This window comes from Pseudomonas sp. A34-9, assembly GCF_029543085.1.
Classification (GTDB): Bacteria; Pseudomonadota; Gammaproteobacteria; order Pseudomonadales; family Pseudomonadaceae; genus Aquipseudomonas.
Map to the genome: position 1 here is coordinate 4201370 of NZ_CP119967.1, position 56328 is coordinate 4257697.

52 protein-coding genes, 4 tRNA genes and 1 pseudogene (2 of these 57 only partly in view) are annotated in these 56328 nt (G+C 59.8%); 22 read left to right on the forward strand and 35 right to left on the reverse strand.

The genetic code is table 11. The annotated features are described in order from the left end of the window. Nucleotides 1–160: the final stretch of an acetyl/propionyl/methylcrotonyl-CoA carboxylase subunit alpha gene (locus P3G59_RS18655; RefSeq protein ID WP_277758463.1), read on the forward strand. Its footprint begins 1790 nt before the window's first position; only the last 160 of its 1950 coding nucleotides appear in the window; the start codon falls outside the window, past its left edge; the stop codon is at nt 158–160. A 40-nt stretch (nt 161–200) separates the two neighbouring features. Here P3G59_RS18655 and P3G59_RS18660 read toward each other — a convergent pair whose 3' ends face one another. Then, nucleotides 201–860: a S24 family peptidase gene (locus P3G59_RS18660; RefSeq protein WP_277758464.1), complete on the reverse strand. Its 660-nt coding sequence runs from the start codon at nt 858–860 to the stop codon at nt 201–203. Between the two features lie 130 nt (nt 861–990). Here P3G59_RS18660 and P3G59_RS18665 point away from each other — a divergent pair, with 130 nt between their 5' ends. The 3 genes from P3G59_RS18665 to P3G59_RS18675 all read left to right on the forward strand — a co-directional run bounded on the left by P3G59_RS18665 (nt 991) and on the right by P3G59_RS18675 (nt 4302). Next, the gene (locus tag P3G59_RS18665) at nt 991–1329 is read left to right on the forward strand and encodes a DUF3077 domain-containing protein (RefSeq protein WP_277758465.1); all 339 of its coding nucleotides are present in this window, start codon (nt 991–993) and stop codon (nt 1327–1329) included. 479 nt (nt 1330–1808) lie between these two features. Next, nucleotides 1809–2960, forward strand: a complete 1152-nt coding sequence (locus P3G59_RS18670; protein ID WP_277758466.1) for a M14-type cytosolic carboxypeptidase — start codon at nt 1809–1811, stop codon at nt 2958–2960. 148 nt (nt 2961–3108) lie between these two features. Next, nucleotides 3109–4302, forward strand: a complete 1194-nt coding sequence (locus P3G59_RS18675) for an MFS transporter (RefSeq protein WP_277758467.1) — start codon at nt 3109–3111, stop codon at nt 4300–4302. On the opposite strand, the gene P3G59_RS18680 is transcribed toward P3G59_RS18675, so the two are convergent. Both P3G59_RS18680 and P3G59_RS18685 read right to left on the reverse strand, forming a co-directional pair. Then, nucleotides 4299–4844 (reverse strand): cytochrome b, encoded by a 546-nt coding sequence (locus P3G59_RS18680; protein ID WP_277758468.1) that lies wholly within the window; start codon nt 4842–4844, stop codon nt 4299–4301. The two genes, P3G59_RS18675 and P3G59_RS18680, sit on opposite strands and share 4 nt — an antisense overlap. Further along, the gene (locus P3G59_RS18685; protein WP_277758469.1) at nt 4841–5947 is read right to left on the reverse strand and encodes a catalase family peroxidase; all 1107 of its coding nucleotides are present in this window, start codon (nt 5945–5947) and stop codon (nt 4841–4843) included. The genes P3G59_RS18680 and P3G59_RS18685 overlap by 4 nt, the downstream gene beginning before the upstream one ends. A 157-nt stretch (nt 5948–6104) precedes the next feature. Here P3G59_RS18685 and P3G59_RS18690 point away from each other — a divergent pair, with 157 nt between their 5' ends. Together P3G59_RS18690 and P3G59_RS18695 are read left to right on the forward strand one after the other, a co-directional pair. Continuing rightward, on the forward strand, nt 6105–6611 hold the full coding sequence (locus P3G59_RS18690) for a sigma-70 family RNA polymerase sigma factor (RefSeq protein ID WP_277758470.1): 507 nt from the start codon (nt 6105–6107) through the stop codon (nt 6609–6611). Next, complete coding sequence (locus P3G59_RS18695) at nt 6608–7363, forward strand: anti-sigma factor (RefSeq protein ID WP_277758471.1); 756 nt, start codon at nt 6608–6610, stop codon at nt 7361–7363. The genes P3G59_RS18690 and P3G59_RS18695 overlap by 4 nt, the downstream gene beginning before the upstream one ends. Nucleotides 7364–7488: 125 nt before the next feature. Here P3G59_RS18695 and P3G59_RS18700 read toward each other — a convergent pair whose 3' ends face one another. The 7 genes from P3G59_RS18700 to P3G59_RS18730 all read right to left on the reverse strand — a co-directional run bounded on the left by P3G59_RS18700 (nt 7489) and on the right by P3G59_RS18730 (nt 13934). Beyond that, the gene (locus P3G59_RS18700; RefSeq protein ID WP_277758472.1) at nt 7489–8460 is read right to left on the reverse strand and encodes a spore coat U domain-containing protein; all 972 of its coding nucleotides are present in this window, start codon (nt 8458–8460) and stop codon (nt 7489–7491) included. After that, nucleotides 8457–10814 carry a fimbria/pilus outer membrane usher protein gene (locus P3G59_RS18705; RefSeq protein WP_277758473.1) on the reverse strand — a complete coding sequence of 786 codons (2358 nt, stop codon included), beginning with the start codon at nt 10812–10814 and terminating at the stop codon, nt 8457–8459. The genes P3G59_RS18700 and P3G59_RS18705 overlap by 4 nt, the downstream gene beginning before the upstream one ends. An 80-nt stretch (nt 10815–10894) precedes the next feature. Then, nucleotides 10895–11683, reverse strand: coding sequence for a molecular chaperone (locus tag P3G59_RS18710; RefSeq protein ID WP_277758474.1), 789 nt, complete (start codon nt 11681–11683; stop codon nt 10895–10897). Between the two features lie 33 nt (nt 11684–11716). After that, nucleotides 11717–12217 (reverse strand): spore coat U domain-containing protein, encoded by a 501-nt coding sequence (locus P3G59_RS18715; protein ID WP_016983916.1) that lies wholly within the window; start codon nt 12215–12217, stop codon nt 11717–11719. Between the two features lie 4 nt (nt 12218–12221). After that, nucleotides 12222–12758: a spore coat protein U domain-containing protein gene (locus tag P3G59_RS18720; protein WP_277758475.1), complete on the reverse strand. Its 537-nt coding sequence runs from the start codon at nt 12756–12758 to the stop codon at nt 12222–12224. Nucleotides 12759–12778: 20 nt separating this feature from the next. Then, nucleotides 12779–13312 (reverse strand): spore coat U domain-containing protein, encoded by a 534-nt coding sequence (locus P3G59_RS18725; RefSeq protein WP_277758476.1) that lies wholly within the window; start codon nt 13310–13312, stop codon nt 12779–12781. 100 nt (nt 13313–13412) lie between these two features. After that, the gene (locus P3G59_RS18730; RefSeq protein WP_277758477.1) at nt 13413–13934 is read right to left on the reverse strand and encodes a spore coat U domain-containing protein; all 522 of its coding nucleotides are present in this window, start codon (nt 13932–13934) and stop codon (nt 13413–13415) included. 287 nt (nt 13935–14221) lie between these two features. Between P3G59_RS18730 and zapE the strand changes: the two genes are divergently transcribed. Together zapE and P3G59_RS18740 are read left to right on the forward strand one after the other, a co-directional pair. Beyond that, complete coding sequence (gene zapE, locus P3G59_RS18735) at nt 14222–15352, forward strand: cell division protein ZapE (protein WP_277758478.1); 1131 nt, start codon at nt 14222–14224, stop codon at nt 15350–15352. 150 nt (nt 15353–15502) lie between these two features. Next, entirely contained in the window at nt 15503–16816 is a 1314-nt protein-coding gene (locus P3G59_RS18740) for a leucine-rich repeat-containing protein kinase family protein (RefSeq protein ID WP_277758479.1), read from the forward strand. Nucleotides 16817–16940: 124 nt separating this feature from the next. On the opposite strand, the gene P3G59_RS18745 is transcribed toward P3G59_RS18740, so the two are convergent. Continuing rightward, the gene (locus P3G59_RS18745; RefSeq protein ID WP_102901638.1) at nt 16941–17645 is read right to left on the reverse strand and encodes a YebC/PmpR family DNA-binding transcriptional regulator; all 705 of its coding nucleotides are present in this window, start codon (nt 17643–17645) and stop codon (nt 16941–16943) included. A gap of 221 nt (nt 17646–17866) precedes the next feature. Between P3G59_RS18745 and tssI the strand changes: the two genes are divergently transcribed. Beyond that, a complete protein-coding gene (gene tssI, locus P3G59_RS18750; RefSeq protein ID WP_277758480.1) occupies nt 17867–19261 on the forward strand; it encodes a type VI secretion system tip protein TssI/VgrG in 1395 nt (464 codons plus the stop codon). A 35-nt stretch (nt 19262–19296) separates the two neighbouring features. Here the strand turns inward: tssI and P3G59_RS18755 are convergent, their stop codons facing one another. After that, nucleotides 19297–20688: an FAD-dependent oxidoreductase gene (locus P3G59_RS18755; RefSeq protein ID WP_277758481.1), complete on the reverse strand. Its 1392-nt coding sequence runs from the start codon at nt 20686–20688 to the stop codon at nt 19297–19299. A 72-nt stretch (nt 20689–20760) separates the two neighbouring features. Beyond that, nucleotides 20761–22086, reverse strand: a complete 1326-nt coding sequence (locus P3G59_RS18760) for an MFS transporter (protein WP_277758482.1) — start codon at nt 22084–22086, stop codon at nt 20761–20763. A 283-nt stretch (nt 22087–22369) separates the two neighbouring features. Here P3G59_RS18760 and P3G59_RS18765 point away from each other — a divergent pair, with 283 nt between their 5' ends. Continuing rightward, on the forward strand, nt 22370–23242 hold the full coding sequence (locus P3G59_RS18765) for a LysR family transcriptional regulator (RefSeq protein ID WP_277758483.1): 873 nt from the start codon (nt 22370–22372) through the stop codon (nt 23240–23242). 156 nt (nt 23243–23398) lie between these two features. Here the strand turns inward: P3G59_RS18765 and P3G59_RS18770 are convergent, their stop codons facing one another. Next, on the reverse strand, nt 23399–24265 hold the full coding sequence (locus tag P3G59_RS18770; protein ID WP_277758484.1) for a LysR substrate-binding domain-containing protein: 867 nt from the start codon (nt 24263–24265) through the stop codon (nt 23399–23401). Nucleotides 24266–24377: 112 nt separating this feature from the next. On the opposite strand from P3G59_RS18770, the gene P3G59_RS18775 reads away from it, so the two are divergent. The 3 genes from P3G59_RS18775 (at nt 24378) to P3G59_RS18785 (ending at nt 27197) form a co-directional block, all read left to right on the forward strand. Continuing rightward, nucleotides 24378–25487 carry a 2-aminoethylphosphonate--pyruvate transaminase gene (locus tag P3G59_RS18775; RefSeq protein ID WP_277758485.1) on the forward strand — a complete coding sequence of 370 codons (1110 nt, stop codon included), beginning with the start codon at nt 24378–24380 and terminating at the stop codon, nt 25485–25487. A 144-nt stretch (nt 25488–25631) separates the two neighbouring features. After that, complete coding sequence (gene phnX / locus P3G59_RS18780) at nt 25632–26459, forward strand: phosphonoacetaldehyde hydrolase (RefSeq protein WP_277758486.1); 828 nt, start codon at nt 25632–25634, stop codon at nt 26457–26459. A 189-nt stretch (nt 26460–26648) separates the two neighbouring features. Continuing rightward, nucleotides 26649–27197 (forward strand): cytochrome b, encoded by a 549-nt coding sequence (locus P3G59_RS18785; protein ID WP_277758487.1) that lies wholly within the window; start codon nt 26649–26651, stop codon nt 27195–27197. A 3-nt stretch (nt 27198–27200) separates the two neighbouring features. Here the strand turns inward: P3G59_RS18785 and P3G59_RS18790 are convergent, their stop codons facing one another. Both P3G59_RS18790 and P3G59_RS18795 read right to left on the reverse strand, forming a co-directional pair. Beyond that, nucleotides 27201–28127 carry a pyridoxal-phosphate dependent enzyme gene (locus P3G59_RS18790; RefSeq protein ID WP_277758488.1) on the reverse strand — a complete coding sequence of 309 codons (927 nt, stop codon included), beginning with the start codon at nt 28125–28127 and terminating at the stop codon, nt 27201–27203. Between the two features lie 125 nt (nt 28128–28252). Then, on the reverse strand, nt 28253–30292 hold the full coding sequence (locus P3G59_RS18795; protein WP_277758489.1) for an NADPH-dependent 2,4-dienoyl-CoA reductase: 2040 nt from the start codon (nt 30290–30292) through the stop codon (nt 28253–28255). Between the two features lie 208 nt (nt 30293–30500). Here P3G59_RS18795 and P3G59_RS18800 point away from each other — a divergent pair, with 208 nt between their 5' ends. Further along, complete coding sequence (locus P3G59_RS18800) at nt 30501–31631, forward strand: carbon-nitrogen hydrolase family protein (protein ID WP_277758490.1); 1131 nt, start codon at nt 30501–30503, stop codon at nt 31629–31631. Nucleotides 31632–31634: 3 nt separating this feature from the next. Further along, on the forward strand, nt 31635–32675 hold the full coding sequence (locus P3G59_RS18805; protein ID WP_277758491.1) for an AraC family transcriptional regulator: 1041 nt from the start codon (nt 31635–31637) through the stop codon (nt 32673–32675). A gap of 407 nt (nt 32676–33082) precedes the next feature. Here the strand turns inward: P3G59_RS18805 and P3G59_RS18810 are convergent, their stop codons facing one another. Together P3G59_RS18810 and P3G59_RS18815 are read right to left on the reverse strand one after the other, a co-directional pair. After that, a complete protein-coding gene (locus P3G59_RS18810; RefSeq protein WP_277758492.1) occupies nt 33083–33943 on the reverse strand; it encodes a DUF2242 domain-containing protein in 861 nt (286 codons plus the stop codon). A 92-nt stretch (nt 33944–34035) separates the two neighbouring features. Next, nucleotides 34036–34936: pseudogene (locus tag P3G59_RS18815) on the reverse strand (LysR family transcriptional regulator). 118 nt (nt 34937–35054) lie between these two features. On the opposite strand from P3G59_RS18815, the gene P3G59_RS18820 reads away from it, so the two are divergent. Then, complete coding sequence (locus P3G59_RS18820; RefSeq protein WP_277758493.1) at nt 35055–36278, forward strand: MFS transporter; 1224 nt, start codon at nt 35055–35057, stop codon at nt 36276–36278. Between the two features lie 526 nt (nt 36279–36804). On the opposite strand, the gene P3G59_RS18825 is transcribed toward P3G59_RS18820, so the two are convergent. The 10 genes from P3G59_RS18825 to P3G59_RS18870 form a co-directional block, all read right to left on the reverse strand. Beyond that, nucleotides 36805–38676, reverse strand: a complete 1872-nt coding sequence (locus tag P3G59_RS18825) for a SurA N-terminal domain-containing protein (protein WP_277758494.1) — start codon at nt 38674–38676, stop codon at nt 36805–36807. Nucleotides 38677–38904: 228 nt separating this feature from the next. Beyond that, nucleotides 38905–39177: an HU family DNA-binding protein gene (locus P3G59_RS18830; protein ID WP_003183171.1), complete on the reverse strand. Its 273-nt coding sequence runs from the start codon at nt 39175–39177 to the stop codon at nt 38905–38907. A 148-nt stretch (nt 39178–39325) separates the two neighbouring features. Further along, on the reverse strand, nt 39326–41722 hold the full coding sequence (lon, locus tag P3G59_RS18835) for an endopeptidase La (protein ID WP_016986884.1): 2397 nt from the start codon (nt 41720–41722) through the stop codon (nt 39326–39328). 163 nt (nt 41723–41885) lie between these two features. After that, a complete protein-coding gene (clpX, locus tag P3G59_RS18840) occupies nt 41886–43169 on the reverse strand; it encodes an ATP-dependent Clp protease ATP-binding subunit ClpX (RefSeq protein WP_003223632.1) in 1284 nt (427 codons plus the stop codon). Between the two features lie 112 nt (nt 43170–43281). Further along, nucleotides 43282–43917 (reverse strand): ATP-dependent Clp endopeptidase proteolytic subunit ClpP, encoded by a 636-nt coding sequence (gene clpP / locus P3G59_RS18845; protein WP_007951559.1) that lies wholly within the window; start codon nt 43915–43917, stop codon nt 43282–43284. 93 nt (nt 43918–44010) lie between these two features. Then, nucleotides 44011–45321 (reverse strand): trigger factor, encoded by a 1311-nt coding sequence (tig, locus tag P3G59_RS18850; RefSeq protein ID WP_038362792.1) that lies wholly within the window; start codon nt 45319–45321, stop codon nt 44011–44013. A 402-nt stretch (nt 45322–45723) separates the two neighbouring features. Then, nucleotides 45724–45799, reverse strand: a tRNA-His gene (locus P3G59_RS18855). A 77-nt stretch (nt 45800–45876) separates the two neighbouring features. Beyond that, nucleotides 45877–45961, reverse strand: a tRNA-Leu gene (locus tag P3G59_RS18860). Between the two features lie 57 nt (nt 45962–46018). Further along, nucleotides 46019–46094 (reverse strand) — tRNA-His (locus tag P3G59_RS18865). Nucleotides 46095–46126: 32 nt separating this feature from the next. Continuing rightward, nucleotides 46127–46203: transfer RNA gene (locus P3G59_RS18870), tRNA-Arg, on the reverse strand. Nucleotides 46204–46478: 275 nt separating this feature from the next. On the opposite strand from P3G59_RS18870, the gene folD reads away from it, so the two are divergent. Beyond that, nucleotides 46479–47333 carry a bifunctional methylenetetrahydrofolate dehydrogenase/methenyltetrahydrofolate cyclohydrolase FolD gene (folD, locus tag P3G59_RS18875; RefSeq protein ID WP_007917331.1) on the forward strand — a complete coding sequence of 285 codons (855 nt, stop codon included), beginning with the start codon at nt 46479–46481 and terminating at the stop codon, nt 47331–47333. A gap of 230 nt (nt 47334–47563) precedes the next feature. Beyond that, the gene (gene pbpG, locus P3G59_RS18880; protein WP_277758495.1) at nt 47564–48502 is read left to right on the forward strand and encodes a D-alanyl-D-alanine endopeptidase; all 939 of its coding nucleotides are present in this window, start codon (nt 47564–47566) and stop codon (nt 48500–48502) included. A gap of 52 nt (nt 48503–48554) precedes the next feature. Here the strand turns inward: pbpG and P3G59_RS18885 are convergent, their stop codons facing one another. The 3 genes from P3G59_RS18885 to P3G59_RS18895 form a co-directional block, all read right to left on the reverse strand. Next, a complete protein-coding gene (locus P3G59_RS18885) occupies nt 48555–48761 on the reverse strand; it encodes a hypothetical protein (protein WP_277758496.1) in 207 nt (68 codons plus the stop codon). A gap of 12 nt (nt 48762–48773) precedes the next feature. Then, nucleotides 48774–48980 (reverse strand): DUF6021 family protein, encoded by a 207-nt coding sequence (locus tag P3G59_RS18890; protein WP_277758497.1) that lies wholly within the window; start codon nt 48978–48980, stop codon nt 48774–48776. Nucleotides 48981–49069: 89 nt separating this feature from the next. Next, nucleotides 49070–49741 (reverse strand): peptidase C39 family protein, encoded by a 672-nt coding sequence (locus P3G59_RS18895; protein ID WP_277762180.1) that lies wholly within the window; start codon nt 49739–49741, stop codon nt 49070–49072. Between the two features lie 209 nt (nt 49742–49950). On the opposite strand from P3G59_RS18895, the gene P3G59_RS18900 reads away from it, so the two are divergent. Further along, nucleotides 49951–50142 carry a hypothetical protein gene (locus tag P3G59_RS18900; protein ID WP_277762181.1) on the forward strand — a complete coding sequence of 64 codons (192 nt, stop codon included), beginning with the start codon at nt 49951–49953 and terminating at the stop codon, nt 50140–50142. Between the two features lie 142 nt (nt 50143–50284). Here the strand turns inward: P3G59_RS18900 and P3G59_RS18905 are convergent, their stop codons facing one another. Then, complete coding sequence (locus P3G59_RS18905) at nt 50285–51034, reverse strand: TerC family protein (RefSeq protein WP_277758498.1); 750 nt, start codon at nt 51032–51034, stop codon at nt 50285–50287. Between the two features lie 29 nt (nt 51035–51063). Then, on the reverse strand, nt 51064–51306 hold the full coding sequence (locus tag P3G59_RS18910; RefSeq protein ID WP_007917343.1) for a hypothetical protein: 243 nt from the start codon (nt 51304–51306) through the stop codon (nt 51064–51066). Nucleotides 51307–51439: 133 nt separating this feature from the next. Here P3G59_RS18910 and nhaR point away from each other — a divergent pair, with 133 nt between their 5' ends. Then, nucleotides 51440–52339 (forward strand): transcriptional activator NhaR, encoded by a 900-nt coding sequence (gene nhaR / locus P3G59_RS18915; RefSeq protein WP_016986874.1) that lies wholly within the window; start codon nt 51440–51442, stop codon nt 52337–52339. Here the strand turns inward: nhaR and P3G59_RS18920 are convergent. Continuing rightward, nucleotides 52334–53497: an MFS transporter gene (locus P3G59_RS18920; protein ID WP_064117710.1), complete on the reverse strand. Its 1164-nt coding sequence runs from the start codon at nt 53495–53497 to the stop codon at nt 52334–52336. The two genes, nhaR and P3G59_RS18920, sit on opposite strands and share 6 nt — an antisense overlap. A gap of 335 nt (nt 53498–53832) precedes the next feature. On the opposite strand from P3G59_RS18920, the gene sstT reads away from it, so the two are divergent. Beyond that, complete coding sequence (gene sstT, locus P3G59_RS18925) at nt 53833–55062, forward strand: serine/threonine transporter SstT (protein WP_277758499.1); 1230 nt, start codon at nt 53833–53835, stop codon at nt 55060–55062. 145 nt (nt 55063–55207) lie between these two features. Here the strand turns inward: sstT and P3G59_RS18930 are convergent, their stop codons facing one another. Beyond that, the gene (locus P3G59_RS18930) at nt 55208–55717 is read right to left on the reverse strand and encodes a DUF1993 domain-containing protein (RefSeq protein WP_277758500.1); all 510 of its coding nucleotides are present in this window, start codon (nt 55715–55717) and stop codon (nt 55208–55210) included. A 125-nt stretch (nt 55718–55842) separates the two neighbouring features. Between P3G59_RS18930 and P3G59_RS18935 the strand changes: the two genes are divergently transcribed. Next, nucleotides 55843–56328, forward strand: the 5' portion of a protein-coding gene (locus P3G59_RS18935; protein WP_277758501.1) for a DUF480 domain-containing protein. 162 nt of this gene lie beyond the right edge of the window; only the first 486 of its 648 coding nucleotides appear in the window; the start codon lies at nt 55843–55845; the stop codon falls past the right edge of the window.

Below are 56328 nucleotides of genomic sequence, written 5' to 3' on the forward strand. Positions count from 1 at the left end.
GCAATCGGTCGAGGCCGGTGCGCAACTGGTGGTGCTGGAAGCCATGAAGATGGAGCACAGCATCCGTGCGCCACATGCGGGGGTGATCAAAGCGCTGTATTGCCAGGAAGGCGAAATGGTCGGCGAAGGCAGCGCTTTGGTTGAACTGGAAGCAGTGTAAACGGGAGGATCGATCCTACGCGTGGCGCGGATCGATCTGACTAGTAACGCGCCGTTGCCTGAACCACAACACCGATGATTCGACACTCATCGGTCAGCAGGGCTTTCGGCCAGGTCGGATTGAGCGGCACCAGGTAACGCTGGCCGCCCTCTTCGTCGAGTTTGCGAAAAATCGCCTCAGCGCTGTCGGGCCACTGGGCGATCACCAGTTTGCCGGGCACCGCTTCGGCTGCCGGATCGACCAGAATCAGCATGCCTTCGGCGATGCTCTGGCCACTGGGAGCGGTCATTGAATCCCCCGTCACCGTCAGCCAGAACGCCGGGCCACGTGCGTGGTAATCCGTCAGTTCGAAGCGCTGCTTGCCGGATGCCTTGGCGTAGGACGCCGGATCGCTTTCGCGCACCTCGCACGTCGTCTGCCAATCGCTGACCGGGTAACGGAAGTACGGGTTGTACTTCTGGGCCAGCGGCATCTCGTCGTCCGCCGCTGGTTGCGGTTCACGGATTACCAACACCACTTCGAGGAAATCCATGCCCAGTGCCTGCAACACGCGGTTCATTTCAGTGATGCCGGGTTCGCGACGCTTGTTCAGCCAATGGCCGATCCCGCCCTGGGACATGCCGACGCGCTCTCCGAGCTCTGTTTGAGTGATTTTGAGTTCACTCATCTTGGCCTTGACCAACTCAATCCATTTATCCATGTGCAGCACCTTACGTCGACGCCTTCGGCCAGCAAAACACATATTGTAGTATTTAAATTCTGGTCACAACTACACAGAGTACTATTCTGAAGGCACGGATTTTCAATCGACCAAGGAGTGCTTCTTCATCATGAATATCAGCAGCAAAGACTTGCCCGACCTGCAAATTGACACCAGCTTCACCTCGCCCCAAGGCAATGCGGCAGCGCAGCGAGCACTGGACTATTACTTGAAACCAGCTGTGTCAGAACCGGAGGTCGACGAGCGTTTTTTCGATGTCAGGCGCCATCTCAGTGGCGAAGAAGCTCTGGTGCACGCCTCGGACCTTTTGCGGTGTGCAGCGGCCACTGCGTTCAAGGCAGCCGAAAGCCTGCAAGGCGCAAATCGGGATCTGGCATTTTCAGTGGTGCACATGGTGGATATGGCGCGGGCGATGGTCGACCATTCACTCGATGGCGATGATGCCTGAGGAACGGGAGTACGCACGGACGGGAAAGAATTTTCCAATCGCGCAGATAAAAACATTTGACTTGCAAATGATAATGATTATTATTGCAAGCAGCTGATCGCGAGATCAGTCGATGGACCAGAGACCTTAGGTCGGTCTTCTGGACTATCTCCTCATCAGGCTAATCACGGTTTTTGACCCGGCTTTTTGCCGGGTCTTTTTTTGCCCGTTTTTCGGGCTTATGGCTTCAGGCTAATGAAGTCTTCAGGTGCTGCAAATTCGATGGCGCGGATAATATCAAAAGACTATCGCTTGGCAAGCCGGACCCCGCCAAATCGGGGCAAACTAATGACAATTAGCACTTGAGAATCAATCGCACAGTCTCTAAGCTGCCTGCGCGTCATGGAGGACGCCCCCCGCCACACCCCGCAATTCCCCTCGGTTTCAGCCCTGCCTGCGTGTAAAGTAACGGCCATAAAAATCATATTCAGGAATCGATTATGACCGTGGCCAAATCATCGTTCGACATCAGCGCCAACTTCGACAGCGGCAACATCCAAGTCATCGACATCAGCAACCCGCTCAATCCGGTTCTGGCCATTCGCCCGGACACCCGCAGCGCTCACTTCCAGTGGTTCCACTTCAAGGCCAGCGGCCTGCATGTTCATCAGGAACACTGGTTTCGCTTGGTCAACGCCAGCCAATCTTCCTATAACAAAGCCTGGACCGGCTATCAGGCAGTGGCGTCCTACGACCACGTCAACTGGTTCCGCATTCCAACCAGTTTCGAAGGTGACAGCCTGCGTTTTTGCCTCGAGGCCGAGCAAACCCACGCCTGGTTCGCCTACTTCGAACCCTACAGCCGTGGTCGCCACGACTGGCTCATCGATCAGGCACTGAGCAAGGCCGGCACCGAATTGCTGGCAACCGGTAAAAGCGTCGAAGGTCGCGACATTCAGCTGCTGCGCAAAGGCACCGGTGCCGAAGGCCAGCGCAAAGTCTGGATCATTGCTCAACAGCATCCGGGCGAACACATGGCCGAATGGTTCATGGAAGGCGTGATCGAACGCCTGGAAAGACATGACGATCCGGTGCTGAACAAGCTGCTGGCGAGTGCCGATCTCTACTTGGTGCCGAACATGAATCCGGACGGCGCCTTCCACGGTCACCTACGCACCAATGCGATGGGCCAGGACTTGAACCGCGCCTGGCAGAACGCCAGTCAGGACGTCAGCCCCGAGGTACTTTTCGTACAACAGCAGATGGAAAAGTATGGCGTCGACCTGTTCCTCGACGTACACGGCGATGAAGAAATCCCCCACGTGTTCACCGCTGGTTGCGAAGGCAATCCGGGCTACACGCCGCGAATCGAGAAGCTCGAAGAGCACTTCCGCAGCCACCTGAAACACACCACCAAAGATTTCCAGACCAAGCACGGCTACACCCGTGACGAACCGGGCCAGGCCAACATGACCCTGGCTTGCAACAGCGTCGGGCAGAAATACGACTGCCTGTCGCTGACCCTGGAAATGCCGTTCAAGGATCACGACGACCATCCCGACAAAGTCACCGGCTGGTCGGGCAAGCGCTCAAAACAACTGGGCAAAGATGTGCTGACGACCATCGCTGACATGGTTGATACCCTGCGCTGATCCCCTCCTCCGGCCCTTAGAAGATCGCAGCTTGTCTGCGATCTTTTGCTTTTTGCCATTGCCACTCTCGCGCAAACAGGTTGCAAAATAAAACCCATATCAATACCGTGATCAAGGTTTTAATTTGAAACCTAAAAGGATGCGGGATATGAAACCTCTCAAAAGCAGCGCCGTTTTGCTTTTCTCTGTGGCCTGCGGTTTGGCCGTGGGCAACGTGTATTACGCACAGCCACTGCTGGACGCCATGGCCGAAGCGTTTGCCCTGTCGCCGGCGACCATCGGCATCGTCATCACCCTGACGCAAATCGGCTACGGCATCGGTCTGGTGCTACTGGTCCCTCTCGGCGACCTGCTCAACCGGCGCAAATTGATCGTCTGCCAAACACTGCTGTCGGCTGTAGCGTTGTTGATGATCGCGCTGGCGCCCAACAGTGCGTGGCTGCTGCTTGGCATGGCATTGACAGGACTGCTCGCGGTGGTGACGCAGGTGTTGGTGGCTTACGCCGCCACGCTGGCGCTGCCGGCTCAGCGCGGGCGCGTGGTCGGGGTGGTCACCAGTGGCATCGTCGTCGGCATCTTGCTGGCGCGCACGGTCGCCGGCGGCATGGCCGATCTGGCTGGCTGGCGAGCGATCTACTTCCTGTCAGCAGGGCTGACACTGGTGATGGCGCTGCTGCTGTTTCGCGTCCTGCCCAAGGATGAATCTGCGCAACCGGCGACTGGCTACAGCGCACTGATCGCCTCGGTGTTCAGCCTGTTCAAAGAAGAACCGGTACTGCGCCATCGCGCAATCCTCGCCCTGCTGACCTTCGCCAGCGCGATGGTGCTGTGGACGCCGATGGTGTTGCCGCTGGCCGCGCCGCCACTTTCTTTGTCGCACAGTGAAATCGGTCTGTTCGGACTGGCTGGCGCAGCGGGTGCCCTGGCCGCCGCACGGGCCGGGCATCTGGCGGATCGCGGTCTCGGGCAATGGGTCAGCGGTCTTTCCCTGTTGCTGATGCTCGCTTCGTGGCTGCCGATCGCCCTCACCCAATCCTCGCTGTGGGCATTGCTGCTCGGCGTGATCACCCTGGATCTGGGCCTGCAAGCCGTGCATGTCACCAGCCAGAGCATGATTTACGCCGTGCGCCCGCAAGCACAAAGCCGTCTCACCGCCGGTTACATGTTGTTTTACTCAATCGGCAGCGCGCTGGGTTCAATCGGCTCGACCGCCATGTACGCGTGGGCCGGCTGGATCGGCGTGTGCCTGCTCGGCGCCGGCATCAACGCCATGGCGCTCGCATACTGGTGGCTGACCCTGAAAAGCGGCGCACCGGCACGATGCGCCACTCAAGCGAGTTAACCGCGGTCGCGACCGCGCAACATACTGTCGAGGACCTCGTCGCGGCGGATCCAGCCATGAAACAGCGCCGCCGCCAGGTGCAGCAGCACCGTCAGAAACAACAGATAGGCCAGATACCCGTGAGCCTTGCGCAATAACGCGAACAACTGCGCATCGGCCGGAACAATGGCTGGCAACTGCACCGTTACGCTGAGCATGACCGGCTCACCCGAAGCGCTGATCATCGCCCAGCCCAGCACCGGCAACACCAGCATCAACGCGTACAGCAGCAGATGCGAAGCCTTGGCGGCCATCACTTGCCAACCCGGCAGATCCGCTGGCAGCGGTGGTTGGCGGGTCGTTAACCGCACCAGCAAACGCACAATCACCAGCGCCAGAATCGCAATGCCCAGCGGTTTGTGCAGATGGATCAGCCATTCATGCCGCTCGGAAACGGAGGTGACCATACCGGCGCCGATAAACAGCATGGCGATAATCATCACCGCCATCAGCCAATGCAGCAGCCGCGCCAACAGGGCGAAATGCGTCGGTTGAGTTCTCATGGACGAACCTCCTGTTTGGCGGCGGGCAACTGGCTGACTTCGCTGGTGCGACGCAGGTAGGAATTGGCGTACCCCGCGGAACGGGCTGCCAGCAATGGGTCGTCGGTACCTTGAATCCCGGCCGGCAGCACCAGCGGGTCATAGTTGATGTCACGGCATTCGCCGCTCAGTTGCGGCTGGGTCCTTTCCAGCACCAGCGTGCCGGCGTTCAACACCTTGCGCCCCTCGGGCCAGGTCTTGCTGGCGTCGTCCACCGGGTCCTCAGGATTGGCCAGGGTGATGTTCAACTGAAAACGCAGCGGCGCTAACGCCAACCGTTGCACCAGATCCTTTTCGAGAAAATCGCTGCCCTCAGGCGCAGTGGCGCCCGCAGCGTCCCTTGCCAACGGCGTCATGCTCCAGCGCACGGCCTGTTTTTTACCGCTGGCGTCGACCAGATAAAACGCGTTGACGCTGTTATAGGTTTCGGTGGCGTAACTGGCCGAGGGTTTGGCCGTCTTCACCCAGGTCAGGAACGGCACGGTTTCCGGGTGAGAGGCGAAGAACGCCGGGACCTTCGCCGGGTCAGGTTTACCCGTGGCCGGATCCGGCGACTGCGCCTGCTGCAATTGATAAAACGCCTCAGGCGTGCCAACCGGGAACACCGGCATGCTGTTCATCCCGGTGCGCCACTGCTGCCCGTTGGCCTGGGTGAACCGCAGGGCCAGACTGCGGATCGGCACACTGTTGTCCGGTGCATAAGGATTGCCCGCCGGCAGCGCAAAACGCCCGACCACCGGAGTTTGCGGCTCGTTAAACACTTGCGCGTTGGAAAATACCCGCGCCTCGCCACTGCTTTCGAAATGCCCGATCACGCACACGCCTTTGGCGTGGTTACGACGAAACCCGGGATGCACGCCGTTGTTCTTCTCCAGCACATCGACCAGCGCCTTTGGCGTCAGACGTTGTGGGTCGAAGTTACCGTGAACGTAGGCAAACGCCCCGGCCACCGCAGCGACTACTACGGCAATGCCGCCCAGACGCAATATCAGGCTCGCGGCACTCAATGGCGGGCGCTGCGGCCCGCCGGGCGGTGAAGCGTTGGGTGAGGTGCGATCAACCATGAAAGACTCCAGGGCCAATGGCCACAAGTAAGAAGAATCAGCAAGACGCGCCTTGTTCGGGTTTATTCCACGCTGCGGTATTTATTTTTCCGCGCGTGGAATAACCTCCAACGACAAGCGTCTCCCTAGTCCACAGCGTAGTGACTAGCAGAATTTCATGAGCGAATTCGACGAACAGTTGAGAGAAATCATTCCCAGATTGCGCCGCTTTGCCCTGTCACTGACACGCAACAGCAGCAGCGCCGACGATCTGGTACAGGCTTGCCTTGAGCGGGCACTGTCGAGTTGGGGCGATAAACGCGCCGACGGCGACTTGCGTGCCTGGCTGTTCGCGATCCTCTATCGGCAGTTTCTCGATGCCCATCGCCGCTCCCGACGCTATGCGCGAATGCTCGAATTCTTCACCGGTCGCGACGATGCCGAACCTTCGGTGGAGCGCACCGTCATCGCCCAGTCGACCCTGCAAGCCTTTGACCGTCTGCCCACCGAACAACGCGCCCTGCTGCTGATGGTCTCAGTGGAAGGCCTTTCCTATAAAGAGGTCGCCGAGATTCTCGGCGCCCCGATCGGCACCGTGATGTCGCGCCTGTCCCGCGCCCGCCAGGCCTTGCGCCAACTGAGTGACGGCGAAATCAGCAGCCCTTCTTTGCGGATACTCAAATGATCAGCCTGCCTCCCAACGAGCGTGACCTGCACGCTTATGTCGACCACCAACTCAGCGACGCCGACCGGCGCGTGCTGGACACTTGGCTGGCCAGTCACCCGGATGAAGCGGCGCAGGTCCGTGCCTGGCAACAGGATGCCCAGCAGTTGCGTGCGGCACTCGGCGGCGCATTGCAGCAACCGGCCAATCCGGCGCTTGACCCTGCCATGATCCGCCAGCGCCGCCAGCGTCAGTCGCGTCGTCATCTGGCCAGCGCGGCGGTGTTGCTGATCGCGGTCAGCATCGGCGGGTTCAGTGGCTGGCAGGCGCGGGAAATGACCCTCGTACGCTCGTCCACGTTGCCGATGACTGACGCCTTGCAGGCCTATCGGTTGATTGCCCAGCAAGGCATGCTGCCGGCCGATTACAAGGTCGACAATGACGGCGACATGCAACGCTGGCTCGACCGCTACTTCACCCGGGCCAGTCGCTTGCCCGATCTGAAGGCCGCCGGGTTCGAACCGGTCAGCGGGCGCCTGCTCAGCACCGACGAAGGCCCGGCGGCGATGGTCATGTATGAGGATGGCAGCGGGCACAAGGTGAGTTTCTATGTGCGCCCGCCGGGGCCGAAGAACACCTTTTTGCCCCGAGGAAGCCGCAGTGATGGCGACTTACAGGCCGAATACTGGTCGGGCGGTGGCTACAACTATGCGATGGTCAGCCCGGTCGATACACCGGCGGCGCAACAGCTCAAGCAATCGCTGCAATTCTGAACCCACCGCAGCCCCCCCTGTAGGAGCTGCGGCACGCTGCGATCTTTTGATCTTGCTTTTAAGGGCAAGATCAAAAGATCGCAGCCTCGTTTCACTCGACAGCTCCTACAAAGGATCGTGTCAGCTTAAAAACCTACGTCCAAAACAACATTGTCGAGATAGGTGCCCGCCGGCGGCGTGGTCTGGTCGGTGTAGATCTTCGCGTTGTAGTTGAAGATCTGGCTGCCCGTGCCCAACCCGTTACCCGGGTTGACCTCCGCATCGGTGCTCGCCCGCCGCGCCGCGCCGACGCTGCCCCAGCGCGTGGTACCGGCACTTTTGAAAATGTCGTAAGCCAGATAATTGCTCCCGGAAATCATTCGTCGCCGCCCGCCGACACTCACCGCGTTCTGCCCGTCGCTCAGCCCCACGGTGTAGGCACTGCCCTTGGTGCAAGCCAGATTGATGGTTTGCCCGGTCACTGGCGTGAACGCGCTCACCACCGGCGCGCTGCCGAATGCAATGTTCGGCGCAGTAATCGTGCAGTCGTTGGACACTGTCATGTTCACTGTCAACGAGGTCGTGCCGCTGGCGATATCGCGCCCGAGGCAGACGGAGCCGATACCGATTCCCGAGCAGTAATTCCAGTTCCAGAAAATGCTCAGGGTCTCGGTGTAAACCCCGGCGGCGACATTGCTGCCAATGGTCGTGCCGAGGTAGAGCGGCACGGTTTTCGGCGTTGTGCCGTTGAGCAGGCCGAGGGCATCGATGATGCCGTTGCGCGCAAAGTCATAGGCAGTGCCGCGAGTCAGTGGGTAGCTGGTGCTGTTATTGGCGTAGACCGTGTAACTGATGACATCGCCGGTCGGCCCGACCAGACCACTCTGAGTCGATGACACAGTGCCCCAGAAATGGTCATTGCTGGTCAGCAGAGACAACAAAGAACCGGTGCAGCTTAAACCTGCATTGAGCGTGGAACTGGGTTGTGAAGTCGTGCGCACGGCAATTGAACTGAGCGTGCCAAACGCCGCCGGCGTAGTGCTGACCACCGAGCACGCGGCTTGCGCCGCCCCCGGCAGCATCAGCGCCAGCAACAGAAACAATCGGGCGCGGATCATTGGCACACCAACGGGCCAATCAACGGCACCTGATCCAGATTCAGGTCGACGCTGAACTGCGCCTGACAGGTTTTGCCGTCAGCCAGCGTCACTTGCAGCGAATTCTGCGCCTGCAGGTTTTCCAGATAGACCAACCCATCCCAGCCGACTACCGTCCGCGCGCCGCTCTGCTCGTGCAAAACACCCGCGCCCAGCGGCAACTCGCGCTGCTGTGCGTCGACCAGCACAATGCTCGCGGCAATCACCCGGGTCAGCGGAAATTCCAGCAGATAACCGCTGCCACGGCGCACGGCAATGCGCTGTTCGACGTTGGGGCTGCGCACGTTGGCCGGCAGATTCAGTGGGTCGATTTCATACTTGCCGCGGTAATAGGCACTGCTCCATGGCACCAGCAGATGACCGTTCTTGTCGGTCTGGCCGACCTGCTGGTTTTCGTAGCGCACCGGAATGTCGGCAAAACCATCGGTGCTGACCACCACAAATGCGTCGTCGATACGGTTGGCGGCGAACACCTGACGGTCCATCCACACCAGCGAACCACTGGCATCGGCCCAACGGGTTTCGGCGTCGGAAGTGCCGTAGACACCGGCCTGCAACTGCACCGATTGCAGGCGCCAGGTCACGTCGGCCTGACGATAATCGGCGCCGTCACCCTTGGCGTAACCCAGATTGAAACCTACGCCGCCCTCAGTCGGCACCGCGCGACTGTAGTTGACCCGCTGCTGGCTCTGCCCGGTTTTACTGCGATCGCTGCTGATCGCCAGGCTGCCGCGCAGATCGAACGGGATCACCAATTGCGCCTGCACCGCCCAGTTGCTGTCGCCGATCTCACGGTTGGCCGACAGGTAAAAACTGCTGTTGCGCCACAGCGGTTTGCTCCAGCTCAGATTGAGCAGCCGCGTGCGCGAATCGTCCGCCGCGCGCACATCGAAGTAACCGGCGCCGAGACTGCCCCAGCGGTCGAGGTTAAGGCTCAGGGTCGCTTGCTCGCTGCGCCGGCTAAGACTGATGTACGGGCTGTCGACCACGGTCAGATCGGCGTATTGACCGTGACGTTGCAGCCGCTGCCAGGAAAAGCTGAAACGCTGGTTGCTGTACTGATAGCCCAAGCTGGCCTGGTGACCGCCCTCGCCGTCGAAACGGCTTTGGCTCAACGCACTGTTGAGCACACCAAAGTTACCGAGCTGCCAATTGCCACCGAGGCCGCCCAGTGTCAGCGAATCGGCCGCTTCGGCATGGCTTTCCAGAGTGAAGTTGTCGCTGATGCCGTAACGCAGGCTGCCGGCGGTGACGCCCGGCCCGTAATTGAAATCCTTCAAACCGTAGTCGCGGCGCAGCGTACCGGCAGCCACGGAGAAATCGCTCAAACCTTTTTGCAACAAGGTGCTGGTGACATAGAACGGCACCGTGGTCGAAATCTGCCGACCCAGTGCATCGGTGGTCACCACCACCGCTTCGCCAGCGCCGTTGATAAACGGAATATTGGTCAGCGTGTAAGGCCCGGGCTGCAAGTCCGCGCTGCTGGATTTGTAGCCATTGATAAACAGATCCACCGAAGACGGCACCGCCGCTTCACCGGCAAATTGCGGCAACGGATACGTCACCAGATCCGGACGCACGGCAAAGTCCCGCGAGAACTGCACGCCGCCCAGCCGCACCGAATTGCTCCACGGCAACGCGCCGCTGATGACGTCACCGGCCTCGTAGGTGAGCATTCGCTCATCGTCGGAGTAACGCCAGGTGGTGTCGTATCGCAAGTAGCCGTTGTCCAGCGTGTTGAGCGAATCACCGGACAAGGTTTGCCGATACTGTCCGGTGTTGGACAGCGTGCCCCAGCTGTCGAACAGCCGCACTTCGTTCCACGCCGCCAGATAAGTGCCGGCATCGTCGGTGTCGTTGAGGTACAGGTCATAGTTGAACAGCGCGCCAAAACTGCTCAGCGCCGGGGTGCGCGGGTAAGCCTGGCGATTGCCGATGAACTGTTCCGGCAGCCAGTCCGGCGGCACGTTCAACAGCAAGCGCTGACCGACGCTGTCGTAATCACTGTGCAGCCCCGCCAGGCTGTCGAGGTCGACCTCGGCGCCGAGGCTGTCGGGCAGCTTCATGCCGGTTTCGCGCAACGCGGTCGCCGGCACGAACAGGCGCCCATCGCGCTGCTGCACCGCCACCACGCGCCCGGTATTCATCTGGTTGACCACCAGTTCCAGAAACAACTGTGCATCGCTCACGGCCTCCATGCCGCTCGGCGGCGGCGGCAGATCGCCGGCCCCGGATGGTTGAACGAACATCAGGCAACAGGCGCCGGTGATGAGCCACAACGGACGCTGAATACGGCGAACCCGTCCTGGGTTCATACGCGCTGTACGTCCGTCAATGGACTCAATCCTCCCTGATCCCGCGTCAGCCGACGCCAGATGTCCGCGCTACGACTCACTCACTTGGCTGGCGTAATGCTCTGTACCTGCGCGGCACCGTTGACCCGCACCTGCAACGCCGACTCACCGGCCAACGGCCCTGGTGCCGGCCAGCGCATCACCGCGCCCGGCAGCACGTAACCCAACAGCCCTTCGGCCAGTGGCTTGCTCTGCCCGGCCTGTTGGATTGCCACGTCGGTCAGCCGGGCATGCACCGCGCCCTGATTGCGTACTTCGACATAGGGCTTGCCGTCCACCGCCACCGTGCGCCAACTCAGCTGCGGCAGGCCGACACCTTTGGGATCGCGCGCGCGGCTGCTGTCTTCCTTGCTCCACAGCCCGGCGCCATAGGCAAACAGCGGCACTGAGTAACGCATCTGGAAGCGGATCGCTGCCGCTGTTTTGCCGCCGTCGGTCGTCGCTGGTTGCGCAGAGGGAATTTCGTCGATGATGATCCGGTAGGCCAGCTCCTGCCCCGGCGGTACTTCCTTGGTGCGGGTCAGACGCACCAATTGTTTCTGCCCCGGCTCGATCTTCGCCACTGGCGGGCTACCAATCACGTCGCGCTGATTCTGGTATTGCTCGGCGAACCCGCTCTGGCTCCAGCCAAATACACGGATCTGCAGATTGGCGGTTTCGCTGCCGCGGTTCTCCAGCCACAGCGCACTGGCCTGCTGATCAGCTTCCAGCACCGGATCGATCGGCCAGATCAGCACCGAACTGGCGGCGTGCACGTTGCCTGCCCCGAGCATGACCAACGCCCACATCGCCCAGCGCACGCGCAAGTGCCGTGACGTAACTGACCCCATAAACCTGCTCCTTGTCGGCCATTCGACTTCGCCTTACCACGACAGCTGCACCTGCAACACGTCGCTGTACGTCCCCCCAGGCTGATTGCCCGGCAATTGCACCTGACCGTAAATCGGCAGGCTGATGTTGTTCGCATCGCTGTAGGCCACCGCCACACTCTGGCCAATGCCCAGGCTTTGGCTGTACGCCGCATCGCGAAACAGCGCATACGCCACCCGCGCACTACCGCTGTTGACCTGCATGTGCCGGCCACTGCTGTTGTACTGGCCGCCGTCGACGCTCATGTTCAGCGTCACCCCCGGCGTGCATTGCAATTGCACCCCACCGGTCAGTGCGACTTGCACGGTGCCGGTGGCCAGTGCCGAACGTGAACCGAAATTCAGCCCGCCATAATTCGATACCCCGCCCACCACCAGACACCCGGCAGTGACCGTGGCGCTGACCTGAAAGCTCTGGCTGGTCGCGGCAGTCAGCGGCAGCGGTGCACTGCCCGCACAGAGCAGAAGCAGCGCGGCACAGCCATGGCGGCGCATGGCATCAGAACGTCAGTTCAACAGCAACAGTGTCGGTGTAAGTCCCCGCCGGCAAACCGGCCTTGCCCACCGCCTGACCGTAGATGTTCACCGTCTGTGCGACGCCGGTGCTGGCCGCAAGGTTGATGGTCCCGTCGATCGCCAGCAGTTGCGAGTGCCCGGCATCGGTATACAAGTCGTACGGCACGTAATTGGCGACCCCGTCATACAGTGCGCGCGTGCCGCCCGGCGACATGCCGTCATGGGAACCCGCGCGCACCTTGACCGTCGGCGTGGTGCCACTGGAGCAGAGAATCGACAGCGCCCCGCCGCCACCGCCCAACACCTGCCCGGTGGCGGTGGTGAACAGGCTGTTGGCGGTGCCGAAGTTCAACGCACCGAAGTTCAGCCCGGTGGAACCGCCGGCGCCGTTGACCTGACAACTGCTGATCAGAATCAGGCTGGAAGTGATCTGGCCAGTGACCGTGGTGGCGGCGTTGGCACCGGAAACCAGCGCCAGGCCGAGCAGTGACAAACCTATCCTTGATGCAAACGTACGCATGGTGTCCGTCCTCTACGGGGTTACCAGTCGAGCGTCACCGTCAGGGTGTCGGTATAGACCCCTGCCGGCACCGCGCGGGTATTCGCCACCACCGAGCCAAATACCGGAATGGGTATCTGCGCACCGCTGGTGACAGCGAAATTGTGTTGCTGGCCGATGCTGTAGCTCCGGGCGCCGGAGGGATCGACGAACAGCTGATAAGGAAGGGTCTGGCGGCCGTTGCTCAGCCGTCGGGTACTGCCGTCACCGTGGGTGCCGCCGTCGATGGTGACGGTGAAACCGGTGACCGAGGGATTGCAGGCGACGTTGAGTTTGCCGCCGCTGTCGCCATCCAGACTGGCCTTGATCGGTGCATTCCAGGTAGGCCCCTGAAGGCCGAAATCGAGGGTGCCAAGGGCGCTGACCGGGCTGGCGGGGGCGCTGGTGTTGGTGACTTCGCAGCCGGCAATCAGGATCAGCCGCGCATTGATCTGCCCGCTCATCGCCGCCTGGGCGTCGTCCGCGAGCAATGCCAGCGTACCTGCCGCCATCACCATCCAGTGTCTGCCTGCCATTGCGCCCGTCCCTGCTCCTTCGCTGATTCAACCACCGCGCTCGTCATTGAACGCCTTCCTTGCGGCCCCCGCGTCCACCGGGCGCCTGTATCAATCGCGATCACCAGGTGACCGTCACCTTGACCAGATCCGAATAACGGCTGACGCGTGGCACCTCAGCCAGACGTTCGATCCGCGCATAGAGCGGCAACTCCACCGTGCCACTGTCCGGCACCCGCCCGCTAACCGGCACATCCACCACCAGCGGTACCCGCCGAGCCGCGTCCTGATACAAGCGATACGGAACCGGTTTGCTGCCGACCGAACCGGCCATGTAGCGGACTTCACCGACACCACCATGCAAACCACCGTCAACGCGCATCTGGTACGGCGTGTCCGGGTTGCACTCCAGCCGCGGCAGGCGTTGATTGGTCAACGCGGCGGCCAACGGCCCGGCCGGGTCATCGAGGCGCGCGGTGCTGCCGAAGTCGAGCACACCCAATTGCTCGATGCCGGCCTCCCGCTGCTGGCCGACCAACTGGCAGCCGCGCTGCACATCGACGCGCACTTCGACCTGAAGATCCGCCGCATGAACAGGTGCAACGAGTACACCCAGCAGGCCCATGACCACCCGTATATTCACTGCCCCGTTCCTTGTCAGTGATCGCTTGCGACGTCGTTTCTGTGATTGAGATTAGCAACCGTCGACGATTCCGCCAGTCGATTGGATCCACGGATCGCCCGGGATATGTTTCGAAAGGTTGGCAACCGGTCGGGCCATGTCGCTAAAAATAGCTGTACGCGCGGCACAAATTTGTTCAGTAACCGCCCACTGTCGATCCGCCGTGGTGGCTGGCCAGGTCGGCGTCTGGTTACACTACCTCGCCGCGCTTGCGCGAGCCGGTCTTGACGAACACGGAGACGCCCACAGTGCCTGCCCAACCGCCGAAACGATCGCGACTGATCCAGCGCTGGCCGGCGTTGCGCCGCTGGTTCGGCAAGGGGGGGTCGGCCAGTGCCGGGCATGACGCCAGTGCCCAGTCGATCCACGACTACTTCCGGCACAAGGCCTGCGGTCAGGGTTACACCCTCAGCCACAGCCAACAGCGCGTCATCGATTGCATGGCGCAGCAGGCGAGTCTTTTGCTGGGCGCACGCGCTCGCCAACCACAGAGCCTCTATCTGTTCGGCGCCGTCGGGCGTGGCAAGAGCTGGCTGCTCGATGGTTTCTTTCAGGCCTTGCCGATCACCCAGAAACGACGCCTGCATTTCCATCAGTTCTTCGCGCAATTGCATCAGAGCATGTTCAATCATCGCGAGCAGGACGATGCTCTCGAGGTCACCCTCGACGAACTGCTGCAAGATTGCCGGGTGCTGTGTTTTGACGAGTTTCATGTGCATGACATCGGCGATGCCATGCTCATCACCCGGCTGTTCAAGGCACTGTTCAAGCGGCGGATTCTGCTGCTGGTGACCTCCAACTATGCGCCTGAAGGCTTGCTGCCCAATCCGCTCTATCACGCCCGCTTCAAACCGGTGATCGAACTGATCAATACGCGCATGCAGGTGATGGAAGTCGGCGGCCCGCACGATTACCGCAGCCAGACACGTCACAGCGCTCACCAGACTTTCACCCAGGGCCATTACGTGTGGCCGGCCACGCCAGCCCAACGCGCGGCACTGGATCTGCCTTCTGCAAATGCGCCGATGATCACGTTATCGGTTGGCACCCGACGGTTTCAGGCTCGGTTGTGTGAAGAACGGCGTGTCGGTTTTACTTTCCACGATCTGTGTGAACAGCCAACGGCGGTCATGGATTATCTGGAACTGTGTCGCCGTTTCGACCGCTGGATCATTGATGATCTGCCAGAGCTGGGGGAATGCTCGATCGCCGCGCAACAGCGCTTCATCAACCTGATCGACGTGCTGTACGACCAGGACAAGCACCTGACGCTGCTCGGTCGACTGCCCTTGCGCGAAAGCCTGGACGGCCATGTCATTGACCTGGCGCGTACGCGCAGTCGGTTGGGGCAGTTGCAGGAAATGCACGACAACGACTGAGCACGTCGGCCCTGCGGGAGCAAGCTTGCGCCCACAAGGGTTTGGTGGCGTTTTCAGCATCCCGCTCAAGCCCGCAAGCCGCTTTGCCGTTATCATGTCGCCCATTCCCGGCGCCCCAGCGGCGCGCCCCTGATCAATAGCGAACACAAAATGCACACCCTTGCTCAATTACGCGCCGGCGAGTTGTCGGGCATTACTCGACTGGATCTGTCTTGTGGCCTGACCGAGTTCCCGCGCGAGATTTTCGATCTGGCCGACACCCTGGAAATCCTTAACCTCAGCGGCAACGCCCTGAGCAGCCTGCCGGATGATCTGCATCGACTGACTCGCCTGCGGGTGCTGTTCTGTTCCGACAACCCGTTCACGGAACTGCCGGCCTGCCTCGGCCAATGCGCTGCGCTGACGATGATCGGCTTCAGGGCCAATCGCATCGTCAACGTACCCGCTGCAGCGTTGCCGCCTAAGTTGCGCTGGCTGATCCTGACCGACAATTGCATCGAAAGCCTGCCGAGCGAACTCGGTGAGCGCCCTGCCCTGCAAAAACTCATGCTGTCGGGCAATCGCCTGCAAGCGCTGCCGCCCTCGCTGAGCAACTGCCATCGACTGGAGCTGCTGCGCATTGCCGCCAACCGCCTGACCGAACTGCCGCAGTGGCTGCTCGCGCTGCCGAGCCTGACGTGGCTGGCCTACGCCGGTAATCCGCTGGAAACCGAGGCAGACGCCGCCGCGCTGCAAGCGACGCCGCAAATCCCTTGGTCAGCGCTGCGTCTGGAGCAACGGCTGGGTGAAGGGGCTTCGGGGGTGATTTCCCGGGCCAGCTGGCAACGCGACGACGGCTCAGTGACGCCGGTCGCGGTGAAACTATACAAAGGTGAAATGACCAGCGACGGCTCACCGCTGCACGAAATGAATGCCTGTATCACCGCCGGCCTGCATCCCAATCTGATCCGCATCGAGGGGCGCATCAGTGGCCATCCCGTCGGCCAGCAAGGTTTGGTGATGCAGTTGATCGATCCGTCTTTCCGCAACCTCGCCGACCTGCCCAGCCTGGCATCCTGCTCGCGAGATGTTTACGCCGATGATTGCCGGTTCAGCGCCGGGGTTGCGCTGAACATTGCCAAAGGCATCGCCTCGGCGGCAGACCACTTGCATCGGCAAGGCATCACCCACGGCGATCTCTACGGGCACAACATTCTGTTGAATGAGCACGGCGATTGCCTGCTCGGGGATTTTGGTGGGGCGTCGTTCCACGCTGTTGCCGACACAGCAGAAACACGGGCGTTGCAACGTATTGAAGTGCGCGCGTTCGGGATTTTGCTGGGGGAATTGCTGGCACGCATCGACTCGGGGTTGAGTGATGAGTTGCGTGTGGTGCTTGAGGAGCTGGAGCGGCGATGCTGTCAGGCGGATGTGCTGGCGCGGCCGGGGTTCGCTGAGGTTATTGCGGTTTTGCAGGAAAGCTGACTGCTACGCAGTCAATCGCCAGCAGGCTCACGCCTACAGGTCAGAGGTGATCACAAATGATGTGTTCACCTCTGACCTGTAGGCGTGAGCCTGCTGGCGATGAGGCCATCACTGACGAAGTCGATCAGCCCGCCAGGCCGACAAACATGTCCTGCACGTCATCATGGTTGTCGAGGCCTTCGAGGAACGCTTCAACCTCAGCCATCTGCTCGTCGCTCAAACCGCTCACCGGGTTCTTCGGCTGGTAGCCCAGCTTGGCCGACAACACGGTGAAACCTTGCTCTGGCAGTGCTTTCTGCACCGCATCCAGATCGGTAGGGTCGGTCAGGAACAGCGTTGCGCCGTCTTCGCCCGGCTCGAAATCCTGCGCACCGGCTTCGATGGCGGCCATTTCCGGATCGGCGTCCGGGGTGTCCGGCGAGGCTTCGATCATGCCGACGTGGTTGAAGTCCCAGGCGACGGAGCCGGAAGCCCCCAGTTGGCCCTTGCGGAACGCCACGCGGATTTCGGCGACGGTGCGGTTGATGTTATCGGTCACGCACTCGACGATCAGCGGCACCTGGTGCGGGGCGAACCCTTCATAGGTGACGCGATGGTATTGCACGGTTTCACCCAGCAGACCGGCGCCTTTCTTGATCGCGCGATCCAGGGTTTCTTTTGGCATCGAGGCTTTCTTGGCCTGTTCGACCACCAGACGCAGGTGTGCGTTGGTGGTGGTATCGGCACCGTTGCGGGCAGCAATGGTGATTTCCTTCACCAGTTTGCCGAAGATCTTGCCTTTGGCGTTGGCTGCCGCTTCTTTGTGTTTAACCTTCCACTGTGCGCCCATTACTCACTCTCTTGATCTGTGGCGCCGAGACATCTATTGGCCGACGCGTGGCGCCAAGTTTATACGGCCTAAAGTCGGCAATCGACCAAAAAAACGCAATGTGGAATCGACATTTTCACCAGAGCTTGTAGGGCGATTCTGAAAAACGGATTTGACATGACCATTTAACGCTGCGGTTTCGTACCCTCTCAGGCCCGTATTGCCTGACAGAGCCCGTTCGAATGCTCAATGACAAGGAAAGTCCTTTTACCCTGACCCTGACCGACAGCGGTCTGTGCCTGCCAGTGGTGCGCTTTCACGGCGAGGAAGCGCTCAACCAGCCCTACCGTTTCGACATCGAAATGATCGGCCTGGCCCCCGCCGTGGCGCCGGGTACATTGCTGCATCAACCGGCATTTCTGCGCCTGGACGACCATCATGGGATTCACGGCGTGATCGACAGTGCCAGTTGCGAACATCGAGGCACACATCGCATCGGCTATCGACTGACCGTGGTGCCGCACTTGCAGAGGCTGGCCCAGCCGAGCAAACGGCGAGTGTTCGTGCAACTGAGCGTGCCGCAGATCCTTCAGCAGTTGCTCACGGAAAATGCCTTGCCCGTCGAGGGCTACCGGATTGAAATGAGCGTCGGGCAATACCCGATCCGGCCGTTTTGCATCCAGTACGAAGAAAGCGATCTGGCGCTGCTGGACAGGCTGTGCGAAGAGGAAGGCATTCACTATCACTTCGAACACCGGGTGGACGGGCACATTGTCGTGTTTGCCGATGACAGCCTGAGCTTGCCGCAAGTGCCGGTGCTGGTTGCGTTCAAGGCTTGCGAGCAAACGCCGTCCCCCAGCGTCAGTGCGCTGTACCAGCATCACCACGCTGCGCCCATCGCCACGCTGCCTGCGGTGCGTAATCGAGGACAGCAAGCGATCAGCAACGATGCCGCCAACCACATCACGGCTAATCCCCTGCCGCCGATACCTTCTCTCGAACAACGTCACCACGAACAGCGCAGCCGTCGACAGCTGGAACGGCAACGCTGCCAGCATCGCACGATCAACGGCCGCTCTGACCGGGTTGGCTTGCTCAGTGGGCATCTGCTGCAAGTGTCGGCGCATCCGATCAGCCATTTCAACGAACAATGGCGACTCACCGCAATACGCCATCATGGGCAACATCCGTCGATTCTGGATCCGGCACCGCCTCTGCACCGTTACCACAACGATTTCACCGCCCAGCCCTGGTCGACCGACTACCGTCCCGCGCTCAAACAAGCCCGCCCGACCCTCGCCGGGTATCACCTGGCACAGGTGCTCGGACCCACCGGGCAACCGGCGCGGCTCGATGAACAAGGTCGAGTCGCCGTCAGGCTGTGGCCCTCGGAACAACCACAAACACTTGATAGCGACGCGTTATGGCTGCCCATCGCCCTGACGCGAGCCAATGGTCGACTTTCACCGGACGAACTGCCCTGCGCCGGCAGCGAAGTGTGGGTGAGCTTCCTCGACAGCGACCCGGACCGACCGATCCTGTGTCTGGGCAACTCGCGCAAGCCGACACCTCGCGAACCACCGCCTGCGCGCGACAGCCTGTTGCTCGACTGGCTACTCAACAGCGCTGCCCGCTGATCCCTGCGGCAGCTCCTGCATCAGCAAGCAGTGCTTCAACCTTTGTCAGCCTTGCCCGCCGCGGCGGCGAATTTGGCCAGGCGCACGTCGAGATGCCGAGGTCGCCGCCCGTGATCCTCGGCGCGCTCCTTGCGGCGGATGGCGTTGCGCACCATCAGCGAGCCGAAGTAACGGATCGGCTCCGGCGGGAAGTAGCCCAGCGGCCCGTTGACCAGCGGCGAACGCGTCCATGGATTGTCCAGGCCTTGCACCAGCGAAGCGAGAATCTGCCCGCCCATATGACACGGGCCGACGCCGCTGCCGGAATAGCCGAAACCGTAAAACACATTGCCCGCGCTGCTCATCTGGCCGAAGAACGGCAAACCGGTGACCGAGCGATCCGACGGGCCGTTCCAGGTGGCATCGACTTTCACCTCGGCAAAGGCCGGGAAGAAGTCGGCGAGACTGTTTTTCAGCAGGCCGGCATAAGGCGATGGCTGATCGAACACCGGCAGCATGCGCCCGCCAAACGCGAAGGTGTTGCCACCCTTGCCGAGCATGATCCGGCCGTCCGGGGTGTTGTGGTAGTAGTGCACGAAAATCCGCGAGTCGAGCACGGTGACGCCACTGGTCAAACCGATTGCCTGCAACAGATCCGGGCGCGGTTCGGTGATCAGCATGTCGCTGGAAACGATCGCCACACTGCGTTCGAACTGCGGGAAGGCACGGGCCATCCAGGCGTTCATCGCCAGCACCACGCGATCGGCGATCACCGCGCCATTCGGCGTCTGCAAACGTGCCGGGCGTCCCTCTTCGAGACCGGTCATCGCTGTGCTTTCGTGAATTTTCACGCCCAGTTGCAACGCCACTCGACGCAAGCCACGCACAAGTTTGCCCGGTTGCACACTGGCCGCTGCCGGCGAGAACCAGCCTTCAAGATGCTTGCTCGAACCGGCCATGCGCTGCACATCGGCCAGCGGACGCTGGGTGAACGAGTTGATGCCATGACGCTCCAGCGCCGCGATCACCGCATCGGTCGAGCCGACTTGTGCACGATTGGTCGCGGTGTACAGCGTGCCGTCGAGGCGGTAGTCGGCATCGACGCCGTACTGCTCGCAGAACGCGCCGATCGCATGGATGCTGCGTTCCGATTCCTTGACCAGACGTACCGCTTCCTCGACGCCAAACAAGCGCTCAAGGGTGAAATATTTCGCCGACCACGACAGCGCACAACCACCGTTGCGCCCACTGGCGCCGGCGCCGCAGATGTCCGCTTCGATCAGCAACACATCGAGTTCGGGGTTCTGTTGCTTGAGCATGATTGCCGTCCACAACCCGGTGTATCCGCCGCCGACGATGCACACATCGGTGCGTACTTCGCCTTGCAACGGCGGGCAGGTTTCAGAGGTGTCGGCCTGCAAGGCCTGCTCCAGCCAAAACGGTCTCATGGGGTTTCTCCAGTCAGTTGGCCGCGCCACAGCCTGCCGCGAGCACCGCAGCAAGCCGCGAGGCAAAGGGTTTCAGGAACGCAGAGGTTTGATGGTCAAACGACAATTGGGGATCGAGGCGCGCGGTTCCATGACGCCGACCGGACGGCTGTTCCAGTGCGGGATCAGCACCAGTGCCGAGAACAGCGCGCAGCCGGCGAAGACGATGAATACCGTCACCGAATCGAAGTAACCCGGCAGCAAACCGCCGAGCACCGCGCCGACCGAGCCGCAGCCGTTGACGAAACCGGCCGCCGTGGCACCGGCCTTGGCTTTGCCGAAGTCGATCGCAGCGGCGCCGCTGATCATTGAATCCGGGCCGTAGAGGGTCAGGCCCATGACGAACAGCAGCGCAACCACCAGCAAGACACTGCCGGTGTGCAGCGCGCCCATGAACAGCGCCAGCGTCACGGTCAGCGCCAACAGGCTCAAAACGCAGGCTGGCATGCGCCGCGCACCGAACAGCTTGTCCGAGGCCAGCCCGATCAGGATCGGCCCGAGCAATCCGGCCAGTTCGAACGAGGTGGGAATGATCGCTGCGCCGACCTTGCCGACACTCGGCATCTGTTCAAAAACAATCACCGGCCCCCACAACAGAATCGCGTAACGCGCCGGTTTCAACATGAAATACGCCAGGCCCAGGACGAGCACCGTGCGGTTACGCAGGATTTCCTTCAACGGCTCCCACACGCTGAGCTTACTGTTGGCTTCGGTTTCTTCCGCAGTCAGTTCAGGCTCCGGCTCGACCGCCGCCAAGCCGACGTCTTCGGGTTTGTTGCGCTGGAAAATAAAGAACAACACCGCCACCACGGCGACCACCACCGCGCTGGAAATGAACGCTGCGTGCCAGGTGCCCATCAAGGTATACGCCCACCAACCGGCGAAGGGCGACGCCACCAGGCCACCAAAGGCGTAGCAGGAACTCCACAACCCCAGCACCCGCCCGCGTTGTTGGGAAGGAAAGAAACTGCCGAGGTTCTTGCACAATCCCGACCACCCGGTGGACTGCGCCAGGCCCTGAATCAGCATGCAGGTGGCGAAGATCGGCAACGTGGCGAAACTGCCCATCACCAGCGCCGCAGCGGCAGAAATCAGCAAGCCACCGAGCACCACGACCCGTGGGCCAAAGCGGTCGGCGAGCATGCCCCAAGTGAATTGGCCGATGGCGTAAGCCGCCAGATAGATCGCATCGAGGTTGGCCATGGCCATCTTGTCGAGCATGAAGGTCGGATCTTCGGCAATGCCCAGTTTGGCCACCGAAAACGCTTTGCGGGTGAAGTAGAACGCGGCGTACGCCAGCCAGGTAATCGCGAAAATCTGCATGCGCCAACGCGCAATGGTGCCGATGTGCTTGTTCATGGTGGTTCTGACCTCAGGGTGTGAGTGTGCCGGCAGAATCGTTAAGCAAAACGCCTGTGTTTTTTATTGTTGAGCACTGCGATATCGCTCTATCCCTCTGGCGATACCGGTCAGATGAGGCCTGCTGTTGCACGCACAGGCTCATGGCCACTGCGGCTACTCGATCGAGCGGTCAGCGATGGCGTGAGCGGATCAAAGCAATTACTGTTTAATAAATAAAATCGATTTATCGTATTTCACACATAAGCTCAGCTTGTTACTGACTTAACGATCAGGTGACTTCATGTCGGTTTCCCACGCCCAACTCAAAGCCTTCCACGCCGTGGCCGTGCATGGAAGCTTCACCAAAGCCGCCGAGCGCCTTTTTCTCACGCAACCGGCGATATCCGACCAGGTGCGCAAACTCGAAGAGCGTTTCGGCGTTTTGTTGTTTCACCGCAACAAACGTTCCGTGCGCCTGACGGATCTGGGCGAACGCTTGCTGGCGATCACCCAGCGCCTGTTTGTAATTGAAGCCGAAGCGCAGGAGTTGCTGCAGGAATCTCAAGCCTTGCAGACCGGCAGCCTGATTCTGGCGGTGGATGCGCCGGTGCACGTGCTGCCGCAGATCGCGCGGTTCTGTGAGCGTTATCCGGGGATCAGCGTGAAGATCGAGACGGGTAATACCGATGAGTCGCTGTTTCGCCTGTTCAACTATCAGGCGGATTTGGCCCTGCTCGGGCGTGATGTCAGTGATGAACGCTTGCTGTGCGTGCCATTGCGCAATGATCCGATGGTGGCGTTCGTGTCACGCAATCATCCGTGGGCCGAGCGTGAATCGATTTGCCTGGAAGACCTGGATGACACGCCGCTAGTGCTGCGAGAACACGGTTCGGTGACCCGGCAGACGCTGGAAGAAGAAATGGCCCGGGCGGGGTTTCGCATTCGCCCGGCGATTCAGGTTGAGGGCCGGGAAGCAGCGCGTGAGGCGGTGGTGGTCGGAATTGGCGTGGGCGTTGTTTCGGCAGCAGAGTTTGGCGCGGATTCACGGGTGTGTGCGTTGCCGATCGTCGACTGCACGCGACGGCTGACGGAGACACTGGTGTGTTTGCGCGAGCAGAGTTCGCGGCGGGTGGTGGCAACGTTTCTCGATATGGTCCGCGACAGCCTGAATTGACACCGACGCCAGTGTAGGAGCTGCCGAAGGCTGCGATCTTTTGATCTGATCGTTCCCACGCTCTGCGTGGGAATGCCTCAACGGACGCTCCGCGTTCGGCTTTGGATGGGACGCAGAGCGTCCCGGGCTGAATTCCCACGCAGAGCGTGGGAACGATCACGGAGCGGCCGGCGCAAGACCGAAAAACGCCTGAATCAGGCGCAATTCCCGCCGCCGCTCCATGCAGCCGATCATGTGTCGATTGACCAGCCCCTCGCCGACAATCGGTATCGCCGCCACACGCGGGTCATGGCTGACCTCCACCGAGGACACCACGCCAACGCCCAACTCGGCGGCGACGGCCTCGGTCACCGCTTCACGGCTGTCCAGTTCCAGTAACACGCGCGGCTGAATCGATGCCTGCTCACACGCCTGATCAAAGGTGCGGCGGGTAATCGAACTCGGCTCGCGCAACACCATGATCACTTGATCCAGCTCTTTGAGTTTTACGTCCCCGGCGCGCGCCGCCCACGGATGCCCCGCCGGCACCAGTGCGCAAATCCGCGACTCGCTCAAGGCTTGCAGATGCAGGCCTTTGCGCGGCTCAACTTCAGTCAACACCGCGACATCGGCGTGTTCCGACAACAACGCCGCCAGCGTTTCCTGAGCATTGCCCAGCCGCAGATTCACGGTGATCCCCGGGTAGCGTGCGCGCAGACTGGCCAACATCGGCATGACCATGTGCGGACCGTCCGCCGCTACCTCCAGCCGCCCCGTGAGCAATTGCCGGTTGGCCTCGAGCATCGTTTGCGCCTCTTCCGCCAAACCAAACATCGCCCGGGTAATCGCCGCGAGCTTGGTGCCCTCCTCGGTCAATTCCACTCGTCGCGCGGTGCGCCGCAACAAGGTGATCTGGTAGTGCTCCTCCAGTGCCTTGATGTGCCCGGTGACCGCTGGCTGGCTGATGAACAACCGCGCGGCAGCACGGGTGAAGCTGCCTTCGCGGGCCACGGCGTCGAACGCGCGCAACTGGAACAGGTTCATGAATAACTCTCACTGATGGTTGGCATAACAACAAACAATTTGATTGATGCAACGGCGAATTGCAACGTATGCCCCGTAGCTTCATCCCACAGCGCTATCCGAGGACACACGAATGAGTATCGCCGAACCCATCCTGCTCACTCCCGGCCCGTTGACCACTTCGGCCCGCACCCGCCAAGCGATGATGGTCGACTGGGGGTCATGGGATGACCGCTTCAACCAACTGACCGCCAGCCTTTGCGAACAATTGCTGGCGATCCTCAACGGTGCCGCGACCCACCACTGCGTGCCGTTGCAGGGCAGCGGCACCTTTGCCGTCGAGGCGGCCATCGGCACATTGGTGCCGCGTGACGGCAAAGTGCTGGTGCTGATCAACGGCGCGTATGGCAAACGCCTGGCGAAGATCTGCGAAGTGCTCGGCCGCTCTTTCAGCACTTTCGAAACCGCCGAAGACGAGCCGACCACCGCTGCTGACGTCGATCGTCTGTTACGCGCTGACCGGGACATTAGCCACGTCGCACTGATCCACTGCGAAACCAGCACCGGCATTCTCAATCCGCTGGCGGAAATCGCCCACGTCGTCGAACAGCACGGCAAACGCCTGATTATCGACGCCATGAGTTCCTTCGGCGCACTGCCGGTGGACGCACAGAAAGTGCCGTTTGACGCGCTGATTGCCGCGTCCGGAAAGTGCCTGGAAGGTGTGCCGGGGATGGGTTTTGTCTTCGCTCGCAAGGAAGCGCTGGCCGCTGCCGCCGGGAATTCCCACTCGCTGGCGATGGACCTGTTCGACCAGCACGCTTACATGCAGAAGACCGGTCAATGGCGCTTCACTCCGCCGACCCACGTGGTCGCGGCGCTGCACGAAGCGCTGCTGCAATACAACGAAGAAGGTGGCCTGCCGGCGCGGCATGCGCGTTACGCCGCCAACTGTCAGGCGCTGATGGAAGAGATGGCCAAACTCGGTTTGCGCAGCTTCCTGCCGGCGGCGATTCAGGCGCCGATCATTGCCACATTCCATGCGCCGCAAGATCCGCGTTATCAGTTCAAGGACTTCTATGAGCGCGTGAAGGCCAAGGGCTACATCCTTTATCCCGGCAAATTGACTCAGGTCGAAACCTTCCGTGTCGGCTGCATCGGCCATGTCAGCTCGGCGCAAATGCGTGAAGCCGTGGCGGCGGTCGGTGAAGTGCTGCGCGAGATGGAAGTCCTCGACATCTAAACCCCACCACCAATCCCTTGTAGGAGTGAGCCTGCTCGCGATGAAGCCGTGCCAGTCGACGAAGATGTTGAATGATCAACCGCGATCGCGAGCAGGCTCACTCCTACAGTTTGAATTGCATTGCCCACACAGGAATTGATTGCCATGAACTATGTAAATCCAGACAAGCTGCAAGCCGCGATCCTCGACTGGGCCGGTACCGTGGTCGATTTCGGCTCGTTCGCGCCGACGCAGATCTTCGTCGAAGCCTTCGCCGAGTTCGACGTGCAGGTCTCCATCGAGGAGGCGCGTGGCCCGATGGGCATGGGCAAGTGGGACCACATCCGCACCCTCTGCGACCAGCCGCAAGTGGCCGAGCGTTATCGCAAAGCGTTCGGCCGCACGCCGACCGATGACGACGTCACCGCGATCTACAACCGTTTCATGCCGCTGCAGATCGAAAAGATCGCCGAGCACTCGGCGCTGATTCCCGGTGCGCTGGAGACCATCGCCAACCTGCGTCAGCAAGGCATCAAGATCGGCTCGTGCTCCGGCTACCCGAAGCAAGTGATGGATAAAGTCGTCGAACTGGCCGCCACCAACGGCTACGTCGCTGATCACGTGGTCGCCACCGACGAAGTGCCGAACGGCCGTCCCTGGCCGGCCCAGGCCTTGGCCAACGTGATCGCGCTGGGCATCGACGATGTCGCGGCGTGCGTGAAGATCGACGACACCGTGCCGGGCATCCTCGAAGGTCGCCGCGCCGGGATGTGGACTGTTGCACTGATCTGCTCGGGCAATGCGCTGGGTCTGGATTACGCCGGTTTCCGTGCCTTGGGCAGTGATGAACTGGCCAGCGAACGCACACGCATTCACGCGCTGTTCGAAGGCTCGCGCCCGCACTACATGATCGACACCATCACCGATTTGCCGCAAGTGATTGCCGACATCAACAAGCGTCTGGCCAGGGGTGAGATGCCGCAATCGAACTGATTCCTGCCGCTCGCCTATAAAAAAACGCCAGTGTCTGAACGACGCTGGCGTTTTTTATTGGCAAAGCCCTGATTCAGCGCATTGAAAGTCCGATCAGCCTCAGGCAAATCCGCCAAAGCGGATTACAGTTAAAGCATGCCGTCGCACAAGAACGGCAGGTTTGAACCCTGATCTGTGAGGAAACACCGTATGCCGTGGACAAGTTCCGAATCACGCTACAGCACCGTATCGGTCCTGCTGCACTGGCTGATGCTGGTGTTGTTGGTGCTGGTGTACGCCAGCATGGAATTGCGCGGCCTGTTTCCCAAAGGCAGCGGCGGGCGCACGCTGATCCGCGAAGTGCACTACATGCTCGGCCTGACCGTGTTTGTGCTGGTGTGGTTTCGCCTGCTCGCGCGCAGCCTCGGCCCGGCGCCGAAAATCTTTCCCGCCTCGCCACAATGGCAAACCGTGCTGGCGCGACTGATGCACTGGGCGTTGTACCTGTTCATGATCAGCATGCCGATGCTCGGCTGGCTGATTACCAGTGCCGAGGGGCATCAGGTGATGTTCTATGGTTTTGATCTGCCGCTGCTGGTCGCCGAGAACAAGAATTTCGCCAAACAGGTCGAGCACTGGCATGTGCTGATCGGCACGATCGGTTACTGGCTGATCGGCCTGCACGCGCTGGCGGGGATCTATCACCACTATGTGGTGGGCGATAACACGCTGCTGCGGATGATGCCCAAGCGCGGTTGACTCTCAGGGGCTGGTGATAAACCCACGCCGCCCCTGCAAGCCACCGGTGTGAATGAAGATCAGCCGCGTGCCCGGCGCGAATCTGCCGGCCTCGACCTGTTGCTTGAGTGCCAGCAATGCTTTGCCGGTGTACAACGGCTCCAGAGGAACGCCGCTGGCTTGCTCGGTTTGTTCAATGAACGCGAGCAATAGCGAGTCGACCTTGGCGAAACCGCCACGGCTGGCATCGATCAGTTCATAGCCCGCACTGACCTGTCCGGCTTGCTGAACAAGCGCCTCGACCTGCGGCGCCACGCCGTGGTCCTCCGGCACCGCCAGCGCACCATAAACCCGCTGCGCACCCGCCTCGGCCAGCACCAATCCCGCCAGCGTCGTCCCCGTGCCGCAGGCCAGCCACCAGCCGTGATAATCACGCCAGCCCAGCGTATGCAATTGCGCTTGCGCCTGCTGTTGGATGGCGGCACAACCGAGCGCCCCGGCTAATCCACCGCCACCCTCCGGCACCGCATACAGCTGCGGATACAGCTCCTGCCATGGCTGCCAGAATCCCGGCTCGTTTCGCGCTCGGTAACCGCCGTAGCCCAGCCAATGCAATTGCATGCCGAACGCCTGCAGATCCAGCACCGTCGGTGTCTGCTGCGCGTGCCCGCGCAACAGCCCCACGGTTTTGAACTCCAGCCGCTTCCCCGCCGCCGCCAACGCATGCAGATGATTAGAGTGAGCCCCACCGAGACTGATGATGCCTTCGGTACCCGCACGGTCGGCGGCTTTGAGGTGTTCGACGAGTTTGAACCATTTGTTGCCGCTGATCAGCGGGTCGATCTGATCGAGGCGCAGGATGGCGACTTCAATACCGGCGGTGGCGAGCCAGTCGAGCTGAAGGGGATGCAGCGGGGCTTGGGGTAGCCATTGGGAGGGAGGCAAAAGCATGGGCGCTGCATGATCTGGAAAAGACCTCATATTAGTAGGAGCTGCCGCAGGCTGCGATCTTTTGATCTTGATTCAAAAACCAAAATCAAAAGATCGCAGCCTGCGGCAGCTCCTACAGAGGGAGGTTACAGCTCAGCAGCGAGGCGCGAGCCCTGGTTGATCGCGCGCTTGGCATCCAGCTCCGCCGCGACATCGGCACCACCGATCAGGTGCACGTTCTGCCCCGCTTCTACCAGACCGTCGTGCAATTCACGCAGCGGATCTTGCCCCGCGCAAATCACAATGTTGTCCACCGCCAGCACTTGCGGCTCGCCGGTCTCGCCAATACGAATGTGCAGGCCTTGGTCATCGATGCTCAGGTATTCAACGCTGTTGAGCATCTGCACCTGCTTGTTCTTCAGACCGGTACGGTGAATCCAGCCTGTGGTTTTGCCCAGACCATCACCGACCTTGGTTTTCTTGCGCTGCAACAGGAACACTTCACGCGCCGGGGCATGCGGTGCAGCCTTTATCCCGGCCACGCCACCACGGGCTTCCAGTTGCGTATCGATGCCCCACTCTTTCCAGAATGCGGCGCGATCCTGACTGGTGGCCACGCCTTCGTGAACGAGGAACTCCGAGACGTCGAAACCGATACCGCCGGCGCCGATCACCGCCACACGCTTGCCGACCGGTTTGCGCTCAAGGATCACGTCCAGATAGCTCAGCACCTTGGCGTTGTCGACACCCGGAATCGCCGGCACACGCGGGGCAATGCCGGTGGCGAGGATGATTTCGTCGTAACCGCCTTCAACCAGTTTCGCCACATCGACGCGAGTGTTCAGGCATACCTCGACATTCGTGGTCTGCAACTTGCGCTTGAAATAGCGCAGGGTTTCGAAGAACTCTTCCTTGCCCGGCACGCGCTTGGCGATGTTGAACTGGCCGCCAATTTCACTGGCCGAATCGAACAACGTCACCTGATGGCCACGCTCGGCGGCCACGGTCGCGGCGGACAAACCGGCAGGGCCGGCGCCGACCACGGCGATTTTCTTGATCTGCTGCACGGGCAGGTAGTTGAGTTCGGTTTCGTGACAAGCACGCGGGTTGACCAGGCAACTGGTCAACTTGCCGCCGAAGGTGTGATCGAGGCACGCCTGGTTGCAACCGATGCAGGTGTTGATTTCGTCGGCGCGGCCTTCGGCGGCCTTATTCACGAAGTCCGGGTCGGCGAGGAACGGCCGCGCCATCGAGACCATGTCGGCATCGCCTTCGGCAAGAATCTGCTCGGCGATTTCCGGGGTGTTGATGCGGTTGGTGGTGATCAATGGAATGTTCACCGAACCACGCAGCTTGGCCGTGACCTTGCTGAACGCCGCACGCGGCACTTTGGTGGCGATGGTCGGGATCCGCGCCTCGTGCCAGCCAATGCCAGTGTTGATGATGGTCGCGCCGGCCTGCTCGATGGCTTTGGCCAGGGTGACGATCTCGTCCCAGGTGCTGCCGCCTTCGACCAGATCGAGCATCGACAGACGGAAAATGATGATGAAGTTCGGGCCGACGGCTTCGCGTACACGGCGAACGATTTCCACCGGCAGGCGCATACGGTTTTCGTAGCTGCCGCCCCAACGGTCGGTACGGTGGTTGGTGTGCGCGGCGAGGAACTGGTTAATGAAATAACCTTCCGAGCCCATGATCTCGACACCGTCGTATTCGGCGGTTTGCGCCAGTACCGAACAGGTGACGAAATCGCTGATCTGCTTCTCGATGCCTTCCTCGTCCAGCTCTTTGGGCTTGAACGGGTTGATCGGTGCCTGAATCGCACTCGGCGCCACTTGTTTCGGGCTGTAGGCATAGCGGCCGGCGTGGAGGATCTGCATGCAGATCTTGCCGCCCGCCTCGTGTACCGCGCGGGTGACGATGCGGTGTTTGAGTGCTTCTTCTTCGGTGGTCAGCTTGGCCGCGCCGGAGTACACGCCGCCCTCGTCATTCGGGCCGATACCGCCGGTGACCATCAGGCCGACACCGCCCCGGGCACGTTCGGCGAAGTACGCCGCCATGCGTTCGAAGCCACCCGGCTTTTCTTCCAGACCGGTGTGCATCGAGCCCATCAGGGTGCGGTTGCGCAGCGTGGTGAATCCCAGGTCCAGCGGGGCCAACAGGTGCGGGTAATGAGCGGCGGTCATCGGTAACTCCACAACGAGCGATCACGGAAAAATTGCGGGCGCTCTGCGGCCCCCGTCAGTCATGTTCGACAGACTAAGAGTCGCATCGCTGTCACTCAATGACCGTAACTGACAACTTATTGATCGAAATGCGCAGCGCCCCTTGGCAACCAAGCCTATGGGCCCTACCCTTGTCGCCATACCCTGTACCCGGTAGTTGTTGGTTTTCATGCGCAAACTTTTGTACCTGTTCTTTTCCATGGCCCTCGTCGCCGCCCTGACCACCTACGCCATGTGGGCGGCGGACCGGCCGGCCGGGCATTATTTATCGGACCTGCGCATCAAACTGGCGGTCGATCAGGGCACACCGGCCGACCGTGGCAACTTGCTGGGCATCCAGCCCGAACTGTTTCCCACCGACTATCAAAGTCCCGAGCGCCTGCACCGCAAACTCGCGGCCTATCTGCAGCAAGCGCAGGATCAGGGCTTGTTGAACGACAAGACAGTCGTAGTGCTGCCGGAGAATGTCGGCACCTGGCTGCTGCTCAGCGGCGAGAAAGACGAGCTGTATCAGGCGCCGACGCTCACCGAAGCGATGAACTGGCTGGCCGCGAGCAATCCGCTGCTGTTCGCCCGTGCCTGGCTCAGCGCCAGCGGCACCGATCGCCTCAACGACGCTCATCTGCGGATGAAATCCAAAGCCATGGCCAAGGACTATCAGGCGCTGTTCGGCGGTCTGGCCAAAGAGTTTCACGTGACCCTGGTGGCCGGTTCGATCGTGCTACCGGAGCCAAGCATTCGCGACGGCCAGCTCAAACCGGGCAGCGGCGCGCTGTTCAACAGCAGCGTGGTGTTTGGCCGTGACGGCGTGCCGCTCGGTCAGCCGCAACGGCAGATGCATCCGATCTTCGATCAGCGCGAGGTGATCGAAGGCGCCGCCGAGCATGCAATCAACGCGTTCGATACCCCGGCCGGACGCCTCGGTGTGTTGATCGGCAGCGACAGTTGGTACCCGGACAACTACCGCAAGCTCGACGCCCAAGGCGTGCAATTGATCGCGGTGCCGGCGCAGGTGTTCGGCCCCGGTGCGTGGAACCGCCCTTGGCGCGGCTATAAAGGCTCAAGCACACCGGGTTCGGTCAGCCTCAAACCCGGTGAAGTCAGCGAAGGCCAGGCCTGGCATCGCCTGACCCTGACCGCACAACCACCGAGCAGCCGGGCGATTGCCGGTATGAGCGTGTTCCTGCGCGGGCAGTTCTGGGATCAGTCGGGTTCCGGCCAAAGCTTTCTCAGCAGCAACGGCCAGCAGTTCGCCGACGGCGATGCCCGTGGCGCGCGTTTGCTGAATATCTGGTTGTAAGCGATGAAGCCGCTGCCGATGCGTCTGGGCGATCTGTCGGTAGGCTTCGTGCACAGCCTCGCCGATGCGGTGCGCAGCCATGACCTCGACCCTCAACCGCTGCTGGAACAATACGGGCTGGACGCCGCGCGCCTGGCCGAGTCCGGCGCCCGCTTGTCGATTCCACGCTACATGCGACTGGGGCACAGTGCGATCCAACTGACCGGGGATCCGGCGCTCGGCTTGCGAATGGGCCAGCTCAGTCGCTTGAGTCAGGCTGGATTGGCCGGCGTGACCGCCGCACAAGCACCGACCGTGCGCGAGGCGGCGCGCTGCCTGATTCGTTTCGAACCGCTGTACGGCTCCAATTATCGCGGCCAGTCGAGTTTCCACGAAGACGCCAATGGCGCCTGGCTGCGTTTCTATTCGATCAGTCCGTACAACGCTTACAACCGCTTCGTGGTGGATTCGATCATCGCGGGCTGGCTGCATCAGTTGTCCAGTGTCAGCCGCGAATCACTGCGCGCCGAGCGCATCGAAATCGAATTCGATGCGCCGGATTATCGCGACGCCTACAGCGTATTGGGTGATTGCCCGCTCCAGTTCGGTGCCGAACGCAATCAACTGCGTCTGACCCTGAGCAGCCTCGCGCAGCGCAATCCCGAGCATTGCCCGAGCACCTGGCGGCATTTGCTGCAACTGTGTGAACGGGAACTGGAACAACTGACCCGCACCCGCAGCCTGCGCGAGCGCATCACTCAGCTATTGGGGCCGTTGCTCAATGGTGGCCGGGAACCCGACCTGGAAGAAGTGGCGGCGCGCTTGAAGCTGCCGACCTGGACATTACGGCGCAAACTGGCCGAGGAAGGCACGCAGTTTCGCGCGGTGCTCAATGACACCCGCCGTGATCTGGCCATGACCTACATCCGCGACACCGAACTGGCCTTCGGCGAAATCGCTTACCTGCTGGGTTTTGCTTCAGCCGAAGCCTTCCAGCGCGCATTCAAACGCTGGAGCGGTCAGACGCCCGGCGAATTCCGCCGCAGTCATCGGCAAACCGCATAAAACCGCAAGCTACAGACCAGCGCTCAAAGCTCGGTCGCGTCTTCCGCAGGCTCGGGTTGATCCAGTTCAAAAGCGTGGTATTCGAGCAGTTCTTCTTGATAATCGTCCATCGCGTAATCCCCCTACTGCTCTCTTGAATGGGCCTGAACAAATGTTCAGCGCCTCGAGCATAACCTGCCCGTATGAAGGAAAAGTGAAACCCGGCCTTCATCAATAAAACGTAGCAGGTGGTCAGGAATTTATCGCAGGATTTTTGTCTGGGGAATGTAACGAAATTTAAATCACCCCAAGAACTGCTGTGGGAACGAGCTTGCTCGCGAAGGCGGCCAGTTCAGTCACATGCGTGCTGAATGTTCCGACGCTTTCGCGAGCAAGCTCGCTCCCACAGGGGTTGCGGTGAGGCTTGATTATTGGCCGGAGGCTGGCATCGCCGGGATCGGCTCGGATGGCGGCGGGATGTCCGGGTTGGCCGGTGGCGTGATGGTTTCGCTGGCCGGTGCAGGCTCGGCGCTCGGCGCTGGAGTGATCGGCGCCGCCTCTGCCGGTGGCATCACCGGTTCCGACGTCACCGGCGCGACCTCGGCAGGCGCCGGAGCCGGCTCCGCAGCAGGTGCAGGCGTTGCGGCGGGCGCAGGTGTTGGCGTCGGCGTCGGTGTTGGCGCCAGCGCTGCCGGAGCCGCCTTCGCCTCAGGCATACCCAAGTCAGTCTTGGGCTTTTCTTCGATGTGCGCAGCCTTCTTCGCGTCGGCCGGCAGGAACAACTCGACCAAAGTGAAGAAACGCTCATAAAACTTCTGCGAGGTCACGGTTTCGCTGGCCACCTTGACCATCGAATCGTCAGACGAGCCGATCGGCATCGACACCGAGCCCAACACACCCACACCGAGGCTGGCGGAGTTGTTGGTCTTCTTCAGCGCATAACGATCCTGCAAGGCGTTGGCAAACATCGTCGCATGGTGCCCGGCACTGCCGTCATCGGCGCAGACCACATTGAAGCTGATCTCCATATGGGTGTCGCCGGTTTGCTGGAAGCTCTTGTGGCCGCTGACCAGTTTCGGGTCGCTGCTGGTGATGATGTAGCCCTGGCTGAGCAACGCACGGCGAGCCGCTTCGCAGCTCACTGCGTCGGTCACCGGGTAATTGCGTGAAAACGTACCGGAGTCATCGAAGTTCTCATGCTCATACATCGGCTTGTCTTTCGAACAGCCGGCAACAGCGGTCAACAACAGCGCCAACCCGACAACACGCATGGGAGTGGAAATCAACATTGAACATCCTGAGAGAAAACAGTCCGGGGCGTATTGTGCAACAGATCACGACCCTGCGGCGCATGGATTAGTGTCTTAAAGCAGTTACAACGTTATCGACCATCAGTTGCGGGAAAAAGTCGCAACGCCAAGTGATCAATGAACACGCGCAATTTCGCCGTAGCGTGGCGACTCGATGGCCATAGGACCCAGAACTGCCCGGTGTGTTCAAGATAAGCATCGAGCACCCGACGCAAGCAGCCTTGTGCCTCAGCCTCGCGGGTCATGAAATCCGGCAGACAAGCAATGCCCATGCCGGCCAGCGCCGCGTGGCTCACGGCTTCGATGGACGTGCTGACCAACCGCGTCGGCAACGTCGGCTCGGCGGCCCCCTCCGCGCGAATGAGCGGCCAGGTTTCCAGTTTTCCAGTGGCATGAAAGGTATGCCGAAGACACGCGTGTGTCCCCAGATCAGCGGGGGTTTGCGGCTCGCCGCGCTGCGCCAGATAAGCCGGACTGGCCACCAGCACCATGTGAAATTCGCCCAACGGTCGCGCCATCAATCGAGAATCCCGCGGTTTGCTGGTGCGGATCACGGCGTCGAAGCCTTCCTCAACCACATCGACCATGCGATCAGTCAAATCCAGATCCAGTTCAATCTGCGGATACAACGCCATGAACTCGTTCATCACCGGCATCACCAGGCCATGCACCTGCGGCAGGCTGATGCGCAATTTGCCGTGGGGTTTGGCAGCGGCATCGCACAATTCGAACTCTGCCGCCTCGACTTCCGCGAGGATCTTGCGACAGCGCTCAAGAAACAGCGCGCCCTCACTGGTCAGCGTGACGCTGCGGGTGGTGCGTTGAAACAGCCGCACGCCCAGGCGCGCTTCCAGGCGCGCAATGCTTTTGCCCACCGCCGACGATGACACCCCCCTGCAGCCGCCCTGCCTCAGTGAAACTGCGCGTCTCGGCAACCTGAACAAACACCGAAATACTGCCCAGGCTATCCATACCACTCTCCCATTGCTGACATCCGTGTCCGATATGTTCGGAACCTTAACCCGTTTTTCGCCGGTGTGCAGCGCCCTACCCTGTGCTCCTCGTCAACTCTGCACACGGATGCCGGCTCATGAACGACGCACAACTCGATTGCCCCGCACTTGAACACTCTGTCGAACGCCGCGAGCGATTACCCCTTGCCGCGCTGCTGGCACTGGCGACCGCCGGATTCATTACGGTCATGACCGAAGCCATGCCCGCCGGCCTGTTGCCGCAGATGAGCAGCGGATTGAATGTCTCCCAGGCGCTGATTGGGCAATTGGTCACGCTGTATGCGATCGGCTCGATTCTGGCGGCGATTCCACTGACGATCGCCACCCGAGGCTGGCGAAGAAAACCGCTGCTGCTGTCCGCCATCGGCGGCTTTGCCATCGCCAACAGCATTACCGCGCTGTCGGAACTGTACTGGCTAACCCTGATCGCACGCTTTATTGCTGGCGTATTCGCCGGGCTGCTGTGGGCGCTGCTGGCCGGCTACGCAAGCCGCATGGTCGCCCCGCACCTGCAAGGCCGCGCCATCACCGTGGCCATGCTCGGTGCGCCCGTTGCACTGTCACTGGGAATACCCGCCGGCACCCTGCTCGGCACCCTGGTCGGCTGGCGCCTGAGCTTTGCCATCATGACCGCGCTGACCGTTGTGCTGGTGATCTGGGTCCAAGCGCAAGTACCAGACTTCGCCGGCGAACGCGTGGGAAAGCGCATGCCGCTGCGTCAGGTGTTTACCCTGCCCGGGGTGCGATCCGTATTGTTGGTCACCCTCACCTACGTCGTCGCGCATAACTTGCTCTACACCTACATCGCGCCCTACCTGCAGCCTTCCGGGCTGGATACCAATGTCGACCGCGTATTGCTTGTGTTCGGCCTCGCCTCGATGCTGAGCCTATGGATCGTCGGCAGCCTGATTGACCGCTGGCTGCGCGAACTGGTGTTGATCAGTGCCGGTTTGTTCATGCTGTCCGCGATAGTGCTGGGTCTGTGGCGCGATTCACCGAGCGTGATTTACGTCGCCACCGCCATCTGGGGACTGGCGTTCGGCGCCATGCCATCGCTGCTGCAAACCGCCTCGGCGAAAACTGCAAAGGAGGCTGCCGATACGGCGCAATCGATGTTGGTTACCCTGTGGAATGTCGGGATTGCAGGTGGGGGGCTGCTGGGTGGTTTGTTGCTGGGCAACCTCGGAGTCGGAGCGTTTCCGTGGATCGTTGCAGGGTTGTTGGCGTTAACGCTGTACGTGGCGGCAAAGGCTCGGGCCCATGGTTTTCCAACAGCCGTGAGAAAGCGAATGCCCAATTGATTCGGATGCAGCCTGCTGGAAATTGGTCGTCTGGCAGGCCGCCTTCGCGAGCAGGTTAATTCGTATGCGGCCCACGCGGCAAAGCCGCCCCACTCAACAGGATGAGCGTTAGCTCGGCTGCTGCTTTTGATCTTGATCCACCGGTCCCGTCGGCAGGCTGAGTGGAGGGATTTATCCGGGGCTGGGAGCGCAGCGACCGTTTGGCGAAGCCAAACACATCGAGAGGAGGTGCAGCGAAGCAAACCGTAGGCGATGCCCCCGGATGAATCCCGGAGCGAAGGAACCCCGAGCCCCAGCGAGCGGGCCGAACGTCAGGGCAAAGCCTTTTGGGTTACCTTTTCGGCGTTTGGAAAAGGTGACTCGCTGTAAGAGCGAAACCGCCAGCGGGCAGCACCCAAAACAACGGATATTCACCCAAACCCCCAAGAACATGGCCGGCCCAAAGGCCGCCACGACCCAAAGCCCCAAAAAAAAGCCCCGACCATAAGGCCGGGGCTCTCACATCACATCACAGCTCAATCAGACATCAAAACCGCTTGATCTCAGCCTGAGCTTCCAACTGCTTGCGATACGCCGCAAAGTCCTGCTGCCCCTCACGCGAAGCAAGGAAGCGACGGTACTGAGCCTTCTCTTCATCCGTCGGCGCAGCCGCTTCGTTAACGCCGTTCAGACGCACGATCATCAAACTACCGTCCGGCAGAGTCACGCTGGTGAACGTCGGCTTGTCCTTCGCAGCCGGCTTCGGCATACGGAACAACGCTTGCAGCACCGCCGGATCAACACCTTCCTGACCACGGGTGGCCGCTTCAGTGGCTTTCCAGTTCTGACCATCGACCGCTTTGTCCAGTGGAGCCTTGCCATCGCGCAGATCAGCAATCAGCTTCTCGGCCTTGGTCTTGGCAGCCGCGCTGGCGTGCTCTTTGGTCAACTGCGTGCGGATGGCCACATTCACGCTTTCCAGCGGCAGTTGCGCAGGTTTCAGGTGCTCCTTGGAGCGCAGCACGATCACGGTTTCCGGATCCAGTTCGATGGCGGTGCTGTTGGCACCTTCGTCGATCACTTCAGTGCTGAACGCAGCGGTGACAACGGCACGGTTGGCCGCAACACCTTCGCCACCCTCACGGCCGAACGGCTTGGAGGTGTGCACGGTCAGCTTCAGATCCGCCGCAGGCTGAGCCAGATCAGACGCTTCGAACGCCGAGTCTTCCAGTTGCTTGGTCGCCTCGACGAAACGCTGCTCGACCTGTGCGGCTTTCAGCTCGCGGGTCAGCTTGTCTTTCAGGCTGGCCAGGGTCGGCACTTCAGGCGCTTCCACACCCAGCAGCTTGATCAAGTGGTAACCGAAGTCGGTGCGAATCGGCTCGGACACCTGGTCTTTCGACAAGGAGTACAAGGCCTTTTCGAACGCCGGGTCGTACACACCAGGACCTGCATAACCGAGGTCACCACCATTGTTGGCCGAACCCGGGTCTTGCGAGAACTCTTTGGCCAGCGCTTCGAACTTCTCGCCCTTGGCCAGACGCGCCTGGACTTCGTCGATCTTCGCCTTGGCCTGAGCTTCGGTGGTCTTGTCGTTCACTTCGATCAGAATGTGCGCGGCACGACGCTGTTCCGACAGGTTGGCGATTTCTTTCTGATACGCCGCCTGCAGGTCTTCGTCTTTGACCGCAACCTGATCGAAGAACGAGGACTTCTTCAGCTCTACGTAATCGATGATCACCTGGTCCGGAGTCATGAACTCCTTGGCGTGCTCGTCGTAGTAAGCCTTGACTTCGTCGTCGGTCAGTTTGACCGCCGCCGGGTCAGCCTTGACGTTCAGGGTAGCGAAATCGCGGGTCTGCTTTTCCAGACGGGCGAATGCCAGCACTTCGGCGTCAGTGACGAAACCACTGCCTGCCACACCGGCACGCAGTTGGCCGATCAGCATTTCCTGAGCCAGCATCTGGCGGAACTGCATACGGCTGTAACCCAGTTGACGGATTACCTGGTCAAAGCGCTCGGAACTGAACTTGCCGTCCACCTGGAATTCAGGTGTCTGCAGGATCACTTGGTCCAGCGCGCCTTCGGAGAAAGCGAATTTCGCTTGTTCGGCGCCTTGCAGTAGCAGCTTGCGATCGATCAGACCCTTGAGGGCCGATTCGCGGAGCATTTTTTCGTCGAGCAAGGAAGCATCGAAGTCCTTGCCCAGTTGTTGCATCAGCTGACGGCGTTGCATATCAACGGCCTGGCTCAGCTCGTTCTGGCTGATTTCTTCACCGTTGACCTTGGCCGCCTCATTCTTGTGAGTCGTGGCCTGGAAAATGGCGTCGAAACCGGTCAGAGCCATCAGTGCAACGATGACCCCGATAATGGTCTTGGCAATCCAGCCTTGTGAATTGTCCCTGATATTCTGCAGCATGCGTCCCCCAGAAACGGTTGAACTTCAAAATTAGGCAACCGTGGAGCGTGGGTAGAATCCGGATAGAAGAAAGGCGCATCCGAGGATGCGCCTTCTCGTAACTGGCGGAGCGGACAGGGCTCGAACCCTCGATCCCGGCGTTACAGGCAACTGTCTCAGCTACCTGCTCTACCGCTCCGCTGCCAAGTCAGGCATGACCCCGACCCGGATGGGTAAAAACCTGAAAACTTAGTTAACAGCTTCTTTCAGTGCTTTACCGGCTTTGAAACCTGGCTTCTTGGCAGCCGGGATTTCCAGAGTCTTGCCGGTCTGAGGGTTACGACCGGTACGAGCCGGACGGTCCGTCACGGAGAAAGTACCGAAACCAACCAGAACAACGGAGTCGCCAGCCTTCAGAGCGCCAGTGACGGATTCGATTACAGCGTCCAGCGCACGGCCAGCAGCAGCTTTCGGGATATCAGCGGATGCAGCGATAGCATCAATCAGTTCCGACTTGTTCACTCTAAGTCCCCTTATATCTATTTTGAGATGATTCTAAGTTTTTTGGTGAAAGCAAAAACGAGTGCTGAATGGCCTACAGACACTTAAGAGCCGCTTTATAACAAGGGCTCTAAAAAACTGTCAAGGAAGCCCCCCAGGCAAAAGCGTATTAATGCGTGCTAATTCTTTCCTTAGAGTCAGACTCACGTTTTTCGTCCTTGGCAACTATCTCCGGAGCCACATCCGGCAAGGGCTCCGGCGCGTATTGCAGCGCAATTTGCAGGACCTCGTCAATCCATTTAACCGGTTTAATCTGCAGATCCTGCTTGATATTGTCAGGAATCTCCTTCAAATCACGCACGTTCTCTTCCGGAATAATCACGATCTTGATTCCGCCGCGGTGAGCCGCCAGCAGTTTTTCCTTCAGACCACCAATCGCCAGCACCTGACCACGCAGGGTAATTTCACCGGTCATGGCCACATCGGCGCGCACCGGAATCCCGGTCAATGCCGACACCAGCGCCGTGCACATGCCTACGCCAGCGCTAGGCCCGTCCTTCGGGGTCGCCCCTTCCGGCATGTGGATGTGCGTGTCGCGCTTCTCGTGGAAGTCCAGAGGAATGCCCAGGCTCTTGGCGCGGCTGCGCACTACAGTGAGCGCAGCAGTGATCGATTCGACCATTACATCGCCCAGCGAACCGGTCTTGATCAATTGACCTTTGCCCGGCACGACGGCGGCTTCGATGGTCAGCAATTCGCCACCCACCTGCGTCCAGGCAAGGCCGGTCACCTGACCGATCTGATCCTGCTGCTCGGCCAGACCGTAGCGGAACTTGCGCACACCCAGGAAGTGCTCCAGCAGATCAGCTGTCACTTTCACCGAGAAGCGTTTTTCCATCGCGTGCTCTTTAACGGCCTTGCGGCAGACCTTGGCGATCTGACGTTCGAGGCCACGCACACCGGCTTCACGAGTGTAGTAACGGATGATGTCGCGGATCGCTTCTGCGTCGAATTCCAGCTCGCCCTTCTTCAGACCGTTAGCGGCGATCTGTTTAGGCGAAAGGTATTTGACGGCGATGTTGATCTTCTCGTCTTCGGTGTAGCCCGGCAGACGGATGACTTCCATCCGGTCGAGCAGCGCCGGCGGGATGTTCATCGAGTTCGAGGTGCACAGGAACATCACATCGGAAAGGTCGTAATCGACTTCCAGATAATGGTCGTTGAAGTTGTGGTTCTGCTCTGGATCGAGCACTTCCAGCAACGCCGACGCCGGGTCGCCACGCATGTCACTGCCCATTTTGTCGATTTCATCGAGCAGGAACAGCGGGTTGCGCACACCCACCTTTGTCATCTTTTGAATCAATCTTCCTGGCATCGAACCGATGTAAGTCCGACGGTGACCACGAATTTCCGCTTCATCACGCACGCCGCCCAGGGCCATGCGTACGAATTTGCGGTTGGTGGCGTGGGCAATCGACTCTGCCAGCGAGGTTTTACCCACGCCCGGAGGACCGACCAGGCACAACACCGGGCCACGGATTTTCTTCACACGCTTTTGTACGGCGAGGTATTCAAGGATGCGCTCCTTGACCTCTTCGAGACCGTAGTGATCGGCATCAAGAATGTCTTCAGCGCGCGCCAGGTCCAGACGTACCTTGCTCTGGGCCTTCCACGGCACTTGCACCAGCCAGTCGATGTACGAGCGCACCACGGTGGCCTCAGCGGACATCGGCGACATTTGCTTGAGCTTGTTCAGCTCGGCCGTGGCTTTGGCCAACGCGTCTTTCGGCAGACCGGCAGCGTCGATACGCTTTTTCAGGTCTTCGATTTCGTTGTGGCCTTCGTCGCTGTCACCGAGTTCTTTCTGAATGGCCTTCATCTGCTCATTCAAGTAGTACTCGCGCTGACTGCGCTCCATTTGCTTTTTGACCCGGCCACGAATGCGTTTTTCGACTTGCAGCAGATCGATCTCGGCATCCAGCAACGCCAGAACGTGCTCGACCCGGGCCGACAAATCGATGATTTCGAGGATTTCCTGCTTCTGCTCGATTTTCAGCGCCATGTGCGCCGCCATGGTGTCGACCAGACGGCCCGGCTCATCGATGCTGTTGAGCGACGACAGGACCTCAGCCGGGACTTTCTTGCCCAGCTGCACATATTGTTCGAACTGCGACAGCAGCGTACGCACGAACACTTCGGATTCACGCTCGGCAGCGTCGACTTCTTCGATCAGCGACACTTCGGCACGGCAGTGGCCGTCGACTTCGCTGAAGCGCTCGACGGTGCCGCGCTGCTCACCCTCGACCAACACTTTTACGGTGCCGTCAGGCAGCTTGAGCAGCTGTAGAACAGTGGCGATGGTACCTACGCGATAGAGAGCGTCCTCACCGGGATCGTCGTCAGCCGGGTTTCTCTGGGCCAGCAGCAGAATCTGCTTGTCGCCCGTCATCGCGGCCTCGAGGGCTTCGATGGATTTCTCGCGCCCCACGAACAGCGGGATAACCATGTGCGGATAAACCACGACATCACGCAATGGCAGGAGAGGCAATTCGATGGTTGTCTTCATGATTTCGCCTCTACGGCGGCCATATGGCCGTAATCAGATGGAATTGAGCTTGAAACCAAGATGGGGGCTGCCTTGAAAAAAAACAAGCGCAAAGCGGATGTAAAAAATGACATAAAAAAAAAGAGGCCCGAAGGCCCCTTCTTTGTTGCGGCGCAGTGGACGCTTACGCGTCCGGTGCCGCCTTGGCGGTCGGCTCACTGTTTTCGTAGATATACAGTGGCTTGGACTTGCCTTCGATCACGCTTTCATCGATCACGACTTTGCTCACCTCGGACTGCGAGGGGATTTCATACATCGTGTCGAGCAGTACACCTTCGAGAATCGAGCGCAGGCCACGGGCACCGGTTTTACGTTCCAGGGCACGCTTGGCGACCGATTTCAGCGCGTCGGTCCGGAATTCCAGATCCACGCCTTCCATCTCGAACAGCTTGGCATACTGTTTGGTCAGAGCATTTTTCGGCTCGGTGAGGATCTGCATCAGCGCAGCCTCATCCAGCTCATCCAGCGTCGCGAGGACCGGCAGACGACCGACGAACTCCGGGATCAGACCGAACTTGACCAGATCGTCAGGCTCGACTTCACGCAGGGATTCACCGACTTTCTTGCCTTCTTCCTTGCTGCGTACTTCTGCGTTGAAGCCGATGCCGCCCTTGGTGGAACGGTTTTGAATAACCTTTTCCAGACCGGAGAACGCACCACCGCAGATGAACAGGATGTTACGGGTGTCGACCTGCAGAAATTCCTGCTGCGGGTGCTTGCGACCACCTTGCGGCGGTACGGAAGCGACCGTGCCTTCGATCAACTTCAACAAGGCCTGTTGCACGCCTTCACCGGAAACGTCCCGGGTGATCGACGGGTTGTCGGACTTGCGGGAAATCTTGTCGATTTCGTCGATGTAGACAATACCCATCTGGGCCTTTTCTACGTCGTAATCGCACTTCTGCAGCAGCTTCTGAATGATGTTCTCGACATCTTCACCCACGTAACCCGCCTCGGTGAGGGTGGTTGCGTCGGCAATGGTGAACGGAACGTTCAGCAAGCGGGCCAGTGTTTCGGCCAGCAGGGTTTTACCGGAGCCTGTCGGGCCGATCAGCAGGATGTTGCTCTTGCCGAGTTCGACGTCGTCAGCCTTTTTGTCACGCTGGTTCAGGCGCTTGTAGTGGTTGTACACCGCTACGGCCAAAACCTTTTTCGCACGCTCCTGACCAATGACGTACTGGTCAAGGATGCCGCTGATTTCTTTAGGCGAAGGCAATTTATGCGCGCTGCTTTCGGCCTGGGCTTCCTGCACCTCCTCGCGGATGATGTCATTGCACAGGTCGACGCACTCGTCGCAGATAAAGACCGAGGGGCCGGCAATCAATTTGCGCACTTCATGCTGGCTTTTGCCACAGAAGGAGCAATAGAGCAGCTTGCCGTTGTCCTCGCCGTTGCGGGTGTCAGTCATTCGTTCGATCCAAATCCGATAGGCTTGCAACACAAGATGAAGGCTATTGCGGGCTTTTTCAAGCCCGCCGCTGATCAGACAAGCCGACCAAGCCTATTTTGAGCTGCTTATTTTAAGCTGGGCGCTGGTTGATCACTTCGTCGATCAGGCCATATTCCTTCGCAGCTTCTGCACTCATGAAATTGTCGCGATTGGTATCGCGCTCGATTTCTTCCAGAGTACGGCCGCTGTGTTTGGCCATCAGCGTGTTCAGACGCTCGCGAATGAAGAGGATTTCCTTGGCGTGGATTTCGATGTCCGACGCCTGGCCCTGGAAACCGCCCAGTGGCTGGTGAATCATCACGCGCGAGTTCGGCAGGCAGAAACGCTTGCCCGGGGCACCTGCGGTCAGCAGGAATGCGCCCATGCTGCAGGCCTGGCCGATGCAGGTGGTCGACACGTTCGGTTTGATGAACTGCATGGTGTCGTAGATCGACATGCCTGCTGTCACCGAACCGCCCGGGGAGTTGATGTAAAGATGGATGTCCTTGTCCGGGTTTTCCGCTTCAAGGAACAGCAGTTGCGCGCAGATCAGGTTGGCCATGTAGTCCTCTACCGGACCTACCAGAAAGATCACTCGCTCCTTGAGCAGGCGCGAATAGATGTCATAGGCGCGTTCGCCACGAGCAGATTGCTCGACAACCATCGGGACCAGGCCGCCGGCGGCCTGGATATCAGAGTTCTGCTGAATATAAGAATTACGGAACATGCTCTGCAGTCGCTCCCAAATAGTTATGTCTTGAATACGCATAAGCCAGCTCGAGAGCTGGCTTATGGTGTGTACTTCTTAACGCAAAATCAATCAGTCGGCTGCTGGAGCTTCTACCGGCTTGACTGCTTCTTCGTAAGAGACCGCTTTGTCGGTCACACTAGCTTTCTGCAGAACAGTATCCACAACTTGTTCTTCCAGCACAACCGAACGCACTTCGTTCAGCTGCTGCTCGTTTTTGTAGTACCACGACACAACCTGCTCAGGCTCTTGGTAAGCCGAAGCCATTTCCTGAATCATTTCGCGAACGCGAGCTTCGTCAGGCTTCAGGTCGAACTGCTTGACCACTTCAGCAACGATCAGACCCAGCACAACGCGGCGCTTGGCTTGCTCTTCGAACAGCTCGGCCGGTAGTTGATCAGGCTTGATGTTGCCGCCGAACTGCTGAACAGCCTGCACGCGCAGACGGTCAACTTCGTTGGACAGCAGCGCCTTAGGCACTTCGATCGGGTTGGTGGCCAGCAGACCGTCCATTACCTGATTCTTGACCTTGGATTTGATCGCCTGACGCAGTTCGCGCTCCATGTTCTTGCGAACTTCGGTGCGGAAACCATCGATGCCGCTTTCCTTGATACCGAATTGAGCGAAGAATTCTTCGTTCAGCTCTGGCAGCTTAGGCTCGGACACAGTGTTGACGGTTACGGTGAACTCGGCGGTTTTGCCGGCCAGGTCCAGGTTCTGATAGTCCTCTGGGAAGGTCAGGTTCAGAACGCGCTCTTCGCCGGCTTTAGCGCCAACCAGGCCTTCTTCGAAGCCCGGGATCATGCGGCCGGAGCCCAGTACCAGCTGGGTGCCCTTGGCGGAGCCGCCAGCGAACACTTCGCCGTCAACCTTGCCAACGAAATCGATGTTCAGTTGATCTTCGTTCTGGGCAGCGCGATCGGCCACTTCAAAACGGGTGTTCTGCTTGCGCAGGATGTCGAGCATTTTGTCCAGGTCAGCGTCGGCCACGTCAGCGCTCAGGCGCTCAACAGTGATGCCGTCGAAACCGGCAACGGTGAACTCAGGGAACACTTCGAATACAGCAACGTATTCCAGGTCCTTGCCAGCTTCGAGCGACTTAGGCTCGATCGATGGCGAACCGGCAGGGTTCAGCTTCTGCTCAACCACAGCTTCGTAGAAGGAGGACTGGATCACGTCGCCTACCGCTTCCTGACGAGCGTCAGCACCGAAACGGCGCTTGATTTCGCTCATTGGCACTTTGCCTGGACGGAAGCCAGCAATCTTGGCCTTTTGGGCAGTCTGCTGCAGACGCTTGTTGACCTGAGTCTCGATGCGCTCAGCCGGCACGGTGACGCTCATGCGGCGCTCGAGAGCAGTAGTATTTTCAACAGAAACTTGCATGGATATTCCTCGTTGCACAGACGTTAGCCGGCCGTTTCCGACCCCAGAATCAAGGGCATGCATTCTAGTGGGTCAAACTCAAGAAGTCACCCTACTGAAAACGGGTAAAAAAACAGCAGGCATATTATCGGGACCGCCACACCAATGCAGCGCGCCCCACAGGCGAATACAACCAATCACGCCAGGGCTCTGCGCCAACCGCTTCTATATATAGAAGAGATTGCCAATCAGTCCCCGACGGCCGCTCTTGCAAGCAAGTCCGGCAGGCAGAGCAGCCTCATCGAGCAACATAAACACGACGAAGCGCCCTGCCCCTGCGCACCGAAACCGGCAAAAGCCGACTTTCAGAACCGCTAAAACAAAAAAGGCGCCAGACTGTTAAATCTGGCGCCTTTCGAAATATGGGGTGGACGATGGGGATCGAACCCACGACAACGGGAGTCACAATCCCGTGCTCTACCAACTGAGCTACGCCCACCATATTGCGTAACAAAAAAGCCAAACAACTTCTTTGTTGAAACCTCACCAGCCCGAAGACATGAATGAAGCTTTAATTGGTGCGGATGAAGAGACTCGAACTCTTACGCCTCGCGGCGCTGGAACCTAAATCCAGTGTGTCTACCAATTCCACCACATCCGCGGATGAAGCTTTTAAAGCAAAGGCGCCAGACTGTTACATCTGGCGCCTTTCGAAATATGGGGTGGACGATGGGGATCGAACCCACGACAACGGGAGTCACAATCCCGTGCTCTACCAACTGAGCTACGCCCACCATATCGCGTTACTTGTGCCAAAGCTGCCTAATGGCGCACCCGGCAGGACTCGAACCTGCGACCATCCGCTTAGAAGGCGGATGCTCTATCCAGCTGAGCTACGGGCGCCTTGTTAATCTGTACTCTTAAAGGACTACAAACTAAGTGCTTTCCAGTGTTGCAGAACCTTGATTCCGCTTCACCTTCTTAACCAGTGCTAGGCTGTGCCCGACAAGTGCGACGAATAGTATAGAGCGCTCCGAAGGTCGTCAAATCCTTTTTGAAAAAAATTCATTTAATTAAAGGAGTTAGAGGAATTTGCTGACCAAGCGCCTTTGCCCTCACCGCTCGACATGCGAGAATGCGTTCTCATTTTTTCCCCTCTCGATGGTTAATCACGCGCAATGACTGCACAACTAATCGACGGCAAATCGATCGCCGCCAGCCTGCGCCAGCAGATCGCCCAACGAGTTGCCGAGCGTCGCCAGCAAGGCCTGCGCACTCCCGGCCTCGCGGTGATCCTGGTCGGCAGCGATCCTGCCTCTCAGGTTTATGTCTCGCACAAGCGTAAAGACTGTGAAGAGGTTGGCTTCCTCTCTCAAGCCTACGACCTGCCCTCCGACACCACGCAAGACGCCTTGACCGATCTGATCGATCGTCTCAACGACGACCCTGCAATCGACGGCATCCTGCTGCAGCTGCCGCTGCCCGAGCACCTGGACGCCTCCAGACTGCTGGAGCGCATCCGCCCGGACAAAGATGTCGACGGTTTCCATCCTTACAACGTCGGTCGTCTGGCACAGCGCATTCCACTGCTGCGCCCCTGCACCCCTAAAGGCATCATGACGCTGCTGGAAAGCACCGGCGCTGATCTTTATGGCATGGACGCAGTGGTTGTCGGCGCCTCCAACATCGTCGGTCGCCCGATGGCGATGGAACTGTTGCTGGCCGGTTGCACCGTGACCGTGACTCACCGCTTCACCAAGGATCTGGCCGGCCACGTCGGTCGTGCCGATCTGGTGGTGGTGGCCGCCGGCAAGCCGGGTCTGGTCAAAGGCGAGTGGATCAAGGAAGGCGCGATCGTGATCGACGTCGGCATCAACCGTCAGGACGACGGCAAACTGGTCGGCGACGTTGTTTATGAAACCGCCCTGCCCCGCGCTGGCTGGATCACTCCAGTGCCGGGTGGCGTCGGTCCGATGACCCGCGCCTGCCTGTTGGAAAACACCCTCTACGCGGCAGAAACCCTGCACGCTTGAGTGGTACTTTCAGCAATAGGAAAAACCCGCCTTGTGCGGGTTTTTTCATGCCTGAGAAAAAACTGTAACCGTTCGCCGGAAACCCCTCTTTTTACAGGCCTTTTCACAAGATTTTCAGGTCATTCAAACAACCATCGACAGTTCTTCAGCCATACTCCTAAAATGCGACGCTTTTAAGAAATAACCCGTTACAAACTAACGGAATATCCAACCTTTATGAGTTCGCCCGCGTGAAAATTCGTCTTTCGATTCTGAGCCTGTTTTTTGCAGTTTCAGGCACTTTCATCACGCCAACGATCAACGCTGCGGAAACCACCGCTGCCCCCCGTGATGCTTCGACCCTGAAGATCGCCTCCGGCAGCGCCCTGCTCATGGATTTGCAGACCAACAAAGTCATCTACTCCAGCAACCCTGACGTGATCGTACCGATTGCCTCCGTCAGTAAGTTGATGACCGGTTTGGTCGTGGTTGAAGCCCGGCAGAACATGGACGAATGGATCAATGTCGATATCAGTAACACACCGGAAATGAAGGGTGTGTTCTCCCGAGTCAAATTGAAGAGTGAGCTGCCGCGCCGCGAGATGCTGCTGATTGCGCTGATGTCCTCGGAAAACCGTGCCGCCGCCAGTCTGGCGCACCACTATCCGGGAGGCTACGCAGCCTTTATCGCGGCCATGAACGCCAAGGCCAAGGCGCTGGGCATGACCAACACGCACTATGTCGAGCCGACCGGTTTGTCCGAGCGCAACGTTTCCACCGCCCGCGACCTGAGCAAATTGCTCGTGGCGGCCAGCAAGTACCCGATCCTCAGCGAACTCACCACCACCAAGGAAAAGACCGTGTCTTTCCGCAAACCCAACTACACCCTGGGTTTCCGCAATACCGATCACCTGGTCAACAAGGCCGACTGGGACATCAAGATCACCAAGACCGGTTTCACCAATCCCGCCGGTCATTGCCTGGTGCTGGTGACCAGAATGGGTAACCGTCCGGTCGCGCTGGTCATTCTCGACGCGTTCGGCAAGTACACCCACTTTGCCGATGCCAGCCGTATTCGCAGCTGGGTAGAAACCGGGCGCAGCGCCAGCGTTCCGGCGGTGGCTCAGCAGTACAAGGCCGAGAAAAACCTCAAGAATCGCCAGAGCGGCGTAGTCGAAGCGTCCAAGTAAGCCACCGCACAAGAAAAAGCCCCGAATCCTCGGGGCTTTTTTCATCTGCATTTCAGTCATTGGGCAACGGCATCTGATCATCATCAGGAATGCCATCCCCCGCACTCGGATCCCGCGAAGGTTCCGGGGTCATGATATTGGGCCGGGCCATCGGGTCGCGCAGCGGGCTGTCCGGATCCAGCACCGGATCAACTTCTGGCTCTGGCGTAGTAGGCACGCTGTCGGGTTTTTGGTCATCGAAGCTCGAATCGGTACTCATACGCACCTCACTTCAAGGTTTCAGATCGGCTAACGGATCGTAGGGTTTGGCGGGTTTCTTAGGGTCGTCGCCAGGCTCGACGTCAAGGGGGGCCTTGGCGGGACCGACAGGATCGACCTGCGGATCATCGAGATCGGGCGAGTCCGGATCAAACCCCAGATCATCCCCCGAGGAGTGCTCGGATGAGTGCGGGCCTTTCGGTGATGGGGAATTTGTCATGTCGCCTCCTGATTCACCCGTGGAAAACGGGCTCTACTGGTAGGAGGCGCGCCGGGCGCAGTCGTGCCCGGCAGATGACGAACGGAACCTCAGTGTGCCGCCAGCGCCTTGCGCGCCTGCGCCGCTTCGTTTTCCTGGCCCGCCTGCGACAGTTCATCGGCAGCCTTCAGCCAGCGTCCACGGTCGACCGCAGCCGGGATCTGCGACGGTTTCTGAATCAGCACGGCCCAGCCACCGGACTTTTCCAGGGCCGACTCAAAGGAACTGAAACTCATCAGTTCGCGGCGGTTCATCCCGGCACGCAGCAGCACCTTCTGTTTGTTGCGATCGTAACCGGAAAGGATCGCGTAACGCGGCTCGGCCCAGAATGCCGCCCCCTCGCTGAAACGCACCATCACTGGATAGCCCGCCGCCACTTGGGTCAACAGCGCTGACAGGTTGCTGTCCAGCGGATAAACCACCATGCCGTATTCACGGGCAAGGTTCTGCAGGTTCTGCTGCAATTTGTCTTCGGCGCCCGGCAAGTGCAGCGGTTTTTCCAGAAGTCCCGGGGTAATCACGATGCCCTGCTGCGACAACAGGCTGGCCAGCACTTGCGGCCCACTCTGATTGGCTTCACCGCGATAGAACGTGCCGCTGAGCTCGACTCGCTCCGGCAGGCGCTTGACCTCTGGCGCGACACTGCCTGCACATCCGGCCAATATTGCCGCGCATCCCGCCACCAGCAGCGCCGCACGAATTCGAGAAAATACCTGCACCATCATCACTCTCTGTTCAGACGCCGGTCATCGTGTTCCGGCAACGTTGCGATCATAGGGCCGCGCCGGTCTGCGGTATAGCTTTAAGCGGCAGACTCATCACTTGCATAGAGCAAACTGATTGGTCACCAACGACCTTTGGTCAATAGTCTGAAACACCCCATTGTCTAGACTGTCACTGAAACAGAGCGAATTGAAAAAGCGTGCGCCCGATGCAGGGCGAAGAGGAGGCACTGATGAGCCTGACCATGACCATTGTGATGTTGATTGCCGGGTGGCTAGCCGTGGCCGCGGCCATGTTGTGGGGCGTGTTGCGGATTTCGCGGCGTCACCATCACCCTATTCAGCCAACCTCGGTTGAGAAGCCTGATAAGCACCACGTACGTCACGCGACTGCGCACTGACATATTGCAAGAACCCGTGTAGGAGCTGCCGTAGGCTGCGATCTTTTGACCTTCAAGATCAAAAGATCGCAGCCTTCGGCAGCTCCTACTGAATCCAACAAAAAGGCCCCCTGAATCAGGGGGCCTTTTTGCTTATCGAAGGTTACGCCTGCTCAGCCAACTTCTTCTGCTTCGCCCGACGCGACATCATGTTCAGCACCTCAATCGCGGCCGAGAACGCCATCGCCGCATACACGTAACCTTTCGGTACGTGGGCGCCGAAGCCTTCAGCGATCAAGGTCATACCGATCATGATCAGGAAGCCCAGGGCCAGCATCACCACCGTCGGGTTGTCGTTGATGAACTTGGCCAGCGGCTCAGCAGCGAACAGCATCACCAGCACCGACACCACCACCGCGATGATCATGATCGGCAAGTGTTCGGTCATGCCGACGGCAGTAATGATGCTGTCGATCGAGAACACCATGTCGAGCATCAGGATCTGACCGATAGCGGCGGCAAAACCCAGCGTCACCGTCGAGGTCGCCGACTTCGGATCTTCCGGCGCCGGGTCCATGCTGTGATGGATTTCAGTCGTGGCCTTCCAGACCAGGAACAGACCACCAGCAATCAGGATCATGTCCTTCCAGGAGAACGCCTGGCCCAGAATCTCGATCACGGGTGCGGTCAACTGCACGATGAAGGCGATGGTGCTCAACAGTGCCAGACGCAGGATCAACGCCATGCCGATACCGATGCGGCGCGCTTTCTGCTGGTACTGCTTGGGCAATTTGTTGGTCAGGATCGAGATAAAGATCAGGTTATCGATGCCAAGCACGATTTCCATCACCACCAATGTGGCCAAAGCAACCCAGGCGGTGGGGCTGGCGGCGAGCTGTAACAGATATTCCATGGGTCAGTCCTGACTCTGTGTAAGACGAATTAGATGGTCTTGGAGGAAGATTCGGATTTTTCCGCATCTTTTTCCGGTGTTTCTTTTTTCTCGATCAGCCCGCCAGTGGCATCGCTCAGCGCTTGCTCGGCGGCTTTGTGGGTGTCGTCGATCGCTTGCTTGGCGCTTTCAGCGGCTTTGCCCATCAGTTGCTGGGCGCTTTTCTCAGCCTGATCGCAACCGGCCAGAAGCAGTAAAGACGTAAACATCAGCGCAGGTATTGTGTATTTCATGGGGCTTCCTTCGAATGAACAGACAGGGTCACAGACCGGCCGTCGATGGCTGGGCATTCTAGGGAGACAAACACTTCAGGAAAATTCGTATTTTTAGCGGCTATACTTCGGTTTTAACGAACTGAAGACGCTCATGCTCAACTACCGCCAACTGCATTACTTCTGGGTCGTGGCGAAGACCGGCAGCATTGTTCGCGCGTGCGAGCAGCTGAACCTGACGCCACAGACCATCAGCGGGCAGATATCACTGCTCGAACAGACGTATGGCATCGAGTTATTCAGACGGGTCGGACGGCAACTCGAATTGACCGAAGCCGGGCGACAAGCCCTGCCCTACGCCGAGCAGATGTTCCAGCTCGGAGGCGAACTGGAACTGATGCTGCGCGCCCAGCCCAATGAACAGCAGATTCTGTTTCGCGTCGGCGTAGCGGACGTGGTGCCGAAATCCATCGTCTATCGCCTGATCGCACCGACCATGGAGCTGAACGAACCACTGCGCATCACCTGCCGCGAAGACAAACTGGAACGCTTGCTCGCCGATCTGGCCATCCAGCGTCTGGACCTGGTGATCTCCGACAGCCCGATGCCCTCGCACCTCGACATCAAGGGCTACAGCCAGAAACTCGGCGAGTGCGGGATCAGTTTTTTCGCCACCGCTGAACTGGCGGCCAGATACGGTCAGGATTTCCCGCGCAGCCTGCACGGCGCACCGTTATTGATTCCCGGGGCGGAAACCGTGGTGCGCAGCCGCTTGCAGCGCTGGTTTGCCGAGCAGCAGATCCAGCCGCAAATCGTCGGCGAGTTCGATGACAGTGCCTTGATGCAGGCCTTCGGCCAATCCGGCAGCGGGATTTTTATCGGCCCGAGCGTGATTGCCGATGAAGTGAAGCGCCAGTACGGCGTCGAGTTGATTGGCCAGACCGACGCGGTGACCGAGTCGTTCTACGCCATTTCGGTGGAACGCAAGGTCAAGCACCCCGGCATCGTTGCGATTACCGAAGGTGCCCGACGCGAGCTGTTTACTGCGTTATGAGGCCTCGGCGCACATCTCGCGCGGCTTGAGCGTCATCAGCACCATGGCGAGGAACACCGAGAGCAAGATGAATCCGGCGGCGGCAAAGCCGAGGAAGCCCAGGCCCGCGCTGTCGATGACCCGGCCACCGACCATGGCGCCCAGGCCAATCCCCAGATTGGCCCCGGCGATGTTCAACGACGCGGCAAAGGCCGGCGCCTCTGGCGCGGCTTTCATCAGGCGCACATGGCTGACCAGGAACAACGCAGCCTGGGTAATGCCCCAGATCCCCATGGCCACCGCCAGCCCCAGCGGCGAGTGAATGTTCGGCACCAGCGAGACCATGCCGGCAATCATGAACGCACAGAACAACACCGACGCCCCCAGCGGATGCCGGTCCACGGCACGACCGCCCAGCGAGTTGCCAATCAGCCCGACCGCACCGAAGGCCATCAGGCACCAACCGACCACGGTGCCGTTGAACCCGGCGAGGCGCTCAAGAATGTCGGCCAGATAGGTGTAAGCGGTAAACATGCCGCTGAACACCAGAATCGACAGCACGATATGGCCGATCATCAACGGGCTGCGCAGGATCTTGAACTGCGAACGGAAGCTGACCTGATGCTGGTGCAGGCTGGTTTTCGGCAGGTAAACAAACAGCAGCAAGGCCTTGGCAAAGGCGATTACCGCCAGAATACCGAAGGCACTGCGCCAGCCGAAGGCATCGGAAATCAGTGTGCCGACCGGGATGCCGAACACCGTGGCACAAACAATGCCGAAGCCGATCTTGGCGATCGCGCGACCGGCGAAATCCGGGCCGACGATGTCCACTGCGGTTTCACTGGCCAAGGCCCAGAACACCGGCAGACCGAGCGCCGGGATCAACCGGGCAATCGCCATCACCCAGATGTTCGGCGCCAGCGCCGCCACGGTATTGGCCAGGCCGAACATGATCAGGATGCTGATAAACAGTTTGCGTCGTTCGAAACGGGCGAAATATGCGGTCAAGAAAGGCCCGAACATGGCCACGGTAAAAGCGAATAGAGTCACCAGCAACCCGGCCTGCGGAATGGTGACTTCAAGGTCTCGGGCAATCGCCGGCAACAGGCCGACGATGACGAATTCCGTGGTCAGCACCGTGAAACCGGCGGCGGACAACAGAAGAATGGGCAACAGCATGCGCAACTCCAGCAAAACGACGACACCAGCGTTGACCCGAAGGCCCGCTGGCGAAATTTGAAAACAAGGATGCGCAATCTTAACAGAGTGTGTCCGGGCTGACTTGCACAAACCTGCCGACTTCCTTGCCTGATCCGGTGGCAGATCGTCACAGGCCTGAAGGATAAGGCCTACGCTGTGATAAAGTCCGCGCCCTTAAAAACGTACAGCCTGTTCAACGACCTGTTTATGGGCGTTGATTTCGCAGCAACTTTCGGTGCGTGATGGTGGTCTGCCCCCGACTGTCCACCGCCTTCACGCCACCTCGCACCCTATAAAAAATCAGAGATGCCGTCATGACTGCTTCATCCCCTTCTCTATTGCAACGCCTGAAGAACCTGAGCCTGGTCACCCAGATCCTCATCGGCCTGATTGCCGGTATCGCCTTGGCGTCGTTTGCCCCGCAAGTGGCAAAAGACACCGCGTTCATCGGCAAAGTGTTTGTATCGGCGTTGAAAGCCGTGGCCCCGATTCTGGTATTCGTGCTGGTAATGGCGTCGATTGCCAACCATAAACATGGCCAGGAAACCCATATCCGGCCAATTCTGTTCCTTTATTTGCTCGGTACGTTTGCCGCGGCAGCAGTGGCCGTGGTTGCCAGCATGGCGTTCCCGTCGCATCTGGTGCTGTCCACCGAAAATGTCGCGGTAACGGCGCCGGGCGGCATTGGTGAGGTCTTGCAAAGTTTGCTGCTGAGCGTGGTCGATAACCCGGTGAAGGCGCTGATCGAAGCCAACTTCATCGGCATTCTGGCCTGGGCAATCGGCATGGGTATCGCGATTCGCCATGCCGGCGACACCACCCGCGAAGTGCTGGGTGATCTGTCCAACGGCGTGACCCTGATCGTGCGCGTGGTGATTCGTTTTGCCCCGCTGGGCATTTTCGGACTGGTCGCCTCGACGCTGGCCACGTCCGGCTTCGGCGCATTGATCGGTTATGCGCACCTGCTGGCCGTGCTGCTCGGCTGCATGCTGTTCGTGGCGCTGGTGATGAACCCGCTGATCGTGTTCTGGAAACTGCGTCGCAATCCGTATCCGCTGACCCTCAAGTGTCTGCGTGAGAGCGGTATCACGGCATTTTTCACCCGCAGCTCGGCGGCCAATATTCCGGTCAATCTGGAATTGAGCAAGCGTCTGGGCCTGCATGAAGACACCTATTCGGTGTCGATCCCGCTGGGCGCGACCATCAACATGGCGGGCGCAGCCATCACCATCACTGTGCTGACCCTGGCGGCGGTGCATACGCTGGGCATTGCCGTGGACATTCCGACGGCGATCCTGCTCAGCGTTGTCGCCGCCATTTGCGCCTGTGGCGCTTCGGGTGTGGCCGGTGGTTCGTTACTGTTGATTCCGCTGGCGTGCAGCCTGTTCGGTATTCCGAGCGAGATTGCCATGCAGGTGGTGGCGGTTGGTTTCATCATTGGCGTGTTGCAGGATTCCGCCGAAACCGCGCTGAACTCGTCGACTGACGTGCTGTTCACCGCTGCGGCTTGCCTGGGTGAAGAAGCCAAAGCCCAACGCGCCTGAAGATCAAAAGATCGCAGCCTTCGGCAGCTCCTACCTTTGGAATGCGTTTCCTGTAGGAGCTGCCGCAGGCTACGATCTTTTGCTTCAGCCAATAAAAAGCCCGCCAAGGCGCAAACCTTGGCGGGCTTTTGTGTATCTGGGTGTTTTAGAACGCGCCCATGTAATCGCGCTTACCCACTTCAACACCGTTATGACGCAGCAGCGCATAGGTGGTGGTGACGTGGAAGAAGAACTGCGGCAAACCGTAAGTCAGCAAATAAGCCTGACCGCTGAAGCGCTTCTCTTTCGGCGTGCCCGGACGGGTGACGATTTCGATGCCTTCCTTGCCATCGATCTGCTCTGGCTTGATCTCGCCGATGTAGGCCAGGACCTTGGCAATCAGGGCCTGCAGCTCGGCGAAGGTGGTTTCGGTATCGTCGTACTTAGGCACTTCGACTTCAGCCAGACGCGAGGAAACGCCTTTGGCGAAGTCGACGGCGATCTGTACCTGACGGGTCAGCGGGAACATGTCCGGGTACAGACGGGCCTGCAGGAAAGCGTTCGGGTCGATGTTTTTCTCGCTGGCGTGGGCTTCAGCCTTTTTCAGCACATCGCTCAGGGCGTTGAGCATTTGTTGAAAAACCGGGACGGATGCAGCGTACAGGGAAATAGTCATGGCACTCTCGAAGGGTGGCTGGATGGAACAAGGAGGCGATTATAGCCATGCTTGATGACCACACGGCTTGCCTTTTGTTTGGCAAGGATTAGGCTAGGCGCCTTCGACTGCAGAGGGAACGCGCGATGACCATAGAACCAGAATCCACCTTCGACGAGCCACGGCTCAATGCCACGGAAATTCGTATCCTAGGCTCGTTGATCGAGAAACAGGCCACCAGTCCGGAAACCTATCCGCTGACCCTGAATGCACTGGTCACGGCGTGCAATCAGAAAACCAGCCGCGAACCGGTGATGAACCTGACGCCGGGCCAGGTCGGCCAGAGCCTGCGCGCACTGGAAGGTCGCGGTTTCGCCAAACTGGTGATGGGCAGTCGTGCGGACCGCTGGGAGCACAAGGTCGACAAGGCGCTGGAACTGGTGCCGGCGCAAGTGATTCTGAGCGGATTGATGTTTCTGCGCGGCCCGCAAACCGTCAATGAACTGCTGACCCGCAGTGGGCGCATGCATGAATTTGAAGACACCGAGCAGGTGGTGCATCAGCTTGAGCGTTTGATTGCGCGGGGGTTGGCGGTACTGATTCCACGTCAGGCCGGGCAGCGCGAAGATCGT

What these genes read in the sequence shown, in the direction of transcription:
- P3G59_RS18705 (WP_277758473.1), bottom strand. Translation starts at nt 10,814, where the DNA reads ATGAACCCAGGACGGGTTCGCCGTATTCAGCGTCCGTTGTGGCTCATC.
- P3G59_RS18785 (WP_277758487.1), top strand. Translation starts at nt 26,649, where the DNA reads ATGCCGTGGACAAGTTCCGAATCACGCTACAGCACCGTATCGGTCCTG.
- P3G59_RS18910 (WP_007917343.1), bottom strand. Translation starts at nt 51,306, where the DNA reads ATGAAATACACAATACCTGCGCTGATGTTTACGTCTTTACTGCTTCTG.
- P3G59_RS18670 (WP_277758466.1), top strand. Translation starts at nt 1,809, where the DNA reads ATGACCGTGGCCAAATCATCGTTCGACATCAGCGCCAACTTCGACAGC.
- tig (WP_038362792.1), bottom strand. Translation starts at nt 45,321, where the DNA reads ATGCAAGTTTCTGTTGAAAATACTACTGCTCTCGAGCGCCGCATGAGC.
- P3G59_RS18690 (WP_277758470.1), top strand. Translation starts at nt 6,105, where the DNA reads ATGAGCGAATTCGACGAACAGTTGAGAGAAATCATTCCCAGATTGCGC.
- P3G59_RS18675 (WP_277758467.1), top strand. Translation starts at nt 3,109, where the DNA reads ATGAAACCTCTCAAAAGCAGCGCCGTTTTGCTTTTCTCTGTGGCCTGC.
- P3G59_RS18695 (WP_277758471.1), top strand. Translation starts at nt 6,608, where the DNA reads ATGATCAGCCTGCCTCCCAACGAGCGTGACCTGCACGCTTATGTCGAC.
- P3G59_RS18715 (WP_016983916.1), bottom strand. Translation starts at nt 12,217, where the DNA reads ATGCGCCGCCATGGCTGTGCCGCGCTGCTTCTGCTCTGTGCGGGCAGT.
- P3G59_RS18765 (WP_277758483.1), top strand. Translation starts at nt 22,370, where the DNA reads ATGTCGGTTTCCCACGCCCAACTCAAAGCCTTCCACGCCGTGGCCGTG.
- P3G59_RS18810 (WP_277758492.1), bottom strand. Translation starts at nt 33,943, where the DNA reads ATGTTGATTTCCACTCCCATGCGTGTTGTCGGGTTGGCGCTGTTGTTG.
- P3G59_RS18665 (WP_277758465.1), top strand. Translation starts at nt 991, where the DNA reads ATGAATATCAGCAGCAAAGACTTGCCCGACCTGCAAATTGACACCAGC.
- tssI (WP_277758480.1), top strand. Translation starts at nt 17,867, where the DNA reads ATGCTCAATGACAAGGAAAGTCCTTTTACCCTGACCCTGACCGACAGC.
- lon (WP_016986884.1), bottom strand. Translation starts at nt 41,722, where the DNA reads ATGAAGACAACCATCGAATTGCCTCTCCTGCCATTGCGTGATGTCGTG.
- clpX (WP_003223632.1), bottom strand. Translation starts at nt 43,169, where the DNA reads ATGACTGACACCCGCAACGGCGAGGACAACGGCAAGCTGCTCTATTGC.
- P3G59_RS18930 (WP_277758500.1), bottom strand. Translation starts at nt 55,717, where the DNA reads ATGACTATTTCCCTGTACGCTGCATCCGTCCCGGTTTTTCAACAAATG.
- P3G59_RS18755 (WP_277758481.1), bottom strand. Translation starts at nt 20,688, where the DNA reads ATGAGACCGTTTTGGCTGGAGCAGGCCTTGCAGGCCGACACCTCTGAA.
- P3G59_RS18795 (WP_277758489.1), bottom strand. Translation starts at nt 30,292, where the DNA reads ATGACCGCCGCTCATTACCCGCACCTGTTGGCCCCGCTGGACCTGGGA.
- P3G59_RS18895 (WP_277762180.1), bottom strand. Translation starts at nt 49,741, where the DNA reads ATGGTGCAGGTATTTTCTCGAATTCGTGCGGCGCTGCTGGTGGCGGGA.
- P3G59_RS18885 (WP_277758496.1), bottom strand. Translation starts at nt 48,761, where the DNA reads ATGAGTACCGATTCGAGCTTCGATGACCAAAAACCCGACAGCGTGCCT.
- P3G59_RS18660 (WP_277758464.1), bottom strand. Translation starts at nt 860, where the DNA reads ATGGATAAATGGATTGAGTTGGTCAAGGCCAAGATGAGTGAACTCAAA.
- P3G59_RS18685 (WP_277758469.1), bottom strand. Translation starts at nt 5,947, where the DNA reads ATGGTTGATCGCACCTCACCCAACGCTTCACCGCCCGGCGGGCCGCAG.
- P3G59_RS18825 (WP_277758494.1), bottom strand. Translation starts at nt 38,676, where the DNA reads ATGCTGCAGAATATCAGGGACAATTCACAAGGCTGGATTGCCAAGACC.
- P3G59_RS18820 (WP_277758493.1), top strand. Translation starts at nt 35,055, where the DNA reads ATGAACGACGCACAACTCGATTGCCCCGCACTTGAACACTCTGTCGAA.
- P3G59_RS18770 (WP_277758484.1), bottom strand. Translation starts at nt 24,265, where the DNA reads ATGAACCTGTTCCAGTTGCGCGCGTTCGACGCCGTGGCCCGCGAAGGC.
- P3G59_RS18740 (WP_277758479.1), top strand. Translation starts at nt 15,503, where the DNA reads ATGCACACCCTTGCTCAATTACGCGCCGGCGAGTTGTCGGGCATTACT.
- P3G59_RS18805 (WP_277758491.1), top strand. Translation starts at nt 31,635, where the DNA reads ATGAAGCCGCTGCCGATGCGTCTGGGCGATCTGTCGGTAGGCTTCGTG.
- P3G59_RS18775 (WP_277758485.1), top strand. Translation starts at nt 24,378, where the DNA reads ATGAGTATCGCCGAACCCATCCTGCTCACTCCCGGCCCGTTGACCACT.
- P3G59_RS18745 (WP_102901638.1), bottom strand. Translation starts at nt 17,645, where the DNA reads ATGGGCGCACAGTGGAAGGTTAAACACAAAGAAGCGGCAGCCAACGCC.
- sstT (WP_277758499.1), top strand. Translation starts at nt 53,833, where the DNA reads ATGACTGCTTCATCCCCTTCTCTATTGCAACGCCTGAAGAACCTGAGC.
- P3G59_RS18760 (WP_277758482.1), bottom strand. Translation starts at nt 22,086, where the DNA reads ATGAACAAGCACATCGGCACCATTGCGCGTTGGCGCATGCAGATTTTC.
- P3G59_RS18800 (WP_277758490.1), top strand. Translation starts at nt 30,501, where the DNA reads ATGCGCAAACTTTTGTACCTGTTCTTTTCCATGGCCCTCGTCGCCGCC.
- folD (WP_007917331.1), top strand. Translation starts at nt 46,479, where the DNA reads ATGACTGCACAACTAATCGACGGCAAATCGATCGCCGCCAGCCTGCGC.
- P3G59_RS18900 (WP_277762181.1), top strand. Translation starts at nt 49,951, where the DNA reads ATGCAGGGCGAAGAGGAGGCACTGATGAGCCTGACCATGACCATTGTG.
- clpP (WP_007951559.1), bottom strand. Translation starts at nt 43,917, where the DNA reads ATGTTCCGTAATTCTTATATTCAGCAGAACTCTGATATCCAGGCCGCC.
- P3G59_RS18710 (WP_277758474.1), bottom strand. Translation starts at nt 11,683, where the DNA reads ATGGGGTCAGTTACGTCACGGCACTTGCGCGTGCGCTGGGCGATGTGG.
- P3G59_RS18890 (WP_277758497.1), bottom strand. Translation starts at nt 48,980, where the DNA reads ATGACAAATTCCCCATCACCGAAAGGCCCGCACTCATCCGAGCACTCC.
- phnX (WP_277758486.1), top strand. Translation starts at nt 25,632, where the DNA reads ATGAACTATGTAAATCCAGACAAGCTGCAAGCCGCGATCCTCGACTGG.
- nhaR (WP_016986874.1), top strand. Translation starts at nt 51,440, where the DNA reads ATGCTCAACTACCGCCAACTGCATTACTTCTGGGTCGTGGCGAAGACC.
- P3G59_RS18720 (WP_277758475.1), bottom strand. Translation starts at nt 12,758, where the DNA reads ATGCGTACGTTTGCATCAAGGATAGGTTTGTCACTGCTCGGCCTGGCG.
- P3G59_RS18725 (WP_277758476.1), bottom strand. Translation starts at nt 13,312, where the DNA reads ATGGCAGGCAGACACTGGATGGTGATGGCGGCAGGTACGCTGGCATTG.
- P3G59_RS18700 (WP_277758472.1), bottom strand. Translation starts at nt 8,460, where the DNA reads ATGATCCGCGCCCGATTGTTTCTGTTGCTGGCGCTGATGCTGCCGGGG.
- P3G59_RS18790 (WP_277758488.1), bottom strand. Translation starts at nt 28,127, where the DNA reads ATGCTTTTGCCTCCCTCCCAATGGCTACCCCAAGCCCCGCTGCATCCC.
- P3G59_RS18680 (WP_277758468.1), bottom strand. Translation starts at nt 4,844, where the DNA reads ATGAGAACTCAACCGACGCATTTCGCCCTGTTGGCGCGGCTGCTGCAT.
- P3G59_RS18920 (WP_064117710.1), bottom strand. Translation starts at nt 53,497, where the DNA reads ATGCTGTTGCCCATTCTTCTGTTGTCCGCCGCCGGTTTCACGGTGCTG.
- P3G59_RS18905 (WP_277758498.1), bottom strand. Translation starts at nt 51,034, where the DNA reads ATGGAATATCTGTTACAGCTCGCCGCCAGCCCCACCGCCTGGGTTGCT.